This is a genomic window from Caulobacter sp. DMC95, assembly GCF_056313785.1.
The window spans coordinates 110,843-166,320 of sequence record NZ_JBQUZP010000006.1 but is presented as its reverse complement, the minus strand read 5'-3'; the positions used below and the strand labels follow the sequence as shown (position 1 = coordinate 166,320).

General features: G+C 66.9%; 55 protein-coding genes (2 of these 55 running past the window's edge). 23 read left to right on the top strand and 32 right to left on the bottom strand.

All coding sequences use genetic code 11. The annotated features are described in order from the left end of the window. The 12 genes from pyk to fliL all read right to left on the bottom strand — a co-directional run. Positions 1-1,412, bottom strand: the 5' portion of a protein-coding gene (gene pyk, locus ACT53N_RS15200; RefSeq protein ID WP_476064679.1) for a pyruvate kinase. The gene continues 19 nt to the left of window position 1, outside the view; the window shows 1,412 of its 1,431 coding nt (coding positions 1-1,412); its start codon is at positions 1,410-1,412; its stop codon lies off the left edge, out of view. 19 nt (positions 1,413-1,431) lie between these two features. Next, the gene (locus ACT53N_RS15195; protein WP_476064678.1) at positions 1,432-3,897 is read right to left on the bottom strand and encodes a glycoside hydrolase family 3 protein; all 2,466 of its coding nucleotides are present in this window, start codon (positions 3,895-3,897) and stop codon (positions 1,432-1,434) included. Positions 3,898-4,195: 298 nt separating this feature from the next. Beyond that, positions 4,196-5,215, bottom strand: a complete 1,020-nt coding sequence (locus ACT53N_RS15190; RefSeq protein WP_476064677.1) for a LacI family DNA-binding transcriptional regulator — start codon at positions 5,213-5,215, stop codon at positions 4,196-4,198. 84 nt (positions 5,216-5,299) lie between these two features. After that, the gene (gene glk / locus ACT53N_RS15185) at positions 5,300-6,295 is read right to left on the bottom strand and encodes a glucokinase (protein WP_476064676.1); all 996 of its coding nucleotides are present in this window, start codon (positions 6,293-6,295) and stop codon (positions 5,300-5,302) included. A gap of 14 nt (positions 6,296-6,309) precedes the next feature. Further along, positions 6,310-8,118, bottom strand: a complete 1,809-nt coding sequence (gene edd / locus ACT53N_RS15180) for a phosphogluconate dehydratase (RefSeq protein ID WP_476064675.1) — start codon at positions 8,116-8,118, stop codon at positions 6,310-6,312. A 6-nt stretch (positions 8,119-8,124) separates the two neighbouring features. After that, the gene (gene pgl / locus ACT53N_RS15175) at positions 8,125-8,823 is read right to left on the bottom strand and encodes a 6-phosphogluconolactonase (protein ID WP_476064674.1); all 699 of its coding nucleotides are present in this window, start codon (positions 8,821-8,823) and stop codon (positions 8,125-8,127) included. 2 nt (positions 8,824-8,825) lie between these two features. Further along, the gene (zwf, locus tag ACT53N_RS15170) at positions 8,826-10,289 is read right to left on the bottom strand and encodes a glucose-6-phosphate dehydrogenase (RefSeq protein ID WP_476064673.1); all 1,464 of its coding nucleotides are present in this window, start codon (positions 10,287-10,289) and stop codon (positions 8,826-8,828) included. Between the two features lie 232 nt (positions 10,290-10,521). Continuing rightward, positions 10,522-13,398, bottom strand: coding sequence for a tetratricopeptide repeat protein (locus ACT53N_RS15165; RefSeq protein WP_476064672.1), 2,877 nt, complete (start codon positions 13,396-13,398; stop codon positions 10,522-10,524). A 9-nt stretch (positions 13,399-13,407) separates the two neighbouring features. Then, positions 13,408-14,190, bottom strand: coding sequence for a MotE family protein (locus tag ACT53N_RS15160; protein ID WP_476064671.1), 783 nt, complete (start codon positions 14,188-14,190; stop codon positions 13,408-13,410). Beyond that, a complete protein-coding gene (locus ACT53N_RS15155) occupies positions 14,187-14,771 on the bottom strand; it encodes a DUF6468 domain-containing protein (protein WP_476064670.1) in 585 nt (194 codons plus the stop codon). The genes ACT53N_RS15160 and ACT53N_RS15155 overlap by 4 nt, the downstream gene beginning before the upstream one ends. Next, positions 14,768-15,892, bottom strand: coding sequence for a flagellar motor switch protein FliM (gene fliM, locus ACT53N_RS15150; protein ID WP_476064669.1), 1,125 nt, complete (start codon positions 15,890-15,892; stop codon positions 14,768-14,770). The genes ACT53N_RS15155 and fliM overlap by 4 nt, the downstream gene beginning before the upstream one ends. Positions 15,893-15,919: 27 nt before the next feature. Further along, the gene (gene fliL, locus ACT53N_RS15145) at positions 15,920-16,534 is read right to left on the bottom strand and encodes a flagellar basal body-associated protein FliL (RefSeq protein ID WP_310210293.1); all 615 of its coding nucleotides are present in this window, start codon (positions 16,532-16,534) and stop codon (positions 15,920-15,922) included. Positions 16,535-16,760: 226 nt separating this feature from the next. Here fliL and flgF point away from each other — a divergent pair, with 226 nt between their 5' ends. The 5 genes from flgF to ACT53N_RS15120 all read left to right on the top strand — a co-directional run bounded on the left by flgF (position 16,761) and on the right by ACT53N_RS15120 (position 20,486). Continuing rightward, the gene (gene flgF / locus ACT53N_RS15140; RefSeq protein WP_476064668.1) at positions 16,761-17,498 is read left to right on the top strand and encodes a flagellar basal-body rod protein FlgF; all 738 of its coding nucleotides are present in this window, start codon (positions 16,761-16,763) and stop codon (positions 17,496-17,498) included. A gap of 13 nt (positions 17,499-17,511) precedes the next feature. Then, positions 17,512-18,300, top strand: coding sequence for a flagellar basal-body rod protein FlgG (gene flgG / locus ACT53N_RS15135; RefSeq protein WP_476064667.1), 789 nt, complete (start codon positions 17,512-17,514; stop codon positions 18,298-18,300). A gap of 4 nt (positions 18,301-18,304) precedes the next feature. Beyond that, positions 18,305-19,093, top strand: coding sequence for a flagellar basal body P-ring formation chaperone FlgA (gene flgA / locus ACT53N_RS15130; RefSeq protein WP_476064666.1), 789 nt, complete (start codon positions 18,305-18,307; stop codon positions 19,091-19,093). 13 nt (positions 19,094-19,106) lie between these two features. Beyond that, positions 19,107-19,841, top strand: coding sequence for a flagellar basal body L-ring protein FlgH (flgH, locus tag ACT53N_RS15125; RefSeq protein ID WP_476064665.1), 735 nt, complete (start codon positions 19,107-19,109; stop codon positions 19,839-19,841). A gap of 180 nt (positions 19,842-20,021) precedes the next feature. Continuing rightward, on the top strand, positions 20,022-20,486 hold the full coding sequence (locus tag ACT53N_RS15120; protein ID WP_476064664.1) for a hypothetical protein: 465 nt from the start codon (positions 20,022-20,024) through the stop codon (positions 20,484-20,486). Positions 20,487-20,616: 130 nt separating this feature from the next. On the opposite strand, the gene dxs is transcribed toward ACT53N_RS15120, so the two are convergent. The 5 genes from dxs to ACT53N_RS15095 all read right to left on the bottom strand — a co-directional run bounded on the left by dxs (position 20,617) and on the right by ACT53N_RS15095 (position 25,520). Next, positions 20,617-22,539, bottom strand: a complete 1,923-nt coding sequence (dxs, locus tag ACT53N_RS15115) for a 1-deoxy-D-xylulose-5-phosphate synthase (protein WP_476064663.1) — start codon at positions 22,537-22,539, stop codon at positions 20,617-20,619. A 17-nt stretch (positions 22,540-22,556) separates the two neighbouring features. After that, positions 22,557-23,441, bottom strand: a complete 885-nt coding sequence (locus ACT53N_RS15110) for a polyprenyl synthetase family protein (protein WP_476064662.1) — start codon at positions 23,439-23,441, stop codon at positions 22,557-22,559. Between the two features lie 37 nt (positions 23,442-23,478). After that, positions 23,479-23,733, bottom strand: a complete 255-nt coding sequence (locus ACT53N_RS15105) for an exodeoxyribonuclease VII small subunit (RefSeq protein WP_062093816.1) — start codon at positions 23,731-23,733, stop codon at positions 23,479-23,481. 210 nt (positions 23,734-23,943) lie between these two features. Then, positions 23,944-24,603 (bottom strand): histidine phosphatase family protein, encoded by a 660-nt coding sequence (locus ACT53N_RS15100; protein WP_476064661.1) that lies wholly within the window; start codon positions 24,601-24,603, stop codon positions 23,944-23,946. Then, positions 24,600-25,520, bottom strand: a complete 921-nt coding sequence (locus ACT53N_RS15095; RefSeq protein WP_476064660.1) for a histone deacetylase family protein — start codon at positions 25,518-25,520, stop codon at positions 24,600-24,602. Before ACT53N_RS15095 ends, ACT53N_RS15100 begins: the two co-directional genes overlap by 4 nt. Before the next feature lie 16 nt (positions 25,521-25,536). On the opposite strand from ACT53N_RS15095, the gene ACT53N_RS15090 reads away from it, so the two are divergent. Together ACT53N_RS15090 and ACT53N_RS15085 are read left to right on the top strand one after the other, a co-directional pair. Then, positions 25,537-26,073, top strand: coding sequence for a GNAT family N-acetyltransferase (locus ACT53N_RS15090; RefSeq protein WP_476064659.1), 537 nt, complete (start codon positions 25,537-25,539; stop codon positions 26,071-26,073). 189 nt (positions 26,074-26,262) lie between these two features. Beyond that, complete coding sequence (locus tag ACT53N_RS15085) at positions 26,263-27,441, top strand: vWA domain-containing protein (RefSeq protein WP_476064658.1); 1,179 nt, start codon at positions 26,263-26,265, stop codon at positions 27,439-27,441. Positions 27,442-27,450: 9 nt separating this feature from the next. Here the strand turns inward: ACT53N_RS15085 and ACT53N_RS15080 are convergent, their stop codons facing one another. After that, the gene (locus tag ACT53N_RS15080) at positions 27,451-28,875 is read right to left on the bottom strand and encodes a calcium-binding protein (protein WP_476064657.1); all 1,425 of its coding nucleotides are present in this window, start codon (positions 28,873-28,875) and stop codon (positions 27,451-27,453) included. Between the two features lie 11 nt (positions 28,876-28,886). Next, positions 28,887-29,252 carry a helix-turn-helix domain-containing protein gene (locus ACT53N_RS15075; protein ID WP_476064656.1) on the bottom strand — a complete coding sequence of 122 codons (366 nt, stop codon included), beginning with the start codon at positions 29,250-29,252 and terminating at the stop codon, positions 28,887-28,889. A gap of 156 nt (positions 29,253-29,408) precedes the next feature. On the opposite strand from ACT53N_RS15075, the gene ACT53N_RS15070 reads away from it, so the two are divergent. Both ACT53N_RS15070 and ACT53N_RS15065 read left to right on the top strand, forming a co-directional pair. After that, on the top strand, positions 29,409-30,365 hold the full coding sequence (locus ACT53N_RS15070; protein WP_476064655.1) for a glycosyltransferase family 2 protein: 957 nt from the start codon (positions 29,409-29,411) through the stop codon (positions 30,363-30,365). 58 nt (positions 30,366-30,423) lie between these two features. Continuing rightward, on the top strand, positions 30,424-30,933 hold the full coding sequence (locus tag ACT53N_RS15065; protein WP_476064654.1) for a hypothetical protein: 510 nt from the start codon (positions 30,424-30,426) through the stop codon (positions 30,931-30,933). Here the strand turns inward: ACT53N_RS15065 and ACT53N_RS15060 are convergent. Continuing rightward, positions 30,930-31,439: a surface-adhesin E family protein gene (locus ACT53N_RS15060; protein ID WP_476064653.1), complete on the bottom strand. Its 510-nt coding sequence runs from the start codon at positions 31,437-31,439 to the stop codon at positions 30,930-30,932. The two genes, ACT53N_RS15065 and ACT53N_RS15060, sit on opposite strands and share 4 nt — an antisense overlap. A gap of 131 nt (positions 31,440-31,570) precedes the next feature. On the opposite strand from ACT53N_RS15060, the gene ACT53N_RS15055 reads away from it, so the two are divergent. The 3 genes from ACT53N_RS15055 (at position 31,571) to ACT53N_RS15045 (ending at position 34,405) form a co-directional block, all read left to right on the top strand. Next, a complete protein-coding gene (locus ACT53N_RS15055; RefSeq protein ID WP_476064652.1) occupies positions 31,571-32,239 on the top strand; it encodes a TetR/AcrR family transcriptional regulator in 669 nt (222 codons plus the stop codon). 49 nt (positions 32,240-32,288) lie between these two features. Beyond that, positions 32,289-33,170, top strand: coding sequence for a transglutaminase family protein (locus tag ACT53N_RS15050; RefSeq protein ID WP_476064651.1), 882 nt, complete (start codon positions 32,289-32,291; stop codon positions 33,168-33,170). A 389-nt stretch (positions 33,171-33,559) separates the two neighbouring features. Further along, entirely contained in the window at positions 33,560-34,405 is an 846-nt protein-coding gene (locus ACT53N_RS15045; RefSeq protein WP_476064650.1) for a hypothetical protein, read from the top strand. Positions 34,406-34,474: 69 nt separating this feature from the next. Here ACT53N_RS15045 and ACT53N_RS15040 read toward each other — a convergent pair whose 3' ends face one another. From ACT53N_RS15040 to ACT53N_RS15020, 5 genes are all read right to left on the bottom strand, one after another. Continuing rightward, on the bottom strand, positions 34,475-35,536 hold the full coding sequence (locus ACT53N_RS15040; protein WP_476064649.1) for a Leu/Phe/Val dehydrogenase: 1,062 nt from the start codon (positions 35,534-35,536) through the stop codon (positions 34,475-34,477). A 62-nt stretch (positions 35,537-35,598) separates the two neighbouring features. Then, on the bottom strand, positions 35,599-36,657 hold the full coding sequence (locus ACT53N_RS15035) for a lysophospholipase (protein ID WP_476064648.1): 1,059 nt from the start codon (positions 36,655-36,657) through the stop codon (positions 35,599-35,601). Continuing rightward, positions 36,654-37,238 (bottom strand): uracil-DNA glycosylase family protein, encoded by a 585-nt coding sequence (locus ACT53N_RS15030; RefSeq protein WP_476064647.1) that lies wholly within the window; start codon positions 37,236-37,238, stop codon positions 36,654-36,656. The genes ACT53N_RS15035 and ACT53N_RS15030 overlap by 4 nt, the downstream gene beginning before the upstream one ends. A gap of 43 nt (positions 37,239-37,281) precedes the next feature. Beyond that, positions 37,282-37,914, bottom strand: coding sequence for a glutathione S-transferase family protein (locus tag ACT53N_RS15025; RefSeq protein ID WP_476064646.1), 633 nt, complete (start codon positions 37,912-37,914; stop codon positions 37,282-37,284). Between the two features lie 72 nt (positions 37,915-37,986). Then, positions 37,987-38,274 (bottom strand): DUF3253 domain-containing protein, encoded by a 288-nt coding sequence (locus tag ACT53N_RS15020; protein WP_476064645.1) that lies wholly within the window; start codon positions 38,272-38,274, stop codon positions 37,987-37,989. Between the two features lie 100 nt (positions 38,275-38,374). Here ACT53N_RS15020 and ACT53N_RS15015 point away from each other — a divergent pair, with 100 nt between their 5' ends. Then, a complete protein-coding gene (locus ACT53N_RS15015) occupies positions 38,375-38,827 on the top strand; it encodes a PaaI family thioesterase (RefSeq protein WP_476064644.1) in 453 nt (150 codons plus the stop codon). A gap of 3 nt (positions 38,828-38,830) precedes the next feature. Here the strand turns inward: ACT53N_RS15015 and ACT53N_RS15010 are convergent, their stop codons facing one another. Together ACT53N_RS15010 and ACT53N_RS15005 are read right to left on the bottom strand one after the other, a co-directional pair. Continuing rightward, positions 38,831-39,454 carry a glutathione S-transferase family protein gene (locus ACT53N_RS15010; RefSeq protein ID WP_476064643.1) on the bottom strand — a complete coding sequence of 208 codons (624 nt, stop codon included), beginning with the start codon at positions 39,452-39,454 and terminating at the stop codon, positions 38,831-38,833. A 62-nt stretch (positions 39,455-39,516) separates the two neighbouring features. Beyond that, complete coding sequence (locus tag ACT53N_RS15005) at positions 39,517-40,797, bottom strand: NupC/NupG family nucleoside CNT transporter (RefSeq protein WP_476064642.1); 1,281 nt, start codon at positions 40,795-40,797, stop codon at positions 39,517-39,519. A 306-nt stretch (positions 40,798-41,103) separates the two neighbouring features. Between ACT53N_RS15005 and ACT53N_RS15000 the strand changes: the two genes are divergently transcribed. The 6 genes from ACT53N_RS15000 to ACT53N_RS14975 all read left to right on the top strand — a co-directional run bounded on the left by ACT53N_RS15000 (position 41,104) and on the right by ACT53N_RS14975 (position 47,166). Next, on the top strand, positions 41,104-42,309 hold the full coding sequence (locus ACT53N_RS15000; RefSeq protein WP_476064641.1) for an ABC transporter permease: 1,206 nt from the start codon (positions 41,104-41,106) through the stop codon (positions 42,307-42,309). Beyond that, entirely contained in the window at positions 42,306-43,055 is a 750-nt protein-coding gene (locus ACT53N_RS14995; protein ID WP_476064640.1) for an ABC transporter ATP-binding protein, read from the top strand. Before ACT53N_RS15000 ends, ACT53N_RS14995 begins: the two co-directional genes overlap by 4 nt. Before the next feature lie 20 nt (positions 43,056-43,075). Continuing rightward, positions 43,076-44,080, top strand: coding sequence for an HlyD family secretion protein (locus tag ACT53N_RS14990; protein WP_476064639.1), 1,005 nt, complete (start codon positions 43,076-43,078; stop codon positions 44,078-44,080). 196 nt (positions 44,081-44,276) lie between these two features. Next, positions 44,277-44,534: a hypothetical protein gene (locus ACT53N_RS14985; RefSeq protein ID WP_476064638.1), complete on the top strand. Its 258-nt coding sequence runs from the start codon at positions 44,277-44,279 to the stop codon at positions 44,532-44,534. Between the two features lie 197 nt (positions 44,535-44,731). Continuing rightward, on the top strand, positions 44,732-45,637 hold the full coding sequence (locus ACT53N_RS14980) for an SDR family NAD(P)-dependent oxidoreductase (RefSeq protein ID WP_476064637.1): 906 nt from the start codon (positions 44,732-44,734) through the stop codon (positions 45,635-45,637). 230 nt (positions 45,638-45,867) lie between these two features. Further along, a complete protein-coding gene (locus tag ACT53N_RS14975) occupies positions 45,868-47,166 on the top strand; it encodes an outer membrane protein transport protein (protein ID WP_476064636.1) in 1,299 nt (432 codons plus the stop codon). Between the two features lie 60 nt (positions 47,167-47,226). Here ACT53N_RS14975 and ACT53N_RS14970 read toward each other — a convergent pair whose 3' ends face one another. The 3 genes from ACT53N_RS14970 to ACT53N_RS14960 all read right to left on the bottom strand — a co-directional run bounded on the left by ACT53N_RS14970 (position 47,227) and on the right by ACT53N_RS14960 (position 49,776). Continuing rightward, a complete protein-coding gene (locus tag ACT53N_RS14970; RefSeq protein ID WP_476064635.1) occupies positions 47,227-48,324 on the bottom strand; it encodes an Mrp/NBP35 family ATP-binding protein in 1,098 nt (365 codons plus the stop codon). Positions 48,325-48,391: 67 nt separating this feature from the next. Beyond that, entirely contained in the window at positions 48,392-48,898 is a 507-nt protein-coding gene (locus ACT53N_RS14965) for a group I truncated hemoglobin (RefSeq protein WP_476064634.1), read from the bottom strand. A gap of 11 nt (positions 48,899-48,909) precedes the next feature. Then, the gene (locus tag ACT53N_RS14960) at positions 48,910-49,776 is read right to left on the bottom strand and encodes a DUF3034 family protein (RefSeq protein ID WP_476064633.1); all 867 of its coding nucleotides are present in this window, start codon (positions 49,774-49,776) and stop codon (positions 48,910-48,912) included. Between the two features lie 193 nt (positions 49,777-49,969). Between ACT53N_RS14960 and ACT53N_RS14955 the strand changes: the two genes are divergently transcribed. Both ACT53N_RS14955 and ACT53N_RS14950 read left to right on the top strand, forming a co-directional pair. Next, positions 49,970-50,581: a cupredoxin domain-containing protein gene (locus ACT53N_RS14955; RefSeq protein ID WP_476064632.1), complete on the top strand. Its 612-nt coding sequence runs from the start codon at positions 49,970-49,972 to the stop codon at positions 50,579-50,581. Between the two features lie 7 nt (positions 50,582-50,588). Further along, on the top strand, positions 50,589-52,925 hold the full coding sequence (locus ACT53N_RS14950; RefSeq protein ID WP_476064631.1) for a putative bifunctional diguanylate cyclase/phosphodiesterase: 2,337 nt from the start codon (positions 50,589-50,591) through the stop codon (positions 52,923-52,925). Between the two features lie 6 nt (positions 52,926-52,931). Here ACT53N_RS14950 and ACT53N_RS14945 read toward each other — a convergent pair whose 3' ends face one another. Then, a complete protein-coding gene (locus tag ACT53N_RS14945; protein WP_476064630.1) occupies positions 52,932-53,597 on the bottom strand; it encodes an HAD family hydrolase in 666 nt (221 codons plus the stop codon). Further along, positions 53,594-54,472, bottom strand: coding sequence for a phosphoserine phosphatase SerB (gene serB / locus ACT53N_RS14940; protein WP_476064629.1), 879 nt, complete (start codon positions 54,470-54,472; stop codon positions 53,594-53,596). Before serB ends, ACT53N_RS14945 begins: the two co-directional genes overlap by 4 nt. Between serB and miaA the strand changes: the two genes are divergently transcribed. Together miaA and ACT53N_RS14930 are read left to right on the top strand one after the other, a co-directional pair. After that, on the top strand, positions 54,453-55,343 hold the full coding sequence (miaA, locus tag ACT53N_RS14935; RefSeq protein ID WP_476064628.1) for a tRNA (adenosine(37)-N6)-dimethylallyltransferase MiaA: 891 nt from the start codon (positions 54,453-54,455) through the stop codon (positions 55,341-55,343). The genes serB and miaA overlap by 20 nt on opposite strands. Then, on the top strand, positions 55,340-55,478 hold the 5' portion of the coding sequence (locus ACT53N_RS14930; protein WP_476064627.1) for a CinA family protein. The gene runs 341 nt beyond the window's last position; 139 of the gene's 480 nt are visible here — the first part of the coding sequence; its start codon is at positions 55,340-55,342; its stop codon lies beyond the right edge, outside the window. Before miaA ends, ACT53N_RS14930 begins: the two co-directional genes overlap by 4 nt.

Here is a 55,478-nt window from a genome sequence, read left to right as displayed (position 1 = left end):
GCAGGCGCATGGGCTAGACGCAGCAGGTTCGCCGCGCCGGGCGCGCCGAACGGCGTCCCCGCAACGACCAGGAGCCGCTCGCCGGGCGCAACCAGGCCCAGCTCCAGGGCCTTGCTCGACGCATCGGTCGTCACCACCTCCAGGCTGTCCGGCTGAGCGCTGACGCGTGGCTCGACGCCCCAGACCAGGCACATGCGACGCACGGCGCTGAGCTCGGGCGACAGCGCCAGTACGGGTTGCAGCGGGCGCTCACGCGAAAGACGGCGCGCGGTCGCTCCGGTCGTTGTGAACGCCACGAGGCATTTGGTCGAGCCCGCCTTGGCGGCGCCGGCGGCGGCGACCACCAGCACATCGGCATCGACGTCGTCGTGGCTCTGTTCGGCGTACATCAGTTCCGGCCACTTCGGGTCGCGCTCGACCCGTTCGATGATGCGGTTCATCATCGAGACCGACTCTTCGGGATAGTCGCCCGCTGCGGACTCCGCCGACAGCATCACCGCATCCGCGCCTTCATAGACAGCGTTGGCGACGTCCGAGGCCTCGGCCCGGGTCGGGGTCGGCGAACTGGTCATCGACTCCAGCATCTGGGTGGCGACTATCACCGGAATGCCGCGTTCACGCGCGGCCCGCAGAATTTCCTTCTGGGCGACTGGCACCTCCTCGGGCGCCATCTCCACGCCGAGATCGCCGCGCGCGACCATGACGCCGTCGCAGAGATCCAGGATCGGGCCCAGCACCTTCAGCGCCTGCGGCTTCTCGATCTTGGCCAGCACAGCGGCGCGCCCTTCGACGATCCGGCGCAACTCGGCCATGTCCTCGGGGGCCTGGACAAACGACAACGCCACCCAGTCCACGCCCAGCCGCAGGGCGAAGGCCAGATCTTCGCGGTCCTTGGCCGTCAGGGGGGACATCGGGATGACCACGTCCGGCACCGCCACGCCCTTGCGTTCCGAGAGCTTGCCGCCATTGACGACCTTGGTGTTGGCGTAGCCCGGCCCCGCCTCGGTCACCGTCATGCGCAGCTTGCCGTCATCCAGCAGCAGGGTGGCGCCGGGCCGCATAGCGGTCAGGATCTCCGGGTGCGGCAGGTGCACGCGGGTCTCATCGCCCGGCGTCGGATCGCTGTCGAAGCGGAACGCCTGACCGGGCTTCAGCATCACCGGGCCGTCGGCGAATTTTCCGACGCGCAGCTTGGGCCCCTGCAGATCGGCCAGTACGCCCAGCGGACGATTGACGACCTTCTCAGCCTCACGGATGGCCGCGTAGACGGCGGCGTGCGTCTCGTGCGCGCCGTGGCTGAAGTTCAAGCGAAAGACGTCAGCCCCGGCCTTGGCCAGGGTGACGATCATCTCGAAGGAGCTCGACGCCGGACCAAGCGTGGCGACTATGCGTGAGCGACGGGCGCGGATCATGCCGTCGCTCCTTCCAGGGCTAGGCAGGGCAGAAAGCGTCGCCCTCGTTGGACGCCAAGCGGATTTCCGTGAACGACAGCGTCAGCTGCCCTGTTGTCCACAGGCCGAACGGGGACAAAACATGCGTCATGTCCGCCCCCTTGGCCTGGAAGCAGGAAAGTTTGATCTTCGCCGTACGCCATTCGCCCGTTTTCGCACCTGACAACGTTGACGTTACGTCTACCGTCGCCCGGCAGGATTCGCCACAGGTTAGGCTGAGCGAAACAGGTTTCGTCGGCGCGGCGTCCACGCGATAGCGGAACATCACCGCCATATCGCCGGTCGTCTGGCGGGACAGATCCACAGCCGAGCCCATCACGCCAACCACGCCGAAGCCCTCGCCGCTCCAGGTGGCCTGGCGCGCGTTCTCCTGCGCGCCGGCGTCGATCGACTTGAGCGACGCCGCGCCGGATGCGCTCATCATCCACGGCGGAGGCGTTCGACCATCGACAAAGTAGCGATCGACATTCGCCGCCGCCGAGGCTGAGCCGGGGTCTTCCGACAGCGTCGCGACCTTGCCCGGCTTGGCGTAGCTGAGGCCGTAACCATAGGCGAACAAGGGGTCATAACCCGGATCGCCGACATTGATCGGCTCCTGATCGGCGCGCTTGGGCCAGGAGAAGGAGAGCTTGCCCTGGAAGTCATGACGCGGCTTGCCGGCCTTGTCGCCGACCAGCACGTCGGCCACGCCGCCGCCTTCCGAGCCGGGCAGCCAGGCCGCCACGAACGCGTCCGAGGCGTTGAGCTCGGGATTGGTCCATAGCGGGCGGCCGCTCAGGAACACCGCCACCACAGGGACGCCGGCAGCCTTCAGCTTCTTGAGCAGGGCCAGATCGCGCTTGTCGCCGGCCTGATACTCGATGCTGGTGATGTCGCCCTGGAACTCGGCATAGGGATTTTCGCCGAACACGACGATCGCCACGTCAGGCTTTTTCTGGAAGTCGCCGGTAACCGACAGCTCGGCGCTGCCGCCACCGGCCTTCAACGCCTCGGCGACGCCGACGTAGATCGACTGGCCGTGCGGGAAGTCGCTGTTCTTATTGCCGGTGCCTTGCCAGGTCAGGGTCCAGCCGCCCGAAGCCTTGCCGATGTCGTCAGCGCCGTCGCCGGCGACCAGCACACGGGCCGAGCTCTTCAACGGCAGGACGCCCTCGTTCTTCAGCAACACCAGCGACTTGCGCACGGCCTCCCGGGCCACGGCGCGGTGCTCGGGCGCGCCCAACAGGTCGAGCTTGCCTTCCAGCGGGCGCTTGTCCTCGAACAGGCCAGCCTTGACCTTGACCCGCAGGATGCGACGCACGGCGTCGTCGATACGCGCCATCGGGATCTGCCCGGCCTTCACCTGCGCCAGGGTGTTCTCATAGAGGCCCTTCCAGCTGTCGGGGGCCATCATCATGTCCATGCCGGCGTTGTAGGCTTGGGCGCAGCTGGTGTTGGTGCAGCCATCGACCTGACCATGGGCGTTCCAGTCGCCGACGACAAAGCCCTCGAAGCCCATCCGGCCCTTCAGCACATCGGTCAGCAGGCTCTTGTTACCGGTGTGCTTGACGCCGTTCCAGCTGGAGAACGAGACCATGACCGACAGGATGCCGGCCTCGATCGCCGGCGGATAGCCCGCGTTGTGCAGGCGAACAAGATCAGCCTCGGAGATCTTGGCGTCGCCCTGGTCGCGCCCGTTCTCGGTGCCGCCGTCAGCCAGGAAGTGCTTGGCCGAGCCCGCCACGCGCCCCGCCGCCAAGGGCTTGCCGGCCGCCAGCGCGCCCTGCAGACCCAGGGTCATCGGGCCAGAATAGGCCTTCACGATCTCCGGATCCTCGCCGTAGCCTTCGTAGGCGCGGCCCCAGCGCTCGTCGCGCGGCACGGCCACCGTGGGACCAAACGTCCAGTCCGCGCCTGTGGCGGCCATCTCCTTGGCGGTCACTTCACCGATGCGCCGGATGAGATCAGGGTCGCGCGCGGCGCCCAGGCCGACATTGTGCGGAAAGATCGTGGCGCCCACGACGTTGTTGTGACCGTGCACGGCGTCAACGCCGAAGATGATCGGGATCTCCTGGCGATCGCCGCGCTTGTCCAGCGCAGCGGCGCGGAAGGCCCGGATCCATTCGATCCAGCGCTGGGGGCTGGCGCGGTCATTGCCGTCCGGCGCTGAATTGCCGCCGACCAGCACCGACCCTAGCCGATACTTCTTCAGCTCTTCGGGCGTGATCGAGGCGCCGTCGGCCTGGATGGTCTGGGCGACCTTCTCCTCGACGGTCATCCGGCTCATCAACTGAGTGATGAAGGCCTCGGCCTTGGCGTCAGTGATCGTGGCCGGGCTGGCCGCCTTCGGCCAGACCGCCGGGTTCGCGGTGGCGTTCGGCGACGTCTGGGCCAAGACCCCGCCGGCCGTTCCACAGGCGATCGTGAGGGCCAGGGCGGAAGCGAAGGCGAAACGGCGCGGAAGCATGGGCGATCCTTGGAGGGGGCGTCCGTCGGGCGGAGCGATGATTTCGGGAAAGGCGCTCGACGCGGCGCTTGCGGGGTGACCGCGTCGAGCAAAGAGAAGCGGGTTCAGGTCCGCTTGGAGGGGAGTGATCGTGCGCACAGGGCGCGACAGCCGCTGGACTGGCCAGACGAGGTCATGGGGTTTCCTCCTGACGCCGCCTTGTCGTGGCGACTGTCTTGATCGAAGCGATCTCACGTCGATCGGACAGCGCTGTCAAGAAGAATATGATCACGGTAACATAGACACCCTGCCGGCCCATCTAGCGCGATGCCGGGCCCGTGGACTCCCGCACCACCAATTCGAAGTCCAGGAGCCGCGACGGCGGCGGAGCCCCCTCCTCCCGCTCCACGCCTTGCATCAGCATGTCGGCCGCCGCGCCGGCCATGGCGTGGATCGGCTGGCGGACCGTGGTGAGCTGCGGCCAGGTGATTTTAGCGCCGGGCGTATCGTCAAAGCCGGCCACTGCGAGTTGCGCGGGGACATCGAGCCGCAGACGATTGGCCACCGCCATCACACCCAGCGCCATATCGTCGTTCGAGGCGAAGATGGCCGTCGGCTTGTCTGGTCCGCTCAAAAGCCGCTCCGCCGCCTCGAAACCTGAGCGGAACGAGAACCAACCCTGCTCGACGCGATTGTCGCGAACCAGCAGCCCACTGTCGCGCATCGCATCCAGGAATCCCTGGTGGCGCAGGTGCGAGGCGCCGTGATCGGGGTGGCCGATGATGAAGCCGATGTCCTTGTGACCCAGATCGATCAGGTGCTTGGTCATCTCATAGGCGGCCAGACGATCGTCCATGCTGACCCAGGGCGCGCGGTCGAGGTCACCGCCCGGCGCGATCCGCACGTAGGCCACGCCCTCGCGCTCAAGCGCCGCCAGGACCACGGGATGATCGCTCAGCGGCGGCGTCAGGATCACGCCGTCCATGCGGAGCGTCGCCAGCATCGGCGCGACCTGCTCCTCGACGTCGGCGGTCGAGTCGATCGGCTCGACGATCAGGTGGAAGCCCTCCTGTCGGCAGCGCGCGATGGCGCCCAGCTGGACGTCCGTGACGTAGCCGGGGCTTGGGTTGTCGAAGAAGACGCCGATCAGATAGGCCTTTGAGCCCGCGAGGCTGCGGGCCGAGATGTTGGGGCGATAGTTCAGCGCCGCCACGGCGGCTTGCACTCGATCACGGGTGTCGGCCTTGACGTTGGGCTCGCGATTGAGCACCCGCGAAACGGTTTTGATCGAGACTCCGCTCTCGCGGGCCACGTCGTGGATCGTGACTTTGGCGCTCAATTCCGTCCCTCGCCGCCCCGATTCGTTCGGTTCGGCGCGTACTTAGCCATGACAAGGCTGTCATGGCGAGCCCCAAGAAATCGACTACGAAACGGCCGCGCGGCCCTCCGGCGTCAACGCCACCGCCGCGCCGATCAGGGCGGTGTGCGGGTGCAGGATCACATGAGTCGGGATCGCCTGGGTGAATCCCGAAAGCCGGCCCTTGCTGTCGAAGCGCTCGCGGAACGGGCTCTTCTCCAGGATGTCGATGATGCGCGGCGCGATCCCGCCCGCGATGAACACCCCGCCGCGCGCGCCCAGAGTCAGGGCGATGTCGCCGGCCGTCGAGCCCAACACGGCGCAGAAACGGTTCACCGTGGCCAGGCTGTCAGCGCAGCCTTCGACCGCCCGCTCGGTGATCTGTTTGGCGCTCAGCGCCTCAACCACGCGGCCTTCAGCCGCGGCGAGGTCGATATGGAGGTCCTCCATGCCTGGGCCCGAGAGGATGCGCTCGACCGACACCCGACCGCCGTCGAGACGCTTGGTCAGAGCCCGCAGCACTTCGATCTCGACGTCGTCCACCGGCGCAAAGGCAACGTGACCACCCTCGGTGGCCAGCGGAATTTCCTGGCCGTGCCGACGCACCAGGCCGGCGACGCCGAAGCCGGTGCCCGGGCCGAGGATGGCCAGATCCCCCTCACCCGAGGTCGGAAGCACACCGACCTGCCGCAGGTCCTTGGGGCTGAGGCGGGGAGCCGCCAGAGCCTGAGCCGTAAAGTCGTTGATCAGCTTGGCGTTGCGGAAGCCGCCGGCGCGGCGCAGGCCGTCCTCGGAGATCCGCCAGTCCAGGTTGGTCATGTGAACCTGGCCATGATCGATCGGACCGGCGACAGCGACCACCGCCTGGTCCGGGTGCCTGACCCCCACCTTGCGCAGATAGTCCTCAATGGCGTCCTCGGCCGTACCGTAGTCTTCGCCCTTATAGGCCGTCGGCTCGATCAGGCGCGGGTCCTGACCGTCGAACTCGACCAGGGCGAAGCGGGCGTTGGTCCCGCCGATGTCGCCGACGAGGCCGAGCCCGCCATTGTGATTGCCGTCCATGACCTAGCGCTTCCTCAAGCAAAGACTGACGCGCCGGCGTCGGCCGCGCCGACCCCCGCTCGCATCCATCCAAACAGTTCCCTACCAAAGCCCGGCTTGGACGCCGGGACGTTCGCCGGCGTCCGAGCAAGCAAGGCCGCTTCGTCCACCAGGATGTGCAGTTCGCCGGTCTCGGCGTTGACGCGGATCACATCGCCGTCCTGGACATAGGCCAGGGGTCCACCTTTGGCGGCTTCCGGGGTGACGTGGATCGCGGCCGGCGTCTTGCCAGAAGCCCCAGACATGCGGCCGTCGGTGACGAGGGCGACCTTGTGGCCGCGATCCAGCAGCACCGAGATCGACGGCGACAGATTGTGCAGTTCGGGCATGCCGTTGGCCGACGGTCCCTGGAAGCGTACGACGACCACGACATCGCGGTCCAACTCGCCGCGCTTGAAGGCGGCGATGAAGTCTTCCTGTTCCTGGAACACCGCGCACGGCGCTTCGATCACGTGATGCTCGGGCTTCACGGCCGAGATCTTCATCACGCCACGCCCCAGATTGCCGGCCATCAAACGCAGACCGCCTTCCTGGCTGAAGGGATCCGCAACCGGGCGCACGATAGCGGTGTCCAGGCTCTCGTGGGCGCCGTCGCGCCAGCTGAGCGCACCGTCCTCGAGAACCGGCTCGCGGGTATACAGGGACAGGCCCGCACCGGCGATCGTCTGGACGTCCTCGTGCACCAATCCGGCTTTCAGCAGCTCGCGGATCACAAACGCCATGCCGCCGGCGGCCTGGAAGTGGTTCACGTCGGCCGAACCGTTCGGATAGACCCGCGCCAGAAGCGGCGTAGCCTTGGAGATGTCGTCCAGGTCCTCCAGGGTCAGCTGCACGCCTGCCGCGGCGGCCATGGCGATGATGTGCAGCGCCAGGTTGGTCGAGCCGCCCGTCGCCATCAGGCCCACCACGCCGTTGACGATCGACTTCTCGTCGATCATGCGGCCCACGGGCATGAACTGGTTGCCCTTATTGGTGACGGCGGCGACGCGACGCGCGGCCTCCTTGACCAGCGCCTCGCGCAGCGGCGTGTTCGGGTGGACAAAGGCCGAACCGGGCAGATGGAAGCCCATCAGCTCCATCAGCATCTGGTTGGTGTTGGCCGTGCCGTAGAAGGTGCAGGTGCCCGGGCCGTGATAGCTGGCGCTCTCGGCCTCCAGCAGCTCGGCGCGGCCGACCTTGCCCTCGGCGTAGAGCGCGCGGATGCGGGCCTTCTCGCTGTTGGGCAGACCCGAGGTCATCGGGCCGGCGGGCACGAACAGGGCCGGCAGGTGACTGAACGTCAGGGCGCCGATCACCAGGCCCGGTACGATCTTGTCGCAAACGCCCAGGTACAGCGCCGAGTCGAAGGCGTCGTGGGTCAGGGCGACGGCGGTGGCCATGGCGATCACGTCGCGCGAGAACAGCGACAGCTCCATGCCCGGACGGCCTTGGGTGACGCCGTCGCACATGGCCGGCACGCCGCCGGCGAACTGGGCGGTCGCGCCCACTTCTCGCGCCGCGTCCTTGATCAGCGCCGGATAGGCCTCCAGCGGCTGGTGGGCCGACAGCATGTCGTTATAGGCTGAGACGATGCCGATGTTCGGCGCGTTCGGATCCAGAGCTCGGACCTTGTCGACGCCGGGCGAGGCGGCGAAGGCGTGAGCCCAGTTGGCGCAGGACAGCTTTGCCCGTCCCGGCTGGTTCTCGATGGCCTGCTCCATATGGGCCAGATAGGCCGCGCGGGTGTCCTTGCTGCGCGCCACGATGCGGGCGGTGACTTCGGCGATGACCGGGTTCAGGCTCATGGCGATCTACTCCGCCCAGAGGATGCGGACCTTGGCGCGGTCCTGTTTCAGGATGGCGGCGACCGGCAGAGCCGGATCGACGTCGCCTTCCAACAACGCTTTCTTGGCCGCGCCGGTGACGAGCAGCACGATCAGGTCCGTGCGCGTCAGCGCCGCCAAGGTCAGGCTCAGGCGCGGAATGTCCGGCGCTGGATCGCTCGGCGGCACGGCCAGTACGGCGCGATCGGAGGCCAGATCCAGCCCTTGGGCCAGCACCGGATTGCCGGGAAACAGCGAGGCGAAGTGGCCGTCCGGACCAACGCCCAGCAGGACGACACCGAACGGCGTGGCGGTGTTCACACCCGCCTCAGCCTTGCGGGCGCTGTCCTCGTGGCTGAGGCCATCAAAGAACAGCGGGGCGAACTCGGCCTTGGCGGCCTCGCCGACCATAAGATGCCGGCGAACCAGCCCCTCATTGCTGCTGAGGTCGCTGGCCGGAACGAAACGCTCGTCGGTGAGCGTGACGGTGATCTTGTCCCACGGCGCGGTCATGGTCGCCATGCGATCATAAACAGGCGCCGGCGTCGTGCCGCCGGTAGCGGCGAACCCGACCCGGCCGTGGCTGGCGACCGCTGTGGTCAGCGCGCCGACAAGGATCGAGGCGGCGGCGTCATAAAGATCCTCGCGCGAGCCGAAGGCTTCGAGCTTGGCGGGCGTGTTGGGCATCGTCAGGCCTTCCACGCCCGGCCGCCGGGCGAGATCAGGCCCTGAGCGGACTGCGGCCCCCAGGTGCCGGCCGCATAGTGGGCCGGCTCAATCTGGGCCTCTTCCCAAGCAGCCGAGACGCCGTCGATGAAGCGCCAGGCCTGCTCGACCTCGTCACGACGCACGAACAGGGTGCGATCACCGCGGAACGCGTCGACGAACAGCTTCTCGTAGGCGATGCGGCGGCGCCCACCCGTCTGGCCGAACGACAGCGACAGCGGAAGCGACTGCAGCCGCATGCCCTCGTCCGAAAGCCCCGGGCGCTTGTTCATGATCGTCAGCGAGATGTCTTCATCCGGCTGCAGGTCGATCACCAGCCGGTTGGCGCAAAGCTCGCCGTCGGTCGCCGGGCCAAAGATGTTGTGCGGCAACGGCTTGAACTGGACGACGATCTGGGTGCGACGATCCGGCAGGTTCTTGCCGGTGCGCAGGAAGAACGGCACGCCGTCCCAACGCCAGTTGTCGATCGCGACCTTCATAGCCACGAAGGTCTCGGTCTTGGTCGGCTTGCCGACCTCCTCGACATAGCCCGCCCGCGCGCCGCCCTCGACCACGCCGGCGACGTACTGGCCGCGCACGGTGTCGTGAGCAACGGTTTCCTTGGTGAAGGGGCGCAGGGAGCGCAGCACCTTGACCTTCTCGTCGCGCACCGCGTCGGGGTCGAAGCCCGACGGCGCTTCCATCGCGACCAGGCAAAGGAGCTGCAGCATGTGGTTCTGCACCATGTCCCGCAGCGCGCCGTACTCGTCATAGTAGGGCCAGCGGTCACCGACCTTTTCGGTTTCGGCGATGGTGATCTGCACGTGGTCGATCGTGTTGCGATCCCACAGCGGCTCGAACAACACGTTTGCGAAACGCAGGGCGGTCAGATTCTGGACCGTTTCCTTGCCCAGATAGTGGTCGATGCGGAACACTTGGCTCTCGTCGACCACGGCGGCGACGGCGGCGTTGGTGGCCTTGGAGCTTTCCAGGTCACGGCCGAGCGGCTTCTCGAGGATCAGACGCGTCTGCGGGCCGGTCAGCCCGGCGGCCTGAAGCGCCTGGCAGGCCGGACCGTAGAGGCTGGGCGACAGCGAGAAGAAGATGACCAGCGTGCCGTGCTCGCCGATGCGCTCAGCCAGCTTCCTGGTGTCGTCTTCGCTGGTGATGTTGGCCGGGACATAGTCAAGGCGCGCGGCCAGGCGATTCCAGACCGCCTCCTCCACCGTCGCGCGCTTGCCCAGTTGTTCGCGCACCAGCGCCTTGTAGCTAGCCGCGTCATGGTCGGCCCGCGCGACGCCGATGATCCGCAGATCGTGCGGCAAAAGCCGGTCAAGCTCGAGGAAATACAGCGAAGGCAGCAGCATGCGGAGCGCGAGATCGCCTGCCCCGCCCAGCAGCACCAAGACTTCGCGGCCGTTATCGCCGGCGTCGTTGTTCTTAGCCAATGTCGTCCACCCTATGACAACGTTGTCATGACATGCCTGCGATACAAAGGCAAGCGGTCGCGCGTCACGCTCATCCGATTGGCGCGCGGCGGGGCCCTAACTAGGCCAATCGCCGGAGGCCCGCCATAAGACCAATCCGATTTCAGATCAGATATTTGGCTGATTTCGCCCTGAGCCGAAACGCCATGCCCTCGCATGGCCGGTCAGGCGGCCATTTGCGGTGAGCCCTGCCCTAGCCGCCGGCCCGCGCGGGCGCCCCCGCCGGCTGCCCGGTGCGGAAGCGCTCCTTTAGGCGTCCGATCCAGCCGTTGAACGCCTCGTTGTCGGCGGAGACGCGGCCGAAGTCGGACGCTGACACCGAGCCGAGCGACATGCCTTGCAACGCGACACGAAGGCCTTCGGGGTTGCTTGCCGTGTCGACAAAGCCAGACCAGCGGGCGCGTAGTCGGCCTAGCGCCGCATCATCGTCGGCCAGGCTGTAAGCCACGGCGGCGCGCAAGAGCCGGGCTTCTTCCGCCGCGCTCAGGGTTCCGCCGGTCCTGAATCGGTCGCCCAGCGAGCGCTCATAAAGCGCGCCCGCAGCCGGCCACGACCGTTGCTTCCAGGCGATTTCGCCACGAATTTCCTGTCCGTCGCGACTGGCGTCCGTCTCGACAAGATCCAGCGCCGCGTCGTAGCGCCCGAGCCCCATCAGGGCGCGCGCCGTAGCCAGGCGACGCTCGGCGTTGAGCGCGGGCGGCAGGATTGTCGTGCGGGTCGCGTTGATAGTGTTCAGCGCGTCCTCGGGCTTCTTGTCCATCAGATAGATCCAGGCCAGGTCGGTGGCGACCTGGGCTTTCGGAACGCCATTCAGGCGGTTCTCGACCTGGTACTTCAAGAGCTTGGCCGCATCCCCCAGCAGGTCCACGTCGACCAGTCGGCGCACGAGATTGCGCACCATCTGGTCGCCGTCCGCGCCGATCGGTGTCAGGTCCTGGAAGTCATAGAACAATCCCACGGCCTGAATCGGCTGCATGCCGTCGGCCAGGCCTTGCAAGAAGAGCTGGCGGAAGGCCTCGGAGAGATCGTTCTGCAACGCGACGGCCTCAGGCCGGTCCGACAGACGACGCCCGGCGGACCGCAGAGCCTCCAGCGCCTCGCGATACCGGCCCTGGTCGATATAGAGCTTGCCCAGCGCGCGGATGACTTCCAACTCAACACCGTCCCCCCGCCAGCGATAGCGTAGCTGGTTCAGTGTTTCAGCGGCCTTGGTCGCGTTGATCTCGCCGCGCGCGTACTGGAGTTGGGTCGCATGCAGGGTGGCGGGCGCGGCGATCCGATCGATCGGCGCCTTGGCGATCGCCGTGTACATGCGTTGCGCGCGCACCTTCTCGCCCTTGGCCTCGAAGATCCGAGCCTGGACCAGGCGGATATCGAGCTGGTCTTCGATCGGGATCTTCGCCAGAGCCAGGGCCTTGGTCACCGATTGCATGGCGCCGGTCAGGTCTCCCACGCCCAAGGCGGCTTCGGCCTGGGCCTTCAGGAAACGCGCGCGCCAGATCGGCGGGAAGAGATCCAGGGCGCGGGATCCGTTGGCGAACTGGGTGCGCGCATCGAGCCACTGGCCGTTCTTGGCCGAGATATAGCCGCGCCAGAGGGCGCTCGACGGCTCGTCGGCCAGCACGGGCGACGAAAAGTCCGCGTCGGCTTCCGAAAGCCGCCCCGCCAGCACACGCGCTACGCCCCGAAGGCCGCGGAACTCGGGATTGCCCATCAAGGTCTGATGCTTGCGCGCGCCCGCGTTCAGAACCCCGATCGCCTCGAACGACATCTGCGAACCGACCAGGAACCGCGCCAGCGCCAGTCGGGCGTTAACATCGGCGTCATCGTCGCTCGCCGCCGACACGGCGCTTTGCAGGGCGTTGTACCGCGCCAGGAAACCGCCCGAGCCCGTCTTGGGCCACGCTTCCAGGTCGATGAGCGCCGGCATCGACAACGGTTGAGGCGCGCCGGCGGTCGCTTCCTCCGGCGGGGCGGCCGCTGAGGCGGGCGACAGGGCCAGCCCCTTGGGACGGCCGATCCGCACCTGGTCGGCCTGCGCCTGCACCATCAGGTCGGCGGCGTAGGCCTCTGCGGCCAAACCTTGCGCCGATTGCAGCAGCGCGAACTCGACATACTCGCGACGCGAAGGCAGCCCCTTGGCCGGGGCCAGCGCCGGCGCAACGATGATGCGGTCGCCAACCGCAGGATCGTCGACCCAGATCGCCCGCGTGACGCCCGCCACGGCGGCGGAGAGCGCGGCCGAAGGCGATTGCTCGGCGCGCGTGACCTGAATGATGTCCGGACTCTGTTGCGGCCCCGCGCCGAAGCTGACCCGCCACGACGGACCAGATCCGACCGCGACATAGGGCTCGCCAGGCGGTGCGACGACGCGAAGGGCGACATAGTCAGCCCCGCGATAGACCTGGAGCTTCGAGTAGCGCGGCGTCGTGCCGGGCAGCTTGGAGATGTCCAGCCGAGCGGGCGTGTCGAACACGATCCAAACCGCCTCGCCCCGCCGGAACACCGCCGCACCGGCCGGCGCGGCCCAGTCGAACGACAGCGTGACCTGGCCATCCCGACGCTCGATCCCCGCCCGAACCACGCCGTCGCGCGGCATGGGATTGGGCCGGCCGATCGGCGCCGCCGCCGTCGCCGGAGACGCCGCCGCAGCGGCGGAGGCGATGGCGCCGGCCTTGGGATAGATATTGACGAAATCGACGCCGTCCGCCGTGCCGAGCTTGGCGTCGGCGTCTTCGGTCAGGGTCAGAACGATTTCCAGCACGCCGTTTACGCGGCGCGCATCTGCGGACTTGATCCAGCGCGGGGGCGCGATCCTCAGCGCGGAGAGATCAGGATTGGCGTCGCGACTGAACCGCAGGACCAGAGTCTGGCCTTGCCGGACCGGCGTCATCCGCGCTCCGCCGGCCCAATGGAACTCGACCCGCGAGAACTCCGCCGCCTGCGCGACACGCACGTCCAGCGCCCCGCGCGCGGCCGTCGGCGGCGGCGCGGCGTAGCCGGTCGGCGCCAGCGTGCCCGCGATGCACGCGGCGGCGACGCTGGAACGCAGGAGCTGACGGAGGGTCATGGGCCTCCCTTAACCAGCCTGGGGAGCAGGCGGCTTTGCGGCGGCGGGCGAGGCCCCCGCCAGCGGGCCGGCCGCGCGCTGGCCAGGCGCGGCGTTCTCGGCGACCGCCGCCTTGCCCTTGTCGACCGCTGGATTGGTCAGGCGCGAGGCGAGCCGTTCGGTCAGGATCTTGGCGTCGCCCGGGGCCATGTTGGCCAGGATCATCGCCAGGGTCTTTTCCTTCATCTTGGCCGCGATCGGCAGTCGAACCTCATCCGACAGCAAGGTCATCCGGGCGGCTGCGTCCTTGGGCTTCATGCCCTGATAGACGACCACCAGCCGATCGACCTCGGCCTGCTTCTGGGCGTCGACCTGGCCCAGGAGCCCCTGAATATCGCCCTTCAGGCCGGTCAGGGCCTTCATCTTGGCGTCGAGCTTGGCCTCGGCGGCCGCCAGCAGCTGCAGCTGAACGTCGATGTCCTGCTCGCGCTGATCCAGTTGCCCACGACGCGCGCCCAGGCTTTGCAGGATTCGCAGTTCAGCCGGGGACAGCCCCGCCTCCCGCGCCAGAGCGTCGGCCGATGGCGCGCACACCCGCGGCGGGGGCGCTTTCGCGGCGGCCGGCTGCGCAGCGCCTTCGGCCGAGGGCGCTTCTTCGGCCTCCTTGGCCTCGGGCTTGGCGACGCCCTCGGCGAACGCCTTGGCGCCGCCGACAAGGTCAGGCAGCGACTTGGCGCCCGACAGCGCGTTGATCGCGAGCACGCCGCCTGCGGCGACGCCGATCAGGGGCAGGATGCGCGGAATATTCTTCATCGGCGTGGCGCTCGTGGATTGCTGGCAGGGCGCGGGGGATCAACCGGCCCGTCGAAGAGGTCATCATCGACCCGCGCGCGTGAACGCGGAGTTTCAGGGGGTAGATTTGAACGCGGCGCAGGACGCGGCGCCGGTTCGCCGCGCGCGGCGCGCTCGACACGATCTTCTCGCTCGAGCAGTCGCTCGAAATCCGCCGCCGACAGACGGCGCTCACTGGCCGAAGCGACCGGCGGAGCTTCAATCGCCCGCGACGGACGGACGGGCGCCTCACGCTCCGGAGCGGCCTGGATCGCGGACGGCGCGGGCCGGTTGACCCGCTCTTCCAGCTGCGCCGCCAGAGCCTGCGCGCGCTCGATACGGACCGCCAGCGTCTCGGCGGCTTCGTCGGTGGCGGCGCGCAGGTCAGCAAGCCCCTGCTCGGCGCGGGCGGCGGCCTGATCGAGATCGGCGACCGCCTTGGCGAAGCCTTCGTGACTGTCGCGCAGCGCCTTCAGCCGGCGCTCGAGGCGCCAGCCAAAGATCAGCGCCGCGATCAGCAGCACCGCCAGGAACCCGTTCATGGCTAAGGCGACGACGCTCATTTCAGCTTCTGCACGGCCTTCTTCGCCGCCGGCGTCAGCGGCGCCTCAGCCCGGACGGCGATCGAATGGTTGCGACGGCCCATGCGCCCGCGCGTCAGCGGAATGGCGCCGGCGCGCAGCTCCACCAGGCTGTCGGGGGTAGCGTTCAGCATCAGGGTGTCGCCGACCTGCATGTTCAGCACACGCGACAGCGGCACCTGCTGCTCGTCGAGCACGGCGCGGACCTCCATCTGCGTGGTCCAAAGCTCGGTGGCCAAGTGGCCTTCCCAGATGTTGTCGCGGCCGAACTTCTCACCCATGAACTGCTGCAGCAGCATCTTGCGGATGGGCTCGAGCGTCGCATAGGGCAGCAGGAGCTCGATGCGGCCGCCGCGGTCTTCCATGTCGATCCGCAGCTTGACCAGGATGGCCGCGTTGGCGGGACGGGCGATGGCGGCGAAGCGCGGATTGGTCTCCAGACGATCGAGCGAGAAGCTGACGGGGTGCAGCGGCTCGAAAGCGCTCTTCAGGTCGTGCAGCACGACCTCGATCATCCGCTGGACCAGCACGCGCTCGATCGTCGTGTAGGGCCGCCCCTCGATGCGCATCGCCGCCGTGCCGCGACGGCCGCCCAGCAGCACGTCGACGATGGAATAGATCAGGTTCGAGTCGACGGTCAGGAGACCGTAGTTATCCAGCTCCTCGGCGCGGAACACCGCCAGGATGGCCGGCAGCGGGATCGAGTTCAGATAGTCGCCAAACCGGATCGAGCTGATGTTGTCGAGGCTGACCTCGACGTTGTCGGAGGTGAAGTTCCGCAGAGAGGTCGTCATCAACCGCACCAGGCGGTCAAAGACGATTTCCAGCATCGGCAGACGCTCGTACGAGACGAGCGCCGAGTTGATGATGGCGCGGATGCCCGTGCGGTCGTCGGAACCGTCGCCCGAAAGATCGAAGCCCAGAAGGCTGTCGATCTCGTCCTGGTTCAGAATCCGCTCGGACGCGCCGTCGCCGCCGCCATCATCCCAGCCGCCCATGCCGCCGGAAAAATCGCCGAACTGGTTCACGCCCTCACCGCCTCCGGGAGGGTTCTCCGAGGCCCACTGGGCCATCGCCGCCTGATCGTCGAGTTCGTCCGCCATGATCGTTCGCCCAACCAGCCCAAGGGCCTAGTTGATCAGCATCTCCTCGATGAGCACGGCGTTCACCTTGGCCGGCGCAGCCACCAGGTTCACCCGACGCAGCAACTCCACGCGCAGCTGGTATGTGCCCTGGCTGCCATTCAAATCCTCAGGGCGAAGCTCACGAAGGAAGGTCTGGAACATGTCCTGCAACCTGGGGAGATTCGGCGTCAGCTCATCGGCCGTTTCCTCGTCGGGCAGTTCGAAGGTCAGCTTCAGCTTCAGGAAGGTCGACTTGCCGTCAGCGGTCTGCATGTTCACGACGATGTCGGGGAGCGTGTAGAACACCACGCCGTCCGGGCCTTCCTTGATCACCGGCGTGCCGGCGGCGCCCTCGGCGCCCTTTTCACCTTCCTTCTTCTCTTCCTTCTTTTCCTTCTTCTTTTCCTTTTTTTCTTCCTTCTTCTCGCCGTGCTCGCCGGCTTCGGCGGCGGGCTTGGGCTTCATCAGGAAAAAAGCGGCCGCGCCGCCGCCGCCAAGAACGAGCACGCCCGCAGCGATCGCGATGATCAGGATTGGCGGCTTTTTCTTAGCCGGAGCTTCGCCTTCAGCACCCTCTTCGCCTTCGGGAGCGGGTGCTTCCTTTTCAGGTTTCTTGGCCACGCGCGCGGTTCCTTGGAATCTATGCCCGTACTCATGCGCGAAGCATGGTTAACGATGTGTTTTGGCGGCCAATTAGTCGCAGGCTGAATCTGCCCGGCAGAGTCCGCCCCACGTCACGCCGTTAACCTTCCTATTCATTGAATTATATACGCTTTTAGCATTGGCACGAAGGTTGCTTCCAAGGCTGCGACGCATTTGTCGCGTCAGCCGCCCGAGTTAACTCGCCATGGACAACGCGCTTTATGTCGGCCTGTCGCGTCAGATGACGCTTCGCCGCGAGCTCGACATCGTGGCCAACAACATCGCCAACGCCAACACCACAGGCTTCAAGGTCGAGGACCTGATGGTCCGCACCGAGCAGGCCAAGCCGGCCAAGACGCTGGACGGCTCCTCGCCGGTCAAGTTCGTCATGGACACCGGGGTCGCCCGTAACTTCACCCAGGGTCCGATGACCAAGACGGGCGGCGACTACGACCTTGCGATCAACGGCATGGGCTTCTTCAAGGTCCAGGCCGCCGGCGGCGAGCGCTACACGCGCGACGGCCGCTTCACCACCAACCCCGAAGGCGTTCTGGTCACCCAGGCGGGCGCGCCGGTGCTGGACGATGGCGGCGGCCAGATCACGATCGATCCTCGCCTGGGGCCTGTGACCATCGGCAAGGACGGCATCGTCAGCCAAGGCGCGATCCGCGTGGGTCGCATCGCGCTGGTTCGTCCGGACGACCTGTCCACCTTCGCCAAGGACGGCGACAACCTCTACCGCAACACCACCAACACCAACCCGCAGCCTGTCACGGACGCACAGATCCACCAGGGCATGCTGGAAGCCTCCAACGTCCAACCGGTCCTCGAGATCACCAAGCTGATCGAGATCCAGCGCGCCTACGAGAGCGTCGCCAAGATGATGGACAACACCGCTGAACTCTCGCGCACCGCCGTCGAGCGGCTGGGCAAAGTCAATTAAGGAACGCTAGCCGATGCAAGCTCTCCGCACCGCCGCTTCGGGTATGGCTGCTCAGCAGCTGAACGTCGAAGTCATCTCGAACAACATCGCCAACATGAACACCGTTGGCTTCAAGCGCCAACGGGCCGAGTTCCAGGACCTGCTGTATCAGACGATCGAGCGCGCCGGATCGCAGTCGTCCAGCGACGGCAATATCGTCCCGACGGGCGTGCAGGTCGGCGGCGGCGTCAAGGCCGGCTCGGTCTATCGCATCACCGAGCAAGGCACCCCCACCCTGACCGACAGCCCGCTCGACCTGGCGATCCAGGGCAAGGGCTACATGCCGATCCTGCTGCCGTCGGGCGAGACGGCCTATACGCGAGCCGGCAACTTCTCGACCAACGACCAGGGCCAGATCGTCACCGAGGACGGCTACCTGGTTCAGCCGGGCATCACCATCCCGCAGAACGCCACCGACATCACGATCAGCAAGACCGGCCTTGTGCAGGTGAAGCTGGACGGCCAGACCGACCCCCAGACTGTCGGCCAGATCCAGCTCGCCAACTTCCTGAACGAAGGCGGCCTGGAAGCCATCGGCGACAACCTGTTCCTGGAGACCGCCGCCTCGGGCGCCGCGACCCTGGCCGCCCCGGGCGAACCCGGCTTTGGCATGCTGCTGCAGCACTACACCGAAGCCTCGAACGTCGACGCGGTTTCGGAAATCACCGCCCTGATCACCGCCCAGCGCGCCTACGAGATGAACTCGAAGGTGATCTCGACGGCCGACCAGATGCTGCAAGCCACCTCCCAGCTGCGGTCGTAAGCTCATGAAAGCCTTCCTCTTCGCCGCCGCCGCCACCTTGGTGATCACCGCCCTGTCGGCGCCCGCCTTCGCCGGAACGCCGGTGACCCTGCGGATGGACACCACCGACGCCGACGGCCGCATCACGCTGGGCGATCTGTTCGACGGCGTCAGCGGCCCGGCCGCCAATGTCGTGGTCGCCGCGCGCATGGGCGCCACCGCCGTGCTCGAAGCCGGTCAGGTGCAGATGTCGGCCCGTCGCGCCGGCTACGACTGGACCAACGCCAACGGCGTGCGCCGGATCATCGTCCGCGAGGGCCTCGACAATGGCGGCGTCTCGTCGGCGGCGACCGCCAGCGCCCGTCTGGCCGGCGCCCCGCGCGCCAATGTGGAAGTTCTTGCCTACGCCCGCAGCCTGTCGGCCGGCGAAATCGTCCAGCCCCAGGACCTCGTCTGGGTGAAGATGGCGGGCGCGCCTGCGGATGCGCCGCGCGACGCGGACGACGTCATCGGCCTCGCCGCCAAGCGCCCCCTGCGGGAAGGCGCCGCAGTGGGCCTGAAAGACGTCGCCGCCGCTCAGGTCATCAAAAGCGGCGACCTGATCACCATCACCTATGAAGACAGCGGGATTTCCCTGTCGCTGCAGGGCAAGGCCATGGGCGGCGCGGCCGCTGGCGATGTGTTCGCCGTCCAGAACACCCTGTCGAAAAAGGTCATTCAGGCGGTCGCCGTCGCGCCCGGCCTCGCCGCCGTCGGCCCGCAGGCCCAGACCTTGCAAGCCCGTTCTCAACCCGTCCGTTTCGCTGCTCGCTAAGAGGCCATAGACCATGCGTCGTCCCGCCATCCTCGCCGCCGCCGTCCTCCTGGCCCCGCTGGCCGCCTGCTCCACCGTCAAGGAAGCCGTCAAGGGCCCTGAGCTGGCCCCGGTCGGCTACCCCGCTCAGCTGGCTCCGATGCAGCAACAGTATGTCTCGGCCCGCGAGCCCGCCCCGCAGGCGGCCTCGGCCAACTCGCTGTGGCGGGTCGGCGCCCGCGCCTTCTTCAACGACCAGCGCGCCAGCCGCGTCGGCGACATCGTCACGGTGATGATCGACATCGACGACAGCGCCAGCACCAAGAACGCCACCAACAGCTCGCGCACCGCCAACATGTCGGCCGGCGTTCCGCACCTGCTGGGCATGGAATCGAGCCTGGGCAAGATCCTGCCGGGCGGCTTCGACCCCGCCTCGGCGCTGGAGACCAACTCCACCACCACCAACGCCGGCTCGGGCGGCATCAACCGGTCGGAAAAGATCAGCCTGACGATCGCCGCCGTGGTCAGCCAGGTCCTGCCGAACGGCAACATGGTCATCCAGGGCACCCAGGAAGTCCGCACCAACGCCGAGCTACGCCAGCTGACGGTGGCCGGCATCGTGCGTCCGGAAGACATTTCCTCGGCCAACACCATCCGCCACACCCAGATCGCCGAAGCTCGCATCAGCTACGGCGGCCGCGGGGACATCAGCCGCGTGCAGAAGACCCCGGCCGGCCAGTCGCTGGTCGAGAAGTTCTCGCCGTTCTAGGCGCGTCGTGCGGAAAAGTGGGAACCGGTTTTCCGCAAAAACGACGCGAAAACAGAAACCTAGAGCGCGGCTTTTCGGACACACAGATCGGGCGCGGCGGCCGATAGGCTTCCGCGCTCTTTTTGTTTCAGGAGCCATTCATGCGGCCTCGACGTTGATCGGGCGTGGAGGATCATCATCATGGCGTCCCGAACACTCGCCCTCGCCGCTCTTGGCCTTGCCGCCGTCCTCGCCGGCTGCGCGCATGAAAAGCAAGCGTCCACCGGCCTGCAGTGGGCCTATGTCAGCGACGACGCCGCTGAACCGCGCCTCGCCTACGGCCGCCCCAACAGCGATGACGTGGTCATGATGATCCGCTGTCAGCCGGGTCGCGACCGGATCGATCTCGCGGTTGTGGGCCTCAGCGACGCGCAACTGGTTCTGGCGTCTGGCCGGACCCAGAGCCGCTTTGACGCCGCCCGGGTGGAGGACCCCATAAGCGGCGACCTGCTGGAAGCGCGCGGCCAGACCAGCGCGGCCGCGCTGTCGGGATTTCGAAGGTCAGGCGATCTCGCGCTGCTCACGAGCGGCCAGCGCCATAGCTTGGCCGCCACCTCCGTGGATCGGGAGCAGGTGAAGGCGTTTTTCAAGGCCTGCGGGGTTTGAGCCAGGCTGGACGTCGGCCGAATGGGCCGGGTTGGCGCAAATATGGGTCGAAAGCCGCCTCGGGCCTCGCTCCACAACCCGACCTTCCTAGCGTCCGCCGAAACGCCGCCCGCCCTCTTGGGAAGGCCGACTAAGCCCGCCGTCCCGCGCCCGCCGCGCTGACATTGTCCACGCCCAGCGCCGACAGCGCGCCGCGCAGGATGCCTTCGGCGTCCAGACCCGCCTGCGCATACATCGCATCGGGCTTGTCCTGGTCCTGGAAGACGTCGGGCAGGCACAGGGTGCGGATCTTCAGGCCGCGATCCAGGGCGCCGTGCTGTGCCAGGGCCTGCAGCACAAAGGCGCCGAAGCCGCCCATGGCGCCCTCTTCCACCGTGATGATGGCCTCGTGCTCGCGCGCCAGGCGCAGCAGCAGATCAAGGTCGAGCGGCTTGGCGAAGCGAGCGTCGCAAACGGTGGCGGACAGGCCGCGGGCCGCCAGCAGATCAGCGGCCTTGAGGCTTTCCGACAGACGCGTGCCGAACGAGACGATGGCGACGCTGGTCCCTTCGCGGACGATGCGGCCCTTGCCGATCTCCAGCGGCTCGGCGATGGCCGGCATGTCGAGGCCCAGGCCCTCGCCGCGCGGATAGCGGAAGGCCGAGGGGCGGTCGTCGATCTCAGCGGCGGTGGCGACCATGCGGGCCAGCTCCACCTCGTCGGCGGCGGCCATCAGCACCATGCCGGGCAGAGCGCCCATGAAGCCGACGTCGAAGCTGCCGGCGTGGGTCGGACCATCGGCGCCGACCAGGCCCGCGCGGTCCATCGCAAAGCGCACCGGCAGGCCCTGAATGGCCACGTCGTGGACCACCTGGTCATAGCCGCGCTGCAGGAAGGTCGAATAGATCGCCGCGAAGGGCTTCATGCCGTCGGCGGCGAGGCCCGCGGCGAAGGTCACCGCATGCTGCTCGGCGATGCCGACGTCGAAGGTGCGGTCCGGGAACGCCTTGCCGAACAGATCAAGGCCCGTGCCCGACGGCATGGCGGCGGTGATGGCGACGATCTTGTCGTCCTTCTCCGCCTGCTTGATGAGCTCTTGGGCGAAGACCTTGGTGTAGCTGGGCGGGCCGCCGGCCGCCTTTTGCTGCTGGCCGGTGACGACGTCGAACTTGACCACCGCGTGCAGCTTGTCAGCCGCGCCCTCGGCCGGGGCGTAGCCCTTGCCCTTCTGGGTGACACAGTGGACCAGCACCGGCTTGTCGCCGAAGGCCTTGGCGTTCTTCAGCACGCTGACCAGGGCGTCCATGTCGTGGCCGTCGATGGGGCCGACATAGTGGAAGCCCAGCTCCTCGAAGAAGGTGCCGCCAGTGACCATGCCCCGGGCGTATTCCTCGGCCTTGCGCGCGGCTTCGCGCATCGGCGTCGGCAGCTTCTCGACAACGGTCTTGCCCAGCTTGCGCACTGAACGATAGGCGCCGCCCGAGACCAGGTTGGCGAGATAGGCGCTCATGCCGCCCACCGGCGGGGCGATCGACATGTCGTTGTCGTTGAGGATGACAATCAGACGCTTGGTCGTGTCGGTCGCCGCGTTCATCGCCTCATAGGCCATGCCAGCGCCCAGCGAGCCGTCGCCGATCACGGCGATGACGCTGTTGTCTTCGCCTTTCGCATCCCGCGCGGCGCAGAAGCCGAGCGCCGCCGAGATCGAGGTGGCCGCATGGGCCGCGCCGAACGGGTCGTATTCGCTCTCGGCCCTCTTGGTGAAGCCCGACAGGCCGCCGCCCTGGCGCAAGGTGCGGATGCGGTCACGACGACCGGTGAGGATCTTGTGCGGATAGGCCTGGTGGCCAACGTCCCAGATGACGATGTCCTTGGGCGTCTCGAACACGTGGTGCAGAGCGACCGTCAGCTCAACCACGCCCAGGCCTGCGCCCAGGTGGCCGCCCGTCACCGAGACGGCGTCGATCGTCTCGGCGCGCACCTCCGCCGCCAGCTGCTTCAGCTCGGCAAGAGACAGCCCGCGCGTGTCGGCGGGCGAGGCGATGGTGTCGAGGAGAGGCGTTTTGGAGGGCATGTCTGTAAAAAGCGCGGTCAGTTGCGGCGGTCCAGCACGAAATCGACGCTTTCGCGCAGATGTTCGGCCCGGTCGCCAAAGATTTCGAGATGGGAACGCGTCTGCTCGGCCAAAAGCGCCACGCGCTCCTTGGCCGCATCCAACCCCAACAGAGTGACATAGTTGGCCTTGCCCTTGGCGGCGTCCTTGCCGCCGGCGGCCTTGCCGAGCGTGGCCTCATCGCCCTCGGCGTCGAGGATGTCGTCGACGATCTGGTAGGCCAGACCCAGGTCCTGGGCGAAGGCCATCAGGGCCGAGCGCTCGGCGTCCTTGGCGCGGGCGATGATCAGCGGGATCTCGAAGGCGAAGGCGATCAGCGCGCCAGTCTTCAGGCGCTGCATGCGGGCGACGGCGCCGAGATCGTCGCGAACGCCCAACAGGTCGATCATCTGGCCGCCGCACATGCCGCGCGCGCCAGAGGCGATGGCCAGCTTGCGCACCAGCTCCGAGCGGACATGGCCGTCGTCGTGGGTGTCCGGGTGGGCCATGATCTCGAAGGCCGCCGTCTGCAGGGCGTCGCCCGCCAGGATGGCCGTCGCCTCGTCATACTGCTTGTGCACAGTGGGACGGCCGCGACGCACGTCGTCGTCGTCCATGGCCGGCAGGTCATCGTGCACCAGGCTGTAGGCGTGGATGCACTCCAGCGCGCACGCCGCGCGCAGCACCGGCCGCTCGGGCAGGTCGAACATCTTGCCGGTTTCCAGGGCGAAGAACGGCCGCAAACGCTTGCCCGGCCCCAGGGCCGCATAGCGCATGGCTTCGGTCAGGCGGCTCTCGGGGCCGTCGGCGCGCGGCAACAGCTCGTCCAGCGCCACCGTGACGATGTCGGCCGCCTGCACGATGCGTTTGGCGAGGTCGCTCATGAGGGGCTCCCCTCGCACGCCGGGCGGTCGCCGGGCATCAGTTGAACTCGGCCGGTTCCGCGGCCACAGCGCCGCCCTGCCCCAGCACGATCTTCTCGACCTTCAGGCGCGCGGCTTCGAGCTTCTTCTCGCAGTGCGCCTTCAGGGCCGCGCCGCGCTCATAGATGTCGATCGAGCGCTCGAGGGCGGCCTGACCCGACTCCAGCTCCTGCACGATGCGCTCCAGCTGCGACAGCGCTTCCTCGAAGCTGAGGGCGGAGATGTCAGCGGGCGTGTTCGCGGCGTCGGTCATTTCAACTCTCAGGTGAACAGCCGTCAGCCTAGTGGCGACAGGCGGTGCGGGCAACGGCATAGAGCCTTGCGCGTCAAAACGGAATCGTTTTGACGCGATAACAAGGCTCTAAATCAAATACTTAGAGCGTGACCCGAGCCGAAACCGGTTCCCACTTTCGGCGTCACGCTCTAGAGCCAAGCCGTGGTTAAGGGAAGAGGCTTTGAAGGGTCAGGCGCGGCGGAAGCGCTTGATGCTCCAGTAGGCGTGACCTTCATCAACGATTTTCGCCCAGCCCCGCGCCTTCAGCGCGTCGGCGATCATCCAGTTGAAGAAGCCGTGCGCCAGAACCAGAACGTCCTGACCGCTGGCCGCGAGCTCGATCAGCAGGTCAGCCGCCTGGCCGGCGCGCGCCTCGGCCTCTTTTCGGGTTTCCTGGCCGCCGTGATTGTCGAAGAACCACCACCAGAAGCGGGCGAAGAAGCCCAGGCGCTTGGGTGACATTCTCAGCCACAGCGGCCAGGGCGGCGGCGGCAGCGGCGCCTCAATGAAGGTCGGATCGGTGGCGAAAGCCCGTTCGCCCACCACCGCCTGGGCGGTCTCGATCGAGCGACGGCGGGTCGAGGCGATGATGGCGCCAGCGCTGCGGGCGATCTCCACCAGGGCGGTCGGCGGAACCTGCCCCGCCTTCAGCCCGCCCTCTTCGTAGCGCCCCCACCATTCCCCGTATTCCGGCGCGTTCAGGCGGACCTTGCGCGACAAGGCGGGTTCGCCATGGCGCGCCAGGGTGATGACGCCCGATCGCGCGGGCGGGGACGTGTGGTCGGCGATGGTGGCGTCGGCCATGTTTAGGAGAAGTCGCCAGACCCGAAGGCCAACCCGTCTTCTCACCCCTCCTGAAGAGCGCGAACATGCGCGGCGGCGGAACGCCCTAGCGCCTGCAGGTCGTAACCGCCCTCGAGCGAGGACACAACCCGCCCCTTGGACCGCGCCCTGGCCACCGACAGGATCGCGCGGGTCGCCCAGGCGAAGTCATCCTCCTCCAGGCTTTGCGCCGACAGGGGATCGCGGACGTGGGCGTCGAAGCCGGCCGAGATGATCACAAGTTCGGGGGCGAAGGCGTCGACCTTGTCCATCAGCCCTTCGAATCGCGCCCGCCAGGTCTCGCGGGACGCATGGGCCGGCACCGTGGCGTTGGCGATGTTGCCAAGGCCCGTCTCGCTGGGGTCGCCTGTCCCCGGATAGAGCGGCGACTGGTGGATCGAGGCGACGAACACCGTCGGATCATGCTCGAAAACGGCTTGGGTGCCGTTGGCGTGATGGACGTCAAAGTCGACGATCGCCACGCGTTGCAGTCCCGTCGCCTGGGCGGCTCGGGCGGCGACAGCGACGCTGGAGAAGACGCAGAACCCCATCGCAACGCCCGGCTCAGCGTGATGGCCGGGCGGGCGGACGGCGCAGAAGGCGCGCTCGACGCCGCCTTGGGCTACGGCGCGCACCGCCGCAACGCTGGCGCCGGCGGCCCGGCGCGCGGCCGAGAGGCTTCCCGCTGAAAGAACAGTGTCGGGATCCAGCGCCACCCGCCCCGTCACGGGCGCGGCGGCGAAGACCGCGTCGACATAGGCCTTGGGATGGACCCGCAGCAGATCCTCGACCTCGACCAGCGGCGCGTCGAAGGGATCCAGCGCCAGGTTTGGATCGTCATTCAGCGCGTCGAGCACCGCCCGCAGGCGTTCCGGGCGCTCGACGTGCCGGTCGCCCGGCCGGTGGTCCAGCATGTCCAAATGCGTATAAAGCGCGAGAGCCATGGGAGACTCCTAGACTGTGAACGCTGATCCGACCACCGCCTCGTACACCATCCGTAGGGCCACGATCGACGACGCCGACACGGTGTCGAGCCTGGGCGCGCGCACCTTCAGCGAGACCTTCGCCCACCTTTACCCGCCCGAGGATCTGGAGACCTTCCTGGCCTACGCCTATGGCCTGGAGCGGACGCGCAACGACATCCTGCATCCCGAAAAGGCGACCTGGCTGATGGAGGATGAGGACGGCGAAGCGATCGGCTACGCCCTGGCCGGCCCCTGCGACCTACCGCATGACGAGGTCTCGCCGGAGGATGGCGAACTGAAGCGGATCTATGTGCTCAAGAGCCACCAGGGCGGCGGACGGGGCTCAGCACTTCTAAAGACCGCGCTCGACTGGCTGGAGCCCGCCGGCCCGCGCCGGCTGTGGATCGGGGTGTGGTCGGAGAATTACGGCGCGCAAAAGCTCTACGGCCGCCTGGGGTTCGAGAAGGTCGGCGAGTACTTCTTCCCGGTGGGCGAGACGAACGATCTCGAGTTCATTCTGCGGCGGGGGTGAGGGAGCGGAACTGCGCCCCCTCCGGCCCTGCGGGCCACCTCCCCCGCTTCGCAGGGGAGGAAAAAGCCAGTCCTCCTGCCCCGCTTGCGGGGGAGGTGGATCGCCGCGGATACGCGGCGAGACGGAGGGGGCGTTGCGCGGCACGCCGTTCCGCTTCACAATCCGAACATCTGTTCGAAAGCCGCGCCGATGTTCCTCAACTTCTTCACCGAGCTCCGTCAGGCCAAGGTTCCCGTGAGCCTGCGCGAATACCTCCTGCTAATGGAGGCGCTGGACAAGGACGTCATCGACCGCTCGGTGGAGGACTTCTACTTCCTCTCGCGCGCCAGCCTGGTGAAGGACGAGAAGAACCTCGACAAGTTCGACCGCGTGTTCAGCCACGTGTTCAAGGGGCTGGAGACGGTGAATGACGGCCTAGCCGCCGACCTTCCCGAGGAGTGGCTGAAGGCCCTGACCGAGAAGTTCCTCACCGACGAGGAAAAGGCCCAGATCGAGGCGCTGGGCGGCTTCGAGAAGCTGATGGAGACCCTTCAGGAGCGCCTACGCGAGCAGAAGAAGCGCCACGAGGGCGGTAACAAGATGATCGGCTCGGGCGGCACCAGCCCGTTCGGCAACAATGGCTACAATCCCGAGGGCGTCCGCATCGGCCAGGACAAGAGCCGCCACGGCCGCGCGGTGAAGGTCTGGGACAAGCGCGAGTACAAGAACCTCGACGACAGCGTCGAACTGGGCACTCGCAACATCAAGGTCGCCCTGCGGCGCCTGCGCAAGTTCGCCCGCACCGGCGCGGCCGAGGAACTCGACCTGAACGGCACCATCAAGGGCACCGCCGAGAAGGGCTATCTCGACATCCAGCTACGCCCCGAGCGTCGCAACGCCATCAAGGTGCTGCTGTTCTTCGACATCGGCGGCTCGATGGACAGCCACATCAAGCTCTGTGAGGAGCTGTTCAGCGCCGCGCGCACCGAGTTCAAGAACATGGAGTTCTACTACTTCCACAACTGCCTCTATGAGGCCGTCTGGAAGGACAATCGCCGTCGCCAGACCGAGAAGATCCCGACCTTCGACGTGCTCCACAAGTTCCCCGCCGACTACAAGGTGATCTTCGTCGGCGACGCCACGATGAGCCCCTACGAGATCACTTATCCGGGCGGCAGCGTCGAGCACTGGAACGAAGAACCCGGCGCGATCTGGATGCAGCGCGTCACCGAGATCTATCAGAGCTGCATCTGGCTGAACCCGACGCCCGAGCGCCACTGGGACTACACCCAGTCGATCGGGGTCATGCGCCAGATCATGGGCGACCGGATGTTCCCGCTGACCATCGAGGGCCTGGACAAGGCGATGCGGGAGTTGGTGCGGGGTTAGGGCATCCGCTCAGCCGCGCGGCGCTGGTTCGCCGACTAGGCCCACGTCTGGGCTCGGCTGGCCCACCAGGGAGACCTGCTCCAACGGCGAGGCGGCGTAGTCGTTGGCGACGGTCATGCCAACCTGGAAGCTGGTGGCGCTGGCGCCGCCGAGCAGGATGAAGACATCTTCCCGGCCATCGCCATTGATGTCAAAGCCGACGCGGGCGCCCGCGACCGGCTGAGTGGCCTCGGCTGCGACGGTGACGCCCGGCTCCCCCAGCGTCTGACCGTGAGCCGCCAGGACATCGGCGACCAGGGTGGAGCTGACCACCGTCATCTGCCCTTTGCCCTGCACTTCAAGCTGGTCGCCGCGCGCGGCGGAGAAATCGAGTACGACGCCCAAGAGGCCTGCGATCTGGTCCGTCGGGGACTCGGCGGAGAGCAAAAAGGTGTCAGCGCCGGCGCCGCCGCTGGCGACGACGCGCGCGCCCATGACGATGTGGTCGTTCCCGTCGCCGCCATCGAGTCGATCGACTTGGCCCGCCCCAGCGCCGTGGCCATCGATATAGTCGTCGCCGGCGCCGCCGTAGATGGCGTCGCTGCTATGAGAACCGGTCAGCACGTCATCGCTGGAAGTCCCACGCGTCGCCGCCTTGCTGGTCGCAAACCCGTTACCGGTCAGTTCGGCCCCGCGGTCAGTTTCCTCCGGCTGGGCTAGGGCGGCGACCTGCGTAGCTCGTGCACGCTCAACTGCGGCCTGCGCAGGCAGCGTGTTCGGCAGATGGAAAGTCCAAAGGGTCGGCGCCTCGTTTTCGGCGGTCTGGAGCTCGGCGTCCGGGGCCGGAGCCGCCTTGGGCACGGGTTGCGGGCCCGTCTCTCGAGCGACGGCGGCTATGGTGGCCGCGACGGCCGCCGCTTCCGATTGCGTCTTGGCCGCGTCGAAGTTCAGTGCAGAGATAAGCTTTGAGGCCAGCGCCTGCATCGCCGGCTCGCTAGCACGCGGCGCGCCTTCGAACTCAATACGGCCCGCGCCGCCGAACTCGACGCCACGGATCTCCAGATAGAGACCAAACGCGACCACCAGCGACAGGAACGACTGCGCCTCGCGGCTGGCGGGGTTGAACGCCACGACGACGCCGCTCTGCTCCTGCGGCGCGCCGGCGGCCAGCACCTGACGCAGCGCGCCCCACAGACTGCCCACCTGATGGAACATGTCGACGGCCGCGTCGTGCACGACGAACTGACCGTCGATCCGGGCGATGTGAACGAGCACGTCCTGGTTGGCGTCGGTCACGACATACCAGGGATCCCCGGAGTCGGTCTGGCCGAACACGCCGTCCACTTCGCCATAGCTGGTGGTCAATTGCTGGGTGAGCAGCAACAGCAGGCCCCGCTCATTGGCGGACCAGTCCGTGGTCGGCGGCCGGGGACTGAAGGCTAAGACCTCACCCATGACGTCGCTCGTCAGGCCTGCGCGGCCCGGTCGGCGATAAAGGGCTCGACCGTTTCGGCAGGTTCGCTCTCCTCGACAGCGCCGTCGAACAGCAGCCGGTAGAGCTCGGGCTCGTAGTAGCGCAGCAGCGTGCGGGCGAACTGTGTGGGGTCTAGGCCAAGGCTTTGCGCCCAGACGGCCTGCGCCTCGATCGGCACCCGACCAAGGCCGTTCTCCACCTGAGAGACGAAGGTGTAGTAGCGAAGGCCGGTCTTTTCCGCCAACTCGGCCTGGGTCAGGCCGGCGGCTTCGCGCGCGGCCTTCAGCCAACGGCCGGCCTCGCGTCGCAAGCTCTTGGTCAAGGCCGCCTTGGCGGGGTTCATCGCCGTTCGTGACATTGCAACGCCGCTCACACGCCCAACTGCGGGCGCTCCCTAGTTGTTACACATTGCATAAAAACGCAACAAGCTGTTGCGCCGCGTGTCGACACCCCTTGCAACGCCTCATCGCGCCACATACAGTTTTAAAGCAACTATTTTGAACGAAGCGTCGCCATGTATCTGACCATTGATCCTGCGCACTCCCGGGCCGCCGCCCTGGCGATGCAGCCCCGCCTCTCGGTCGTGATGGTCGTCTACATGACCGGTCCCGCCCTGATGGAGAGCATCCGGCACGCGCTGGCCGAGCCCCTCACAGAGGAGCTAGTCATTGTCGACAACGGCTCTTCGCTTGCGGACGCCGCCTGGCTTCGGACACTGGCGCAACGCGAGCCTCGCGTGCGGCTGCTGCAGGGCCTGGGCAACATCGGGTTCGCGCGGGCCGCCAATCTGGGCGCGACGTCGGCCAAAGGCGGGGAGCTGGTTTTCCTCAATCCCGACGCCTTCCTAACGCCCGGCGCGGTCGCCGCCCTGCGCGAGGCCGCGCGTGATCGCCCCTCGCCCTGCGTGGTGGGCGCGCGCGTTTTCAACACTGACGGCACCGAACAGCGGGGTGGCCGGCGTGGCGAGATCACGCCCGTGACCACCCTGCTCAGCCTCTCGAAGCTTAGCGCCACCCTGCCCCCGCTGCGCCGCTTCGAGATCCACCGGGAGGGCGATCCCCCCCCGCCCTACCCGGTGGACACCCCCACGATCTCGGGAGCCTGCTTTTACATGACGGCCCGCGACTTCCAGCGCCTGGGTGGTTTCGACGAGGGATACTTCCTGCATGTCGAGGACATCGACCTGTGCTGGCGCGCCCGCGGTCAGGGCGGGTGCGTGCTCTTCCAGCCGCATGCCCGCGTGGTCCATGTCGGCTCGACCAGCCGCGAGAGCCCGCTGATCATCGAATGGCACAAGGGCAAGGGCCTGGTGCGCTACTTCCTCAAGCGCGCTGACAGTGCGCCCCGAAAAGCGCTGGCGTTGCTGCTGTCGCCGCTGATCCTGGCGGCGGCCGTGGCACGGCCGTTGTTGAGGTCGGCGCGTCGGCGTTCAACGCGAGTCCCGGCGCGCCTTGCGCCGGTAACGCACTGAACCCTTCTCGGCGAACCTCGTTACCGCTATCACAGGCGAGCAACGTCGGAACACGCCCATGCTTCGCCCCCTGATCCTCGTCGCAGGCCTGATGGCGGGCTTGACCGCGCCCGCCGCCAACGCCGCCGCCAAGGACAGCTGGGGCAAACAGGGGATCTCGTTTCTTCAATATCGGACCGATGCTGTGGAGTGCGCCTACGAAGCGGAGACAAAGGCTCCGGTGTCGATCCCGACGGTTGATCTAGCCTACATGACCGACGCCGCCATGCCTGACGCGCAATCGTCGTTCGATCCGACGCAACCGAACCTGAACCAAACGAACATGGACGTCACAGCGCTGGTCGATCAGGCTGCGCGGGCTCAGTTGCATATGAACAAGACGTGGCGAGAGGTCGCTCGGCAGCTGAAGCCGGCGCTTGAGACGTGCCTGCGCGAGCGCGGCTACCGTCCGTTCCGGCTCGAGAAGGACCAGATCGAGCAGCTCAAAGGCCTGCCCACCGGATCGCGGGCGCGTCAGGTCTATCTTTGGAACCTGTCGCTGAACGGTCCGCCGGAGCAACGGCGCTAGCCGCCGTTGTCCGGCTGCATGCAGGCGGCCTCGACCACCGTCTCATTGAACGCGCCCGCCTCGGGCTTTGCCCAGCCGCTCTCGTCGAACTTGAACGCCAACGGCTCTCCGGCGAGGTTGTTCTCCGGATAGCGAAAGACGGCCAGACTGCGGAACGCGCGCGCCTTGCAATCGACGTCCTGGGCCAGTCGCTCGGACCGGAACGTCAGCCCGGCTTCGGTCTGCGGCAGGCGGAACTCGTGCCGGACCCAGACCCGCTGATAGTCCGCGCCCGAGGGGGTCTTGCCCGTCTTGGCGAACATCAGCACCGACTTGTCGTGGCCGACGCCCAGAAACGGCCAGCCGATCCCTTCGATCTTCCGCGACCATGGCGGCATCGGAGACGGCTTTTTGTCTGTCGCGGTGATCGTGACCGAGTCCACCTTGGACGGATCATCCGGGGCTGCCGACATGGGCGCGCCGGCCTGCTCGCTCAGCAGCAGAATGGCCGTCAGCATGCCGATCATCGGGTCGCTCCCACGCGCTCTACGGGAAAAGCCTAAACGCGAACGATGTTACGCGCTACAGGGACGATCTTGACGCTTGCGCCAAATTCGAACGCCCGTAAGACTTCCCTGCGGGTAAAGGGGAATCTGTAGTGAGTCCGACGACCGACGCCGCCGCTTCGCACGAAGTCGACGCGGGCGAAACCGAAGCCGCCACCAAGAACCTGGTGTTCGTCGCCGCTGAACGGCTGTTCGCGCTGCACGGCTTCCAGAACGTTTCGGTGCGCGACATCACGGCCGCCGCAGGTGTGAACCTAGCCTCGGTGAACTATCACTTCGGCTCCAAGGACGCGTTGCTGTTCGAGATCTTCAAGCGGCGCACGGCCGAGCTCAATCGCGAGCGCGCCAAGATGCTGCACGAGGCCAATGATCGTAACGCCGGCGCACCGCCGCTGCGCGAGATCCTGGCCGCCCTGCTGACCCCGCCCCTGCGCTGGCTGGCGCCCGACCATGAGCGCCGTATCTCGCTGCAGTTCCTGATCCGCGCCCGCAGCGAGGGCACTGACGAGATCCGCCAAGTGCTGAAGACCGATGTCTCGCACCTGCGCCGCTTCTCGGACGCTCTGCTTCGCGCCCGCCCCGACCTGTCGCCGGAAGAGGTCTACTGGCGACTGCACTTCACCCTGGGCATGCTGCACAACAACCGCTTCGCCGAGTTCGATCGGTTGAACGTGCTGTCAGAGGGGCAGACCAGTGAGGCGGACGTGACCGCGCTGCTGAACCGCATGCTGGCCTTCGCCGAGGCGGGCTTCCGCGCTTGACCACGCACGGGCGGGAACGCTCCCGCGCGCCGGGACGTTGTCGCCCGGCATGGGACGACTGCGCATCCTTCACGAGACCCGGTACGCCTATGAGCGACCGGTCGATTTTGGCCCGCAACGGCTGATCATCCGCCCACGCGACAGCCATGCGCTGCGGATCGTTGAAGCCTCGCTTGTCCTGTTCCCGCCTGGCCCGACGCGCTGGAGCTATGATGCAAATGGCAACTGCGTTTGCCTGTTCCAACCCTCAGAATGCGCGGACAGCATGCGGGTGGCCAGCGAACTGGTCATCGATCGCTACCCCGCGCCGCTCGCGCACCAGCGTCTGGCCAGCACCGACACGCTGACCCCGATTGTTTATTCGCGCGAGGATCGCATCACGCTGGAGCCGTTCATCGCGCCGGTGACCGACGATCCCGATGGCGTGCTGCTGCGTTGGCTCCGCGGCCTGCAGGCGGATCGCGATGAGCCCGCCCTGACCTTTCTGCTACGCATGAACCGGCTGATTCAGCGCGAGTTCGACTACGCTGTCCGCGAGGCGGAAGGCGTTCAGAGTCCCGTTGAGACCCTGCTCAAGCGCAGCGGCGCGTGCCGGGACCTTGCCTGGCTGATGATCGAAGGTCTGCGCCGGCTGGGCTACGCGGCGCTGTTCGCGACGGGCTACATCCACTCTCCCGGCGCCCAGATCCGAGGCGCGGGCGCTACGCATGCCTGGTGCCAAGTCTTTCTGCCTGATCTTGGCTGGCTGGAGTTTGATCCGACCAACGGCATCGCCGAGTCCCCCGACCTCATCCGCGTCGCCGCGACGCGGACCCCGGCCGAGAGCCTTCCTGTCTCTGGCGCGATCATCGGAGACCCGGGCGCGTCCCGGCTTCACGTCTCCGTAGACGTACGCTTGGCCGAAGAAGTCGCCCCAGAAATGTGCTATTGAGTAAGCGTACGGGAGAAAAAGCCATGACCAGCGGCTTTCAGAATCAAGACCCGAACAAGGGCCTCTGCCTGCCCAAGACCGCGCCAAAGCCGCAGCATGGCGGGAAACCGGCGCAAGAATGCGTGCGATTGCAGGAAAAACGCAGCTTCAAGCCGCGACCGGGGCACTAGAGCCCTTTCCGATCTGATTGAGAAAAAAGGGCTCCGACTCCGGAGTTTAGAGCGTTCTTCCACCTGATCACCGTTTCACACTGATCGGAGAACGGTTTAGGGGGCCCGATTTGAGCGCGTCATGTCAGCGCAGGCTTTCAACTGACGAGATAGGCGGCTGTACAGATCCCTAAGACGCCCTTAACCTTCCTGCTAGGGAATGGGGGAGAGCTATCGAGCATGCGACATGTCGCGCTCGGATGTCTGCTGGTGGCGACAGGGCTCGCGGTTGTCGGGACCGCGACGGCATGGTCGACTCGTGTTCCTGAAGAATTCAACCAGACCCTGACGCTGGCGGGCGGTCCGAAAGACGGGACCGCCGTTGATGATCCCGACGCGCCCATCGCAACGGCGCGTTACGGCGGCGAGCGCGCCGCAGCGACTGCAGCCGAAACAACGGCGCCAGCGGCCGCTGCGACCGTGGCGCTGGCGGGCGGACTGTCTGAGACGGGCTTGGCCGGCGCAGCCCCGGCCACGTCGGCGCCAAAGCCCGCGCCGATCAAGGCCTACGCCCAGGCGACGCCGCCGCCTGCTCGTCCTGCGCCGCGGGTTCTCACCGAGAGCGCCGCGTCACAGCCACGACCCGTTCTGGCCCTGACCCACGTTAAGACCTACCGTCCCTATCCCAAGCCCATCAAGGTCGAGATCGGCGGGGCCCCGCTGCCCTTCACGCCGCTGGGCATGCAGTCCAGCGCGGTGAAGCGGCTGACCCTGAGCGCCTCGAACATCGTGTCAAAGTCCGGGACGTCGGCGGAGGATCTGCGCCGCGGGCGCTGGATGCTGTTCGCCGCCAGCTCCGGCAAGGCCTACAGCCTGAACATGGTGCGCGACACCATCAATGGCTGGCGCAACGCTGGTTTCAGCGAAGACAAGCTCGCGCGGTTCGGCAGTCGTCAGGTCGGCGTCGGCTATCGCAAGAACAACAATCAGGTCTCGCTATCGGCGACACGCCGAAAGCTGAACTCGATCGACTATTCCAACAAGGACACGGTCGTCGGCGTGACGGTCTCGCTCCACGGTCGATAGAGCCCGTTCGCTGCCTCTAGGCCTCGCGGTCTCCACGGCGCGTAATCCGTGGAGACCGTCACCAAGGCGTCAGCCGCGTGCGGCGGCGATGCGCGCGCGGGCGATCTCGTCGGCCACCAGGTTGGCCGGGCGCTTTTCGGCGATGGACTGATCGATCACCTCGGCGAGAGTCTGGGCCAGACGGTCGAGCTTGCTCGCCACCCAGCCGCCGTCGAAGGCGCCGCCGGCCTCCAGGGCGCGGATTTCGGCCGCGACATTGATGATGCCGCCGCCATTGATGACGTAATCCGGCGCGTAGAGAATGCCGCGATCGAACACGGCCTGCCCGATCATCGCGTCAGCCAGCTGGTTGTTGGCCCCGCCGGCGATGATCTTGACCTTCAGGCGCGGCAGGGTCGCGTTCGAGATCGCCCCGCCCAGCGCGCAGGGGGCAAAGACGTCAGCCTCGACGTCGAAAATGGCGTCGGTCGGCACGATCGTCGCGCCGGTCTTGGCGGCCACCTCGGCCAGGGCCGCTTGGTTCACATCGGCGATGATCAGCTCGGCGCCGGCCGCATGCAGCTTCTCGGCCAGGTAGGCGCCGACGTGGCCGACGCCCTGGATGGCGACACGAACCCCTTTGAGGTCACGGTTCAGCGCACGCTCGACGCAGAGACGCACGCCCCGGAACACGCCTTCGGCGGTCACCGGCGACGGATCGCCCGAGGCGGCCGCGTGGCCTTCCAGGCCCGCGACGAAGCGGGTGGTCTTGCGCGTGCTTTCCAGGTCGGACGGCGAGACGCCGACATCCTCGGCCGTCCAGTACTTTCCGCCCAGGCTATCGACAGCGCGACCGAACGCCTCGAACAGTTCCGGCGTCTTCTGGCTGCGGCTGTCGCCGATGATCACGGCCTTGCCGCCGCCGAAGTCCAAGTCGGCCATGGCGTTCTTGTAGGACATGCCACGCGAGAGCCGGAGGGCGTCGGTCAGAGCCGCGCCGGCGCTCGAGTAGTCCCACATCCGACAGCCGCCGGCGGCGGGCCCGCGCGCGGTCGAGTGGACCGCAATGATCGACTTCAGACCAGTTTTTTCGTCGAAGAAAGCGTGGACGCCTTCGTGTCCCTCGAAATCGGGGGAATCGAACAAGGTCATGCTGCCGGTCTCGCCTCAGCCAGGATGAAGTTGGCCGGCGGTGTACGCTGGGTTTCCCCGGCTCACAAGCCCGAAGGCTGACCTTGCGACACCTTGCGCTTGGCCGGCTTGGGCGGGTCCAACGCTGTCATCGCCGCCACGCTGGACGGAATGGCCCGCGCCCCTGACGGCGGCCAAGCGCCCGGCCCATCACGCAGGAAGGCTACGACGTCCGTCCAGACGGTTTCAGCCTGTCGATCAACGAGCAGCAGGTGGTAGCCGTTTGGATAGTAGGCCGTCCTGCCGCTGGGTCCCAGCCGCCTCGCCGCCTCAACGGTCGGCTCGCGCGGGATGATGTGGTCGTTGGCGCCATAGAACCACGCAACTGGCGCCGCGATCGCGCCCGGCGACCGCCACGCCCGCTCCATCAGGCTCACTAGGCCATAGAGGGTGTCGGAGCGCGCGCCCCAGATCATCAAGGGATCGCGCCCCATGCGGCGCATCTCATCCATGTTGTCCGACGGCATGACCTCGCGAACCAGCCACTCGGGCGGCTTGACCACCCAGTCGCCCTTGGTATGCGCGGTGATCCAAAGGCTGAGCTTGTTGGGCAGGGGCTGGTTGGACCATCCCCAGACCGCGGGCGCGAACAACATGACCTTATCGACGCGCGGCGGGTTCGGGTCGGCCATCGCGCTGATCGCCAATCCGCCGCCCATGCTGATGCCGGCCAAGGCGACCTTGGCCTTCGGATGACGCTCCCGCACCGCCTCCACCAGCAGGCGGACATCCTCGATGACCAGATCGGCCGGCGCCCAGACGCCGCGCTCGGGCGAGCGTCCGAAACCGCGCACGTCCAGCGCATAGGTCGCGATCCCCCTCCCCGCCCACCAGTCAGCCGCCAGATGATAGGCGTTGGAATAGTCGTTCATGCCATGCAGCCCGACGACCACCCAATCAGGCTCGCTAGCCGGCAGCCAGCGCATCAGGCCGAGCTTTGCGCCGTCGAAGCTGACGAACCCGTCTTCGGTCAGGCGCGGCCCGCGAAAGCCCAAAGCCACCAGTTCCGGCCGCTGGCGCAGCGGCGCGCAGGCCGACAAGGCGGCGGCCGAAGCGGTCAGGATCAGGGCGCGGCGGTTCATGACCCCAGAATGTCCGCGACACGCTGGCGAAGGAAGGGCGTCACCTCCGCCTCGAACCAGGGATTGCGCTTCAGCCAGGCCGTATTGCGCCATGACGGATGCGGCAGCGGCAAGATATTCGGTCCGAACTCCCGCCAACGGGCGACAGTCTCAGTCATGGTCTTGCCCGTTCGGCCGGCCAAGGCCCAATCCTGGGCGTAGCCGCCGACCAGTAGGGTCAGTTCGATATTGGGCAGCGCCGCCAAGAGCTGCGCGCGCCACAGGGTCGCGCAACGCGGCGGCGGCGGATAGTCGCCGCCCTTGGGGTTGGTGCCTGGAAAGCAGAAGGCCATGGCCGCCACGCCGATCTCGGATCGGCCATAGAAGGTCTCGCGGTCGATGCCCATCCACTGCCGCAGGCGGACGCCCGAGGGGTCGTTGAACGGCAGGCCAGTCTCATGAACGATCCGCCCAGGCGCCTGGCCAGCGATCAGGATGCGCGTCGCGGTGCTGACACGCGTCACTGGTCGAGGCGTGTGCGGCAGATAGGGCGCGCAAGCGCGGCAGGCGGCGATGTCCTCAAGAAGCGCGTCGAGCGGCATGGACGGGATGTAGGCGATCCCGCCCGCCGCCCCAAGCGGCGCCTTAAGACCCCAGCATCCGGCGCTCGCGCTTGATGATGTCCGCGAACGACGGCCGCGCCAGGATGGCGTCGGCATAGGCCTTGGCCTTGGGCCACTTGGCGAAGTCGAAGCCGGCGTGCTCCAGGTTCACGAACGGACTGGCCACGGCGATGTCGGCCAGGGTGAAACGGTCTTCAACCAGGAAGCCGCTCGCCGGGATCGTGCGCTCCAGATAGTCGAGCACCGGCGGCATGGCGACGTTGATCCCCTTGTCGATCGCCGCCTGATCGGGCTCCGCGCCCATGAAGCGCGGCCCCACCACCCGGTTGAAGAAGATCGGCCCCGCCGCGCCGACGAAGATCGAGTCGGCGTACTCCTCGTACCAGACGGTCCAGGCGCGCGCCTTCGGCTCGGTCGGGATCAGGTTCGGCTCAGGATGGGCCGCGTCGAGATAGGTGATGATCGCCGATGAGTCGGAGATCTTGAAGTCGCCATCCTGGAAGCCCGGGATCTTACCGAACGGGCTGCAGGCGTCGAACTCGGTGTCGGGCTGGCCCAGCCGGACCACCTTGTTGTCGAACGCCAGGCCCTTTTCGGTGGCGAACACCATGGTCTTGCGGACGAACGGCGATAGCGACGAGCCGTAGATGAGCATCGAGGGTCTCCCTAGTTTGGGAGACCATAGGCCACGGACTCAGTTTCTTTTCAAGACGAACTCGCGCAGCGACTAGTCTTCGTCGCCGGCCGTCTCTTCGAAACTGGTCGGGTCGCCTTCCATGCGCAGGCGGATGCGATAGACGCCGCGAAATTTCTCAGGGTTGACCGGCTTGTTGTGACGCAGGATCACGACCTTGCCCTCACGGGCCAGCTCGATCGCGTTGGTGCGCACGTGGCCCAGCTGCTGCTGCCAGCGTTCGGGCTGGATCGCCTTGGCGACGTTCATCGGGTCGATCGACTTGCCGGCGGGCAGCGCCGCCAGCTGGGAGAGGATGGTGTCTTGGATCGGGGTCGTCATGCGCTTCGCCATGCCACGGATCGCGCTCGAACGCGAGGCGCGGCTTGCGCGTGCGACACGGCGCCTCTAACTGAACCCTGATAAGTTTCGGAGAGACGACATGGACGGCGGGGCCGAGAATTCCAGCAGCTCGCGACGGGTCGAGACCGGCGAATGGGCCGGCTGGCGCACCTGGCAGGGGATGGACCCGTTCGAGGACCAGTCCGGCCCCTTCTATTTCCGCGAGGATGAAGCCGGCCGCGTGACCTGCGCCTTCCGCGCCGAGCCCAAGCACATGAACGGCGGCGGCTTCATGCACGGCGGCTGCATGATGACCTTCGCCGACTTCTGCCTGTTCGCGATCGCCTGGCGCGACCTCGCCGGGGCCCACGCCGTCACCGTCAGCCTGAACGGCGAGTTCGTCGGCCCCGCCCGGCCCGGCGACCTGGTCACCGCCACCGGCGAGGTCGTTCGCGCCGGCGGTTCGCTCTTGTTCGTACGCGGCCTGATCTCGACGGGCTCCAGCCCGATGCTGAACTTCTCGGGCGTGATCAAGAAGCTCCGTTCGCGATAGTCGTCAGGCCGTCATGCCGGCCTGGGCTGCGGGCCGGGCCAGCATGGCGTCGAACCAGCGATTGACGTGGACCAGGGCCGGATCCGGCCGCCACTTGATCATGCGCCCGAAATCCAGGCTAGTGACCGCCACGACGTCGACGATCGTGACGCGGTCGGCTGCGATGAACGGGCTGTCGGCCAGACGATCGTCCAGCACCTTCAGACTCTTTCGGACGCTCTCAAGATTATAGGCGGCCACCTCGGGCACCTGCGCCTCCAGCGCCGCCATCCCAGGGTGGCTGTGGCGAACGCCCTGCATCATCGGCGTGGCGACCATCATCTCGGTGCGCCGCAGCCACATCTCGATGATCGCGGCCTCCTTGGCGTCGCGCCCGAACATGTTCGGCTCGGGATAGACGCTCTCGAGATAGCGGCAGATCGCGACCGACTCGGTGATCACCGTCCCGTCATCGAGTTCCAACGCTGGCACATGGGCCAGACCGGCCTTACCCCGATACTCCGGCGACCTGTGCTCGCCGCCCATGATCGACAGGGTGACGATCTCGACGTCATCGACCCCCTTCTCGGCCATGAACCACCGGACGCGCCGAGGATTGGGGGCTCGCAGGCAATCGTAGAGCTTCAAAAGAAATCCTCCCGGCTTTTGACCGGGAGGATGCTTGGTTTTCGTAGCGGAAGGAAAGCGGGTTACAGCCCGAACAGGCTCCGCGGCATCAGGCCGACCAGCGAAGCGGTCAGGCAGGTGGCGAGGAAGCCGGCCATCATCGCCTTCCAGACCAGGCCCAGCACTTCCTGTCGGCGCTGGGGCACCAGAACCGAGAAGCCGGCGACGTTCATGCCCACCGAACCGATATTGGCGAAGCCGCACAGGGCATAGGTCATGATCATGCGGGTGCGCTCGTCCAGCAGACTCTCGCCCACCTTTGACAGCTGAATGAAGGCGGTGAATTCGGTCAGGATCAGCTTCACGCCCAGCAGACCACCGGCCGTGCCCGCTTCCTTCCACGGAATACCCATCGACCAGGCCAGCGGGGCGAAGATCACGCCCAGGCCGCGCGCGATGCTCAGCGGCTCGCCGCCCACCGGCGGGAAGGCGCCGAGGATCTTGTCGACCATGGTGGCCAGGGCCACGAAGACGATCAGGGTCGCGCCCACGTTCAGGGCGATCTGCAGGCCGTCGGTGGTGCCCTTCATGACCGCGTCGATCGAGCTGCCATAGGTCTTGTCCTCGGCGGCGAGGTCGAGATCAGCGCCCTTCTCCATCGGGTCGGACGGGACGATGATGCGCGCCAGCAGCACGCCGGCCGGGGCCGAGATGATCGAGGCGGTGAGCACGTGGGCGGCGGCGTTGGGCAGCACGTCGGCCAGGATCGTCGCGTATGCGACCATGGTCGAGCCCGAGACGCAGGCCATCCCGACCGCGATCAGCATGAACAATTCCGAGCGGCTCAGCTTGTCGAGATAGGCGCGGATGAAGATCGGGCCTTCGACCTGTCCCATGAAGATGGTGGCGGCGGTGGCCAGGGCCGGCGGACCGCGCAGGCCCAGCGTCTTCTGGAACACGAAGCCAAAGCCCTGGGCCAGCCACTTGAGGATCCGCCAGTGCCACAGCAGCGCGGAAAGGGCGCAGACCACCAGGATCACCGGCATCACGCGGAAGGCGAAGATGAAGCCCGCGCCTGGATTACTGACCGTATAGGGCTGGTCGCCGCCGGCCAGGAAGCCGAACACGAAGGCGGTGCCCGCCTGGGTCGAGGCGCCGAGGCCTTCGACCGCGCCGTTGACGCCGCGCAGCATCTGCTGGGCCTGCGGCAAGCCGAACAGCACCAGCACCAGCATCACCTGAATGACGACGGCGCCGATGGCCAGGCCCCAGGGAAACCGCTTGCGATTCTCGGAAACGAGCCAGCAGAGGCCCAGGGTGAGCGCCAGACCCGCCAGGGCCTGAACGTTCTCGGGACGGAACATCAAGACGAAGACCTTACAATGAGGCGACGCCCCCGCGACGCCGACCAAGGGGCGAGATTGACACCAACTGCGGCGTCGCACGCAAGCGCCTTGCGTAAGGAATGGTTAACCAGCCCGCAAGGCGCCTAAGTCATAAGCCGCTTACCGAAGGGCGCGCGCCGCCTGGCGATGGACGCGGTCTGCGCTTCGACGCGGCCGGCCAGGACTATTTCAGCCCCGAAATGCGCCTTACCCCGATTTAACTTGGCCGCTCGGCGATCGCCGTTCATTGCTGCAACCGTCGATTGGGGGAGCACGAGTCCGCAAATGTCGTTGGCCTTGGCCACACTTCTATACGAGTGGCGTCGTTACATGGCGGCTGTCGTCGCCTTGGCCTTTTCAGGCCTTCTGGTGCTGGCGCAGGTCGGCATGTTCGTCGGCATCGGCAAGGGTTTCACCGCCCAGATCGACCGCGCGCGCGCCGACATCATGGTGCTGGGCCCGGGCGCCAAGGCGCTGTTCGGCGGCCCTTCGGGCCTGCCACGCCGGATGATCCCTCTCGTCTACAGCCATCCTGAGGTGACCCAGGTCGCGCCGCTCGACGGTTCTGGCGGTCGCTTCCAGAACATTCTGTCTCCCGAGGAGCAGGCCAAGATCGAGGCTCGCACCAAGGCGGCGGCCAAGGGCGGCAAGGCGCCGCCGCAGGGTGGCGGTCGCAAGACCGAGTTCGTCAACGTGACCGTGATCGACGCGATCCCGGGTTACGTGACCGTGCCCACGGACTACACGCCTGAAATGGTCGAAGCCCTGCGCCGCCCCTTTGCGGTCGCCGTCGACCAGACCGCCCTCAAGCGCCTGGGCGTCAAGAAGGGCGACAAGGCGCTCTACAACGGCAAGACCATCAATATCGCTGTGGTGACAACGGGTTATCCCAACATCATCCAGCCGACGCTGGTCATGTCCCGCGACACGCTGCGGATGCTGGGCGAGGCCGACACCGGCCAGCGCGTCGGCCCGCTGATGGTCGAAATCAGCGACCCATCCCGCGCGGAGATCGTCGCCGCCCAGCTGAACAAGAAGGCCGACGGCAAGTTCCGCGCCTGGACCCGCCAGGAACTGGCCGACGCCAACTCCAGCGCGATGCTGGACGATCAGATCATCGGCATCATGCTGGGCTTCTCGGCGTTCCTGGGCCTGCTGATCGGCGTGGCCATCACCTGGCAGACCCTGCGCGGCGCCATCATGGCCAACATCAAGGAGTTCGCCTCCCTACGCGCCCTGGGCGTGTCGATGGGCGACCTGCGCAACATCGTCATGGAGCTGAGCTTCTGGGTCGGGATCGTCGGCGTCTTCGCCGCGGGCCTGCTGACCTGGGGCGTCTCGCTGTTGGCGGCCATGGGCGGCGTGCCGATGTACTTCCCGCCCGTCCTCATCGCCATCGTCGCGGGCTTCCTCGTCGCCATCGCCATGCTGTCGGGCTTCCTGTCGCTCGGCGTCCTCAAGAACAGCCAACCTGCGGACCTGCTGCGATGACCCGTGACAACGCGCACAAGCGTGGCGAAACCGCCCTGCAAGCCAAGGGCCTGGTCAAGCGCTTCAAGACCGGCCGCTCGTACATCGAGGTGCTCAAGGGCATCGACTTCGACGCCAAGCACGGCGACGTGACCATGGTCATGGGGCCGTCTGGTTCGGGCAAGTCGACCCTGGTGGCCGCCCTGTCGGGCCTGTTGAAGCCGGACGAAGGCAAGGTCTCGGCCCTTGAGGCCAAGGACCTTTGGGCCCTGTCCAGCGGCAAGATCGACAAGTTCCGCCTGGACCACTGCGGCTTCATCTTCCAGGGCTTCAACCTGTTCCCGGCCCTCACCGCCAAGCAGCAGGTGATGACCGCGCTGAAGTACCAGGGCGCCACACCCGGCGAGCAGGCCCGTCGCGCCCAGGCGGCGCTGGAGTCGGTGGGCCTTGGCCCGCGCGTCAACCAGCGTCCGTCAGAGTTGTCGGGCGGTGAAAAGCAGCGCGTCGCCATCGCCCGCGCCCTCGCCAAGAACCCGAACCTGATCTTCGCCGACGAGCCGACCTCGGCCCTCGACGGCGAGAACGGCCAGGTCGTCATCCGCCTTCTGCGCGAGGCGGCCTCCGTCCGTGGCGCGGCGGTGATCTGCGTGACCCACGACCCGCGGCTTGAAGCCTATGCCGACCGCGTCATCCACATCGAAGACGGCCGGATCCTGGACGACGTGCGGCGAACGCCCGACGCCAATCCTGCGCCGCTCAGCCACTGATTTTCTGGGGGAATTTGCACATGCCCGGCTTTTTGCGCCGACCCGCCTTCTACATCATCCTGGTCGTCGTGCTCGTGCTCGGCGGCGGCTTCTTCTACGCCAAGGGCCAGCAGGCCGAAAAAAAGAAGAAGCTTGAGGCCGCCGCCGCCCAAGAAGAGCCCTCCCCCTACGCGGCCATCGCCCAGGGCAAGGCCGACGTCGAAGGCGGCGTGATCCAGGTGGCCGCGCGCCGCCCGGGCATCGTGCGCGAAGTCTTCGTGCAGGAAGGCGACATCGTCACCAAGGGTCAGCCCCTGGCCAAGCAGGAGGACGACGACGTCCGCCTGGCCGCCCAGACGGCGGCGGCGAACCTCTCGTCGGCCAAGGCGCAGCTGGCGCTCTACCAAGTGCAGTTGCGCACGGCACAGCGCGAGTTCAACCGCCTGCAGGGCCTGGCCGGCGCGAACTATGTGGCGGCCCAGAAGCTGGACGCCGCCCGCGACCAGATCGCCCAGGCGCAGGCCAATATCGGCACCCAGCAGGCCCAGATCAGCGTCGCCTCGGCCCAGCTCGCCCAAGCCAGTTACAACCAGGAACTGACGGTGATCCGCGCGCCGGCCGACGGCCGCATCGCCCGCCGCCAGGCTAATCCGGGCTCGGGCGCCTCGACCCTGAACGTGACGGCCATGTTCGACCTTGAGCCGAACACCCAGCGCATCGCCCGCGCCGAGATCGTCGAGGCCGACATCCCGAACGTGACCATCGGCCAGGAAGTCGAGATCCAGCCTGAAGGAGATCCGGACAAGACCTATGTCGGCAAGGTCCTGCGCCGCGCCGCCGTGTTCGGCGCCCGCAAGCTGGCCTCGGACGATCCCAGCCAGCGCAGCGACGAGCGCGTCGTCGAGGTGGTGGTCAGCGCCGACGGCGCCCCGCTGCTGGTCGGCCAGCGCGTGCTGGTGAAGTTCATGAAGCCCGGCCAAAAGGCCGGCGTGAAGCGCGACAAGCCGACCCCGCCGGTGGCCGGCGGAGCCAAGAAGAAGGCCTAAGGCCCGCCCTCAGCCCACACCTCTTTGAAACGCCGCGCGGGACACTGCGCGGCGTCTTTCATTGGGGCGCTGCTATTTTTCTTAGAAGAAATATGGTCTTCTGCAACTGATCCGCCCTTACGGGGCAAGCGCATTTGTCACGTAAGCGTACCTTGCAAATGTCAACTGCGTCTCTCAGCAACAAAGATGCGTCAATTTGATTATCGTCGAGTGCGGTAAAGCAAGCAAAATCCCTCAGAAATTCGACAAATTCTCCCGCACTTCTACCTATGACACCTTCAATCTTAATAAGACGCTCGTACTCGTCTCGCGCTACATCAAACGCATCATAGGCTTCACCGATCTCGCCCGCCTGCTGGTGCGCAACGGCAAGCTGCCACCAGCAAATCGCGTGGTCTCGGATACTCAAAACGGAGACGGGCTCAACGCGAAGCATGGCACGTACATGCCGTAAGGCCGTGCCAAACGCTTCTAGGGCCGCCTCGGTCCGATATTGCCTTAATGCCAGTCGCCCTGACAGGACGTGATGGTGGCCAAAGCAATCGGCCATTAGCAACGGGTCGTGTTCACGCACACTCTACTCCTTGACCTGCCCTCTCCCGCGCCGCACAAACGCGCCAAACCAAACACACGTTTGAGGGAGACTTCGGCATGGCGGACATCCGCTTCGACGGCAAGGTGGCGATCGTGACGGGCGCCGGCGGCGGCCTTGGCCGACAGCACGCCCTGGAATTGGCGCGTCGCGGTGCCAAGGTCGTGGTCAACGACCTGGGCGGCAGCGTCGACGGATCGGGCGGCGGCTCCGAAGCGGCCCAGAAGGTGGTCGAGGAGATCAAGGCCTTCGGCGGCGAAGCCATCGCCAACGGCTCGTCGGTCACCGACGACGCGGGCGTGGCCAATATGGTCAAGCAGGCCATGGACACCTGGGGCCGCATCGACATCCTGATCGCCAACGCTGGCATCCTGCGCGACCGTACCCTGACCAAGATGGAGCTGGCCGACTTCGAAGCGGTCATGCAGGTCCACGTCTTCGGCACCTTCAAGCCGATCAAGGCGGTGTGGGACATCATGAAGGCCCAGAACTACGGCCGCATCGTCGTGACGACCTCGTCGTCGGGCATGTACGGCAACTTTGGCCAGAGCAACTACGGCGCGGCCAAGATGGCGGTGCTGGGCCTGATGAACACCCTCAAGCTCGAAGGCGCCAAGAACGACGTCAAGATCAACGCCATCAGCCCGGTCGCGGCCACCCGTATGACCGAAGGCCTGATGCCGCCGGAAGTGCTGGCCAAGCTGGCCCCGGAATATGTGACGCCGGGCGTGGTCTATCTCTGCTCGGACGAGGCTCCGACGGGCGCGATCCTGACCGCCGGCGCCGGCGCGTTCGCCCTGTCGCGCATCTACGAGACCGAAGGCGTCTATCTGGGCGAAGGCGGCCTGTCGGCCGAGGAAGTCCGTGACAGCTGGGACAAGATCACCGCCGAGGACGGCCAGAAGGCCTATTTCAACGGCGGCGAGCAGGGTCAGAAGTTCTTCCGCAAGATGGCCGGCGGCTGATACGGCCTCAAATAAAACAAAGATCGAAAAGCAACGTTCGATCAATATTTGACAGAACAGTGATTGATACGGGGGCTTTCAGCCCCCGTTTCTTTTACGCGGCAGACAAAATTCACGGCCAAGATCAATAATAGCAACGCTATTTGACTGAATGCGTTACAGGCGGCGCTCCTCGAGCGCCAGCCGGCGCCCGGCGGACCTCCTCCTCCCCAAGAAGGTCACTCGTGAAAATGTCTGTTACGCGTACCCGCCTCGCCGTCGGCGTGGCTTTCGTGGCGCTCGTCGCCGCTTCCCAGGCCTCGGCGTCGGCCTTCTACCTGCAGGAACAATCGGTCCGCGGCGCCGGTCGCGCCTATTCCGGCGAAGTCGCTGACAAGGGCGTCGGCAGCCTGTGGTGGAACCCGGCCTCGATCGCCGGCATCGCCCGCAGCGAAGCCTATTTCGGCCTGAACGCGATCCAGGTCGACTCGAAGGTCACCAACACCGGCTCGACCATCACCCGCCCGGTTCCGCCGGCCGGCCTGACCACCCCGGTGGGCGGCGCAAGCATCGCCTTCGATCCGATCAACGACGGGATCGTCCCGAACCTGGGCGGCGCCTGGAAGCTCAACGACAAGCTCTCGCTGGGCCTGTCGGTCGCTGCGCCCTACAACTTCACCACCGAATACAACCCCGATAGCTGGACCCGCTATGACGCGCTGAAGTCGCAGCTGCGGACGGTGAACGTCGACGGCGTCGTCGCCTATCGCGTCAACGACATGCTGGACCTGGGCGTGGGCGTCACGGCGATGTACGCCGACGCCGAACTGACCAACGCCCTGCCCAACATCTCACCGCTGCAGCCCGACGGCTCGCAGTCGCTGAAGGGCGACGGCTGGGCTTACGGCTACACGGTCGGCGCTCAACTGCACCCGTCCAAGAGCCTGACCATCGGCGCCAGCTACCGCAGTAAGATCGACCACAAGCTGGACGGGACGGTGAAGGTCTCGGGCCTCCTGGCCCCGATTCCCGCCGCCAACAACTTCACCGTCGACGGCCAGGCCAAGATCACCCTGCCCTGGATCGCCAACCTGGGCGCGCGCTGGGCGGTGAACGACCAGTGGACCCTGAACGGCTCGGTCAGTCGCGTAGGCTGGAGCGAGTTCGACGCCATCCGCGTGACCTTCGCCGGCGGCGGCTCGACCAGCATCCAGGACTACAAGGACATCACCACCTACGCCGCTGGTGTCGACTACCAGGCCTCGCCCCGCCTGACCCTGCGGGCGGGCGTCCAGTATGACCCGACCCCGACACCGGAGCTTGGCCGCACCGCTCGCGTGCCGGACGGCGATCGCATGATGTACGCCACCGGCGCGACCTGGGCCGCGACCGAGAACCTGAAGCTCGACGCAGCGCTCAGCTACATCGCGTTCGACAAGAGCCAGATCAACCGCACCGACGTCACGGCGACCAGCTCGACCGTCCGCCTGCGCGGCGATGTCGAAGGCTCGGCCGTGGTACTGGCGGCTGGCGCGCGCTTCAGCTTCTAAGGCTGGACATCGCTGAAGCAAGAAGCCCGCCTGGAGTGATCCAGGCGGGCTTCTTGTCGCTTAGCCGATCGCTTCCCAAAGCTGCTGGGCGGCGCCGACGAACACCTGCGCGGCCTGCCCCTTGGGTTCGCCGATCACCGCCGGCACGCCCTCGTCGCCGCCCAGCCGGACGGCGATCTCGATGGGCACCCGGCCCAGCAGCGGCACGTTCAGACGCGCGGCCTCAGCCACCCCGCCGCCCTCGCCGAAGATCGGGATCGGCGCGCCGGTCGAGGGATCGGCGAAGAAGGCCATGTTCTCGATCAGACCCAGGATCGGCGTCGCGGTCTTTTCGAACATCGAGGCCGCCCGGCGCGCGTCGATCAGGGCGATCTCCTGCGGCGTCGTGACCAGCACCGCGCCGTCGATGCGGAGCTTCTGCACCAGGGTCAGCTGAACGTCGCCCGTACCGGGCGGCAGGTCGACGACCAGCACGTCGAGCGGCTGCGCCTCCGAACCCCAGGCCACGTCGTGGATCATCTGGCGCACGGCCGACGAGGCCATCGGGCCGCGCCAGATCATCGCCTTGCCCTCATCGACGATGAAGCCGATCGACATCAGCTTGACGCCATGGGCCTCCAGCGGTTGCAGCTTCTCGTTCTCGAACAGCGGATCGCCGTCGACGCCCATCATCTTGGGGGCCGAGGGGCCGTAGATGTCGGCGTCCAGGAGGCCGACGCGCAGCCCCATCCTGGCGAAGGCCACGGCGAGATTGGTGGAGACGGTCGACTTCCCCACGCCGCCCTTGCCCGAGGCGACCGCGATGACGTGGCGCACATGCTTGGGCTTCTCCGCCTCGGGCGGCGGGGCCATGCGGGCCTGGGGGTCCTCGGTGATCTTGGCGCCCTTGCGAACGCGGGTCGCACCTTCGGCCGCCTGGGCGGTCAGCACCACCTGGGCCTGCTCGACCCCCGACAGGGCGGCCAGAGCCTTCTCGGCGGCTTCGCGCACCGGGGCGTAGGACGCGACGACGCTGGCGGGGACCTCCAGCATGAAGCCGGCGCGGCCGTTGCGGACGACGAGACCCTGAACCAGACCGGCCGTGACCAGCCCCTGCCCGCTGGTCGGGTCGGCGATGCGGTCCAGCGCCGCGCGGGCGTCATCGAGGGTTGCGGTCACGGGCGAGGCCTCCTGTTGGGGGCCTCATATCCGCGTCAGCGCCAGGCATTTCAAGTGCGGAGCGGCCCTACCGCTCGACCACCTTGCGCTGCATGGGAGCCAGCTTGGCCAGCAGCTTGTTCTGGACGGCGAAGGGCACGCCCTCCTTGTCCATCGCCCACTGCAGGTTCTCGACCAGGGCGTTGAAGTCCTTGTTGGTGACGCCCATGTCCTTGTGAACCGCCGCCATGTCACGGCCGGTATAGACGCAGCCACCGCCCAGCACGTAGCAGAACTGCTCGGTCAGGGTCCGCTTCAGACGCGGGACGTCAGTGGTCGCAAAGATCTCCTTGATCCTCGGATCGGCGACGCTGCGATCGACGAGGTCAGAGGCGATCCGCGCAAGACCCTCCTTGCCGTTGAAGGCCTGGAAGGTCGCCGGATCGGACAGCGGCGCAGCGCCGGCGTTGGCGGGCGACTGGGTATAGGGATCAACCGGCTTTTCGCCGGTCGGCGTGGCGTCCTGCGCCAAGGCTGCGCCGGCGAGGAGCATGGTGGCGGCGCTGGCAAGGACGAGCGCTTTGACGGTCTTCATGGTCGTTCTCCTTAGAATCCGGCCTGAAGCGACAGATAGACGCCGCGCTGGTTCTTGAAGGTGGCGATGTCGCCGAGATCCACATAGGCGGCGGTCACCGACAGGTTTTTATTGATGGCGTAGGCCGCGAACAGGTCCATCCAGTCGTCCTCCTTGGCGAACGCCAGGTTGCTGGGCTTGGTCCGATACTCGGCGCCGACCACCAGCCGTTTGCTCAGGAGGTAGCCTGCCGAGCCTTCGAACTGCGGCTTGTAACCATCGGTCCCACCGAACCCGAGCAGCCCCGTCTGGTTGGCCTTGGTGAGGCGGACAGCGCCGCTCAGCACCAGAGACTTGTCGAGCAGGATCTTGGTCGCGGCGACATAGTAGTCGACCCCGCTGTCCTTCTTGGCGCCGACGGCCCGGACAACCGCGTCCTGATTATTGTCCTTGTACTGCGCCCCGACCGCGATCTGCGGCAGCCAGCGGTCCTGGTCATAGACCGCATCGCCCATAACCCGCACCTTGGCGCCGATAACGGTCTGCTTGAACTTGAAGCCACGCCCCAGACCAAGCTTGGCGCCGGTCGCGCCGGTGTCGAACACCTGCTGGGTCGCCGAGAGTTCCACGCGATCACGATAACCGACCGCTGCGCCGTAAGCGCCCAGCTTGTAGTCGTCGACGCCGACATGCGTGTAGTGAACCTCGCCGCCGACGCCGCGATTGGTCGCACCGCCGGCGATCACTGCCCAGTTCGCCAGACCGCCGCCCGCGCCGCCCTCAAGCGCGCTGACGCCGTGGGTTAGAAGCAGTTTCCCACCGGTCTCGACCTCGCCGGCCGACGCCCCGCCCGCCAAAGCCGTGGCCAAGAGAATAGTCGCTGCTGAAAATCGCTTCATAGCCCCCTCCAAGAGAGCCGATCGCGAGTCCCACGTCCCGCATCGGACGTTCAGACCTTGTTATCCAAAGTTTTTACAGAAGGTTTCCGAAAAGATGATCTCCACCAACTTTCCGGCGGGCTTGAACATTCGAGGAAGCCTGCGTTAACGGCGATTTCATAGGCGCTTCGCTATAGCTCGATGCATGAAGCGCTTGGCGACATTCCTCATCGCTCTGTCTGTCGCTGGGTACGCCCATGCCGGCGACCTCACCGTCTCGGTGCGCGGCGCTGACGGAAAGCCTGTCCCGGACGCCGTGATCATGGTCTATCCGAACGGCCAGCCGACTAAGGGTCCAATCAAGTTCCCCTGGGCCTATCGGGTCGCGCAGCAGAATATCCAGTTCAGCCCGTTCATGCTGGTCGTCCCCGTCGGCGCGGACGTGCAGTTTCCGAACCTCGATAAGGTCCGGCACCACGTCTATTCCTTTTCGCCGGGCAACAAGTTCGAGATCAAGCTCTACGGCCACGAAGAGAACCGGACGGCGAAGATGAACGCGGCGGGCGTCGTGGCCATCGGCTGCAACATCCACGACAACATGGTCAGCTTCATCCGCGTCGTCGACACGGCCTACGCCGCCAAGACCGATGCAAACGGGGTGGTGACGGTCCGGGACGTGCCCGCCGGCGCGATCACGGCCAAGGTCTGGCACCCCTATCTGCGCGGGATGAGGAACGAAAAGACCCTGGCGATCACCAGCGTCGGCGCAGGCGCCGCGCGCGAAGCGGTGACCGTAGAACTGCGCCAGCCCTCAGGCCACCACTAGGCCGGCGATGTTCCAGCGCCTCCAGACCAAACTGACCGTCCTCTACGCCGGGCTCTTCGCCCTGGCCCTGAGCGTGGTTGCGGTGACGGTCTATGTGGCGATCGCCAGCAACGCCCAACGCGCCGTTCGCCAGGAGCTTGCGGCCACCGGAACGGTCTTCGATCGCATCTGGGCTCTCCGTACGCAGCGCCTGCAAGACGGGGCAGAACTGCTCTCCAGGGACTTTGGCTTCCGCGCCGCCGTCGCCACGCATGATCGAGCGACCGTGGAGTCTGCCGTCACCAACCTGCGCCAACGGCTCGGTCTGGACCTCGCCTTCACCGTCGGCGTCGATGGAGAGGTGGTTGGCCTCGACCCCAGCCGGCTGGATCTCGAGACCCTGTGGACCGCGCTGGACGCCGAGGACGGCGCACAGGGCGTATTCGCCATCGACGGCCAGCCCTATCAGCTGATCTCCGCACCGATCCTGTCGCCGACCCTGACAGGCTGGGTCGTCTTCGCCGCAAAGCTGGACGAGCGCGAGATGAAGGCGCTGGAGAAGCTCTCGGCGATCGGCCTGGACGCGCAGGTGTTCACGCAGCGCGACCAAGCCTGGGTTTCCGCCGACCAAACACCGGCCGCTAGCGCGCTGGCCGCTTTCGTTGCAAAGGCGATGCAAGACAAGTCTCGCGCCCCCGCCAGACTGCGGGCCGATGGGGACAGCCTGGTCTTGGTGCAGCCGATCCGCGCGCTGGATCAGACACGCGGCGCGGCCCTCGTGCTGCGCTATCCCATGGCCAAGGCCCTGTCGCCCTATCGCCCCCTGATGGCCGCCGTCATCGTCGCGGGCCTGATCGGCGCCGCCCTCGTCGCCGCCGCGAGCTGGGCGCTTTCACGGGGCCTGGCCAAACCGATCACCGCCCTGGACGAGGCCGCCCGCCGCTTGCAACGCGGCGAGGACGTCTCCGTCGAAGTCACCACCCGCGACGAAATTGGCCGGCTTGCCGAAAGCTTCAACCTGATGGCCGAGGAGATCCGCGATCGCGAGGCGGAGATGATCCATCAGGCCCTTCACGACGCCGAGACCGGCCTGCCGAACCGGCGCGCGCTGGAACGCGCCATACAGGAGCGTCTCATCAGCCTCTCAGTCGGCGAGCAGGTCGTCATTGGGACGATTGGCTTTGATCGCTTCCCTCAGGTTAGGGCGGCGATCGGCTATGAGCTGGCGACTGAACTTGTGGCCAAACTTGGCCAGCGCATCGCAGACACGGTTCCAGGTCTGATCGTTGGGCGCCTGACGACCTCTATCCTCTGCGTGATCTCAACCGCGAGCGACATCGAGGACGTGCTCGCGCGCGCTGAAGCCCTGCTTCCCGATCTCGAAGCGCCGCTGCAGATCGGCGGCGAGCCGGTCGATGTCCATATCACCCTGGGCTTGGCGTCTGCGGCGAACGGCGATGTCGACGCCGCGCGCCTGATCGAACACGCCCTGATCGGGCTGGATCAGGCGCGTGCGGCCCATCGCAAGCTGATGGTCTTCGACCCCATCGCTTACGGCGACCCGGCGTCGAACCTGTCGCTGATGAGCGAGATGCTAGACGCTGTTCGCGATGGCGACCTCTTCCTGGCCCACCAGCCCAAGCTGGACCTCCGCTCTGGCCGGATTTCCGGCGTCGAAGCGCTGGTCCGCTGGAACCACCCGACACGCGGTTTCCTGCGCCCCGATCTCTTCGTCGGCATGGCTGAGGAAACCGGCCACATCCGCGCCCTGACCGACTATGTCCTCGCTCAAGCCATCGAGGATCAGGCGCGTCTGCGCGCGGCCGGTCACGAGGTGCTGATGTCGGTCAACGTCTCGGGGCGCCTCATCGACGATCAAGCCTTCGCCGATCACGCGATCGCGCAGGTCGCCGCCGCTGCGGCGAACATCTGCTTCGAGATCACCGAGACCGCCGTGATCGGCAATCCTGACATTGCGCTGGCGGTCCTGGCGCGGCTGGCCGAAGCCAACATCCGCGTGTCGATCGACGACTATGGCTCTGGGCTCTCGTCCCTGGCCTACCTCAAGCAGATCCGCGCCGACGAACTGAAGATCGACAAGATGTTCGTGACGGCTCTGGAGTCCGGCGGCACTGACGCGCTGCTGGTGAAGTCGACGGTCGACCTGGCTCACAGCCTGGGCATGAAGGTCACGGCCGAAGGCGTCGAGACCCGCGAGGTCATCGCGGCCCTGCAGCTGATGGGCTGCGACCTCGCTCAAGGCTATCACGTCGCCAAGCCGCTGGCCGTCGACAAGCTGATCGAATTCCTCGACGCGTGGGCGATCGATCTGCCCGTGAACACCGAGAGCCGCCTCAGCGCCTAGCCCGTTTCAGGCCGAAGCCTTCAGCAGATCCAGCACGTGGTGCAGGCTGTCGGCGATATGGACGCACTTGTCGTGCATCTCCTCGTTCGGATCGAGGATGTCGGGCACCATCACCGTCATCATGCCGGCCGCATGGGCGGCGCGGACGCCAGGGTGGGAGTCCTCCAGCGCCAGACAGGCGGCCGGATCGACGCCGATGCGGCGGGCGGCCTCCAGGTAAGGATCCGGGTGGGGCTTGTGGCGCACCACATCATGGTGCGCGACCACCGCGTTGAAGCGGGGCAATAGGTCAAAGCGGCCCAGATAGCGTTCGACCGCGGGCTTGCCGTTCGAGGTCGCGATACCACGCGGCAGGCCCTGGTCGTCGAGGAAGTCGAGGATCTCGATCACGCCCGCCTTGAGGCGCGTCTCGGCCTCCAGCAGGTCTTCGACATCGGCCCAGACCCGCTCGAAATAGCTTTGAACCGGGAAGGTCTCGCCGAACAGCTCGCGCAGCATGACCCCGCATTCCGGCGTCGTCTTGCCCACCATCGCCGCATAGATCTCGCCGGTGAAGCCAATACCGAACACCTGTCCGGCCTCGATCATGGCCGCGCGGTAGACGATCTCGGTGTCCAGCAGCAGGCCGTCCATGTCGAAGACAACACCCTCGACGCGGCGGGGAAAACTCACGCGTGGAACTCCTCGGCCTTGTAGCCCTGGAAGTAGAGCAAGGTGGTCAGGTCAGTGTGGTCGACCTTGGCGTCGGCCTGCGCCGCCACGATCGGCTTGGCGCGGTAGGCCACGCCCAGGCCCGCCGCCTCGATCATCGCCAGATCGTTGGCGCCGTCGCCGACCGCCAGGGCGTCGGCGGGCGTCAGGCCAAGGGCCGCAGTCTCCTCGCGCAGGGCGGCCAGCTTGGCCTCCTTGCCCAGGATCGGATCGCCGACCGCGCCGGTCAGCACGCCGTCCAGTTCGATCAAGGTGTTGGCGCGGTTCAGGTGGAAGCCCGCCGCTTCGGCGACGCGGCTGGTGAAGAAGGTGAAGCCGCCCGAGACCAGCGCGCAGCGAGCGCCGTGCTTAGCCATGGTCCGCACCAACGTCTCGGCGCCGGGATTGAGCTTCACCCGCTCGTCATAGCAGGCCTGCAGCGCCGAAACGTCCAGCCCCTTCAGCATGCCGACGCGCTCGCGCAGCGCGCCCTCGAAGGCCAGCTCGCCACGCATCGCGCGCTCGGTGATCTCTGAGACCTGCGCCTTGACGCCAGCGAAGTCGGCCAGCTCGTCCAGGCACTCGACGTTGATGATCGTGGAGTCCATGTCGGCGATCAGCAGGCCCTTGCGGCGGTTGGCCGCCGGCTGGATCGCGAAGTCCACGGCCAGATCCGCCAAGGCCGCCTTGAGGGGCTCCACGTCGCCGCCGTCGACAAAGAAGTCCGCGGCAAGAGGCCCCAGACCTTCACGGCGGCTGGACAGGGCCGCTTCGACGCGCGAAACGGCTTGTGCGTAAGCGTCGGGGTTTGCCCCCACGACGGTGAGGACGGTCGGAATGGTGGAGAGCTCGGACATCGCGTCCCGCATCTGGCTGATCGCGGGCCCGACCGCAAGCGGCAAGTCCGCCTACGCCCTGGATTTGGCCGAGCGGATCGGCGGCGAGATCGTTAACGCCGACTCCATGCAGATCTATGCGGGCCTGCGCGTTCTCACAGCCGGTCCGTCGCCCGAGGAGACCGCGCGGGCGCCGCATCATCTGTTTCAGGCCGTCGATCCAGCCGTCGGATGGTCAGTCGGACGCTGGCTGGAGGCGGCGACGAAGGCGCTGGCCCAGATCGAGGCCCGGGGGAAGCCGGCGATCGTCGTTGGCGGCACCGGCCTTTATTTCCGCGCGCTGACCCACGGCCTCGCCGACGTGCCGCCGGTGCCCGAAACCCAACGCGAGATCTCCAGCCTGCTCTACGCGGCGCGGGGCGAAACCGAGTTCCGCGAGATCTTGAAGCCGCTCGACCCCGAGGCCGAAGCGCGGATCGAGACGGGGGACCGCCAGCGTCTGGTCCGGGCCCACGCCGTCGCTGTCGCCACCGGCAAGTCGCTGACCGCCTGGCAGACCGACACCAAGCCGGCCCTCGCCCCGGGGGCCTGGCGGGGCGTCGTCCTCGATCCCCCCCGCGCGGAGCTCTACGCGCGCTGCGACGCGCGCCTGGCCGTGATGGTCGAACAGGGCGCATTGGACGAGGTCCGAGCCTTGGAAGCGCGGAGCCTTGATCCCGCCCTCCCCGCTCTCAAAGCTGTCGGCTATCGTGAGTTCGCAGCGCATCTGCGGGGAGAGACGACGCTGGATCAGGCTCTCGACGCCGCGCGCCAGGAAACTAGACGCTACGCCAAGCGGCAGCTGACCTGGTTCCGCAACCAGACGCCGGACTGGGAAAGGATCACGCCGTGACCCTGATCGAAGAGATCGCCAAGCTTTTGAAGGCTCGGGGCGAAACCATCGCGGTGTCGGAGTCGTCCACCGGCGGCCTGGTCTCCGCCGCCCTGCTCAGCGTCGACGGCGCCTCGGCCTATTATCGCGGCGGCG

What these genes read in the sequence shown, in the direction of transcription:
- ACT53N_RS15195 (WP_476064678.1), bottom strand. Translation starts at nt 3,897, where the DNA reads ATGCTTCCGCGCCGTTTCGCCTTCGCTTCCGCCCTGGCCCTCACGATC.
- glk (WP_476064676.1), bottom strand. Translation starts at nt 6,295, where the DNA reads ATGGACGGCAATCACAATGGCGGGCTCGGCCTCGTCGGCGACATCGGC.
- edd (WP_476064675.1), bottom strand. Translation starts at nt 8,118, where the DNA reads ATGAGCCTGAACCCGGTCATCGCCGAAGTCACCGCCCGCATCGTGGCG.
- pgl (WP_476064674.1), bottom strand. Translation starts at nt 8,823, where the DNA reads ATGCCCAACACGCCCGCCAAGCTCGAAGCCTTCGGCTCGCGCGAGGAT.
- ACT53N_RS15165 (WP_476064672.1), bottom strand. Translation starts at nt 13,398, where the DNA reads ATGACCCTCCGTCAGCTCCTGCGTTCCAGCGTCGCCGCCGCGTGCATC.
- ACT53N_RS15160 (WP_476064671.1), bottom strand. Translation starts at nt 14,190, where the DNA reads ATGAAGAATATTCCGCGCATCCTGCCCCTGATCGGCGTCGCCGCAGGC.
- ACT53N_RS15155 (WP_476064670.1), bottom strand. Translation starts at nt 14,771, where the DNA reads ATGAGCGTCGTCGCCTTAGCCATGAACGGGTTCCTGGCGGTGCTGCTG.
- fliM (WP_476064669.1), bottom strand. Translation starts at nt 15,892, where the DNA reads ATGGCGGACGAACTCGACGATCAGGCGGCGATGGCCCAGTGGGCCTCG.
- flgF (WP_476064668.1), top strand. Translation starts at nt 16,761, where the DNA reads ATGGACAACGCGCTTTATGTCGGCCTGTCGCGTCAGATGACGCTTCGC.
- flgG (WP_476064667.1), top strand. Translation starts at nt 17,512, where the DNA reads ATGCAAGCTCTCCGCACCGCCGCTTCGGGTATGGCTGCTCAGCAGCTG.
- flgA (WP_476064666.1), top strand. Translation starts at nt 18,305, where the DNA reads ATGAAAGCCTTCCTCTTCGCCGCCGCCGCCACCTTGGTGATCACCGCC.
- flgH (WP_476064665.1), top strand. Translation starts at nt 19,107, where the DNA reads ATGCGTCGTCCCGCCATCCTCGCCGCCGCCGTCCTCCTGGCCCCGCTG.
- ACT53N_RS15120 (WP_476064664.1), top strand. Translation starts at nt 20,022, where the DNA reads ATGGCGTCCCGAACACTCGCCCTCGCCGCTCTTGGCCTTGCCGCCGTC.
- dxs (WP_476064663.1), bottom strand. Translation starts at nt 22,539, where the DNA reads ATGCCCTCCAAAACGCCTCTCCTCGACACCATCGCCTCGCCCGCCGAC.
- ACT53N_RS15110 (WP_476064662.1), bottom strand. Translation starts at nt 23,441, where the DNA reads ATGAGCGACCTCGCCAAACGCATCGTGCAGGCGGCCGACATCGTCACG.
- ACT53N_RS15105 (WP_062093816.1), bottom strand. Translation starts at nt 23,733, where the DNA reads ATGACCGACGCCGCGAACACGCCCGCTGACATCTCCGCCCTCAGCTTC.
- ACT53N_RS15095 (WP_476064660.1), bottom strand. Translation starts at nt 25,520, where the DNA reads ATGGCTCTCGCGCTTTATACGCATTTGGACATGCTGGACCACCGGCCG.
- ACT53N_RS15085 (WP_476064658.1), top strand. Translation starts at nt 26,263, where the DNA reads ATGTTCCTCAACTTCTTCACCGAGCTCCGTCAGGCCAAGGTTCCCGTG.
- ACT53N_RS15080 (WP_476064657.1), bottom strand. Translation starts at nt 28,875, where the DNA reads ATGGGTGAGGTCTTAGCCTTCAGTCCCCGGCCGCCGACCACGGACTGG.
- ACT53N_RS15075 (WP_476064656.1), bottom strand. Translation starts at nt 29,252, where the DNA reads ATGTCACGAACGGCGATGAACCCCGCCAAGGCGGCCTTGACCAAGAGC.
- ACT53N_RS15070 (WP_476064655.1), top strand. Translation starts at nt 29,409, where the DNA reads ATGTATCTGACCATTGATCCTGCGCACTCCCGGGCCGCCGCCCTGGCG.
- ACT53N_RS15065 (WP_476064654.1), top strand. Translation starts at nt 30,424, where the DNA reads ATGCTTCGCCCCCTGATCCTCGTCGCAGGCCTGATGGCGGGCTTGACC.
- ACT53N_RS15060 (WP_476064653.1), bottom strand. Translation starts at nt 31,439, where the DNA reads ATGATCGGCATGCTGACGGCCATTCTGCTGCTGAGCGAGCAGGCCGGC.
- ACT53N_RS15050 (WP_476064651.1), top strand. Translation starts at nt 32,289, where the DNA reads ATGGGACGACTGCGCATCCTTCACGAGACCCGGTACGCCTATGAGCGA.
- ACT53N_RS15045 (WP_476064650.1), top strand. Translation starts at nt 33,560, where the DNA reads ATGCGACATGTCGCGCTCGGATGTCTGCTGGTGGCGACAGGGCTCGCG.
- ACT53N_RS15040 (WP_476064649.1), bottom strand. Translation starts at nt 35,536, where the DNA reads ATGACCTTGTTCGATTCCCCCGATTTCGAGGGACACGAAGGCGTCCAC.
- ACT53N_RS15035 (WP_476064648.1), bottom strand. Translation starts at nt 36,657, where the DNA reads ATGAACCGCCGCGCCCTGATCCTGACCGCTTCGGCCGCCGCCTTGTCG.
- ACT53N_RS15030 (WP_476064647.1), bottom strand. Translation starts at nt 37,238, where the DNA reads ATGCCGCTCGACGCGCTTCTTGAGGACATCGCCGCCTGCCGCGCTTGC.
- ACT53N_RS15025 (WP_476064646.1), bottom strand. Translation starts at nt 37,914, where the DNA reads ATGCTCATCTACGGCTCGTCGCTATCGCCGTTCGTCCGCAAGACCATG.
- ACT53N_RS15020 (WP_476064645.1), bottom strand. Translation starts at nt 38,274, where the DNA reads ATGACGACCCCGATCCAAGACACCATCCTCTCCCAGCTGGCGGCGCTG.
- ACT53N_RS15015 (WP_476064644.1), top strand. Translation starts at nt 38,375, where the DNA reads ATGGACGGCGGGGCCGAGAATTCCAGCAGCTCGCGACGGGTCGAGACC.
- ACT53N_RS15005 (WP_476064642.1), bottom strand. Translation starts at nt 40,797, where the DNA reads ATGTTCCGTCCCGAGAACGTTCAGGCCCTGGCGGGTCTGGCGCTCACC.
- ACT53N_RS15000 (WP_476064641.1), top strand. Translation starts at nt 41,104, where the DNA reads ATGTCGTTGGCCTTGGCCACACTTCTATACGAGTGGCGTCGTTACATG.
- ACT53N_RS14995 (WP_476064640.1), top strand. Translation starts at nt 42,306, where the DNA reads ATGACCCGTGACAACGCGCACAAGCGTGGCGAAACCGCCCTGCAAGCC.
- ACT53N_RS14990 (WP_476064639.1), top strand. Translation starts at nt 43,076, where the DNA reads ATGCCCGGCTTTTTGCGCCGACCCGCCTTCTACATCATCCTGGTCGTC.
- ACT53N_RS14980 (WP_476064637.1), top strand. Translation starts at nt 44,732, where the DNA reads ATGGCGGACATCCGCTTCGACGGCAAGGTGGCGATCGTGACGGGCGCC.
- ACT53N_RS14975 (WP_476064636.1), top strand. Translation starts at nt 45,868, where the DNA reads ATGTCTGTTACGCGTACCCGCCTCGCCGTCGGCGTGGCTTTCGTGGCG.
- ACT53N_RS14965 (WP_476064634.1), bottom strand. Translation starts at nt 48,898, where the DNA reads ATGAAGACCGTCAAAGCGCTCGTCCTTGCCAGCGCCGCCACCATGCTC.
- ACT53N_RS14960 (WP_476064633.1), bottom strand. Translation starts at nt 49,776, where the DNA reads ATGAAGCGATTTTCAGCAGCGACTATTCTCTTGGCCACGGCTTTGGCG.
- ACT53N_RS14950 (WP_476064631.1), top strand. Translation starts at nt 50,589, where the DNA reads ATGTTCCAGCGCCTCCAGACCAAACTGACCGTCCTCTACGCCGGGCTC.
- miaA (WP_476064628.1), top strand. Translation starts at nt 54,453, where the DNA reads ATGGTGGAGAGCTCGGACATCGCGTCCCGCATCTGGCTGATCGCGGGC.
- serB (WP_476064629.1), bottom strand. Translation starts at nt 54,472, where the DNA reads ATGTCCGAGCTCTCCACCATTCCGACCGTCCTCACCGTCGTGGGGGCA.